Annotated in this window: 60 protein-coding genes (1 of these 60 running past the window's edge); 20 read left to right on the top strand and 40 right to left on the bottom strand. The window is 64.1% G+C overall.

Going from position 1 to position 55,325, the window contains the following annotated elements; translation table 11 throughout:
* Positions 1–303, bottom strand: partial view of an ionic transporter y4hA gene (locus JWQ24_RS02840; protein WP_299804106.1) — the 5' portion only. The gene continues 750 nt to the left of window position 1, outside the view; the window shows 303 of its 1,053 coding nt (coding positions 1–303); the start codon lies at positions 301–303; the stop codon falls past the left edge of the window.
* A gap of 220 nt (positions 304–523) precedes the next feature.
* Between JWQ24_RS02840 and JWQ24_RS02835 the strand changes: the two genes are divergently transcribed.
* Entirely contained in the window at positions 524–913 is a 390-nt protein-coding gene (locus tag JWQ24_RS02835; RefSeq protein WP_299804082.1) for a VOC family protein, read from the top strand.
* A gap of 68 nt (positions 914–981) precedes the next feature.
* On the opposite strand, the gene JWQ24_RS02830 is transcribed toward JWQ24_RS02835, so the two are convergent.
* The 8 genes from JWQ24_RS02830 to JWQ24_RS02795 form a co-directional block, all read right to left on the bottom strand.
* The gene (locus JWQ24_RS02830; RefSeq protein WP_299804080.1) at positions 982–2,382 is read right to left on the bottom strand and encodes an NAD(P)(+) transhydrogenase (Re/Si-specific) subunit beta; all 1,401 of its coding nucleotides are present in this window, start codon (positions 2,380–2,382) and stop codon (positions 982–984) included.
* Positions 2,383–2,392: 10 nt separating this feature from the next.
* Positions 2,393–2,710: a proton-translocating transhydrogenase family protein gene (locus JWQ24_RS02825; protein ID WP_299804075.1), complete on the bottom strand. Its 318-nt coding sequence runs from the start codon at positions 2,708–2,710 to the stop codon at positions 2,393–2,395.
* A gap of 10 nt (positions 2,711–2,720) precedes the next feature.
* Positions 2,721–3,851: a Re/Si-specific NAD(P)(+) transhydrogenase subunit alpha gene (locus tag JWQ24_RS02820; RefSeq protein WP_299804073.1), complete on the bottom strand. Its 1,131-nt coding sequence runs from the start codon at positions 3,849–3,851 to the stop codon at positions 2,721–2,723.
* A gap of 75 nt (positions 3,852–3,926) precedes the next feature.
* Entirely contained in the window at positions 3,927–4,079 is a 153-nt protein-coding gene (locus JWQ24_RS02815) for an aa3-type cytochrome c oxidase subunit IV (RefSeq protein ID WP_299804071.1), read from the bottom strand.
* A 118-nt stretch (positions 4,080–4,197) separates the two neighbouring features.
* Positions 4,198–6,885: a patatin-like phospholipase family protein gene (locus tag JWQ24_RS02810; RefSeq protein ID WP_299804069.1), complete on the bottom strand. Its 2,688-nt coding sequence runs from the start codon at positions 6,883–6,885 to the stop codon at positions 4,198–4,200.
* Between the two features lie 71 nt (positions 6,886–6,956).
* Positions 6,957–8,843: a M3 family oligoendopeptidase gene (locus tag JWQ24_RS02805; RefSeq protein WP_299804066.1), complete on the bottom strand. Its 1,887-nt coding sequence runs from the start codon at positions 8,841–8,843 to the stop codon at positions 6,957–6,959.
* 25 nt (positions 8,844–8,868) lie between these two features.
* A complete protein-coding gene (locus JWQ24_RS02800) occupies positions 8,869–9,303 on the bottom strand; it encodes a hypothetical protein (protein WP_299804065.1) in 435 nt (144 codons plus the stop codon).
* Positions 9,284–9,631: a helix-turn-helix transcriptional regulator gene (locus tag JWQ24_RS02795; RefSeq protein WP_299804062.1), complete on the bottom strand. Its 348-nt coding sequence runs from the start codon at positions 9,629–9,631 to the stop codon at positions 9,284–9,286. The genes JWQ24_RS02800 and JWQ24_RS02795 overlap by 20 nt, the downstream gene beginning before the upstream one ends.
* A gap of 98 nt (positions 9,632–9,729) precedes the next feature.
* Here JWQ24_RS02795 and JWQ24_RS02790 point away from each other — a divergent pair, with 98 nt between their 5' ends.
* The 5 genes from JWQ24_RS02790 (at position 9,730) to JWQ24_RS02770 (ending at position 16,731) form a co-directional block, all read left to right on the top strand.
* Positions 9,730–10,068, top strand: a complete 339-nt coding sequence (locus tag JWQ24_RS02790; protein WP_299804060.1) for a hypothetical protein — start codon at positions 9,730–9,732, stop codon at positions 10,066–10,068.
* A 115-nt stretch (positions 10,069–10,183) separates the two neighbouring features.
* Complete coding sequence (locus tag JWQ24_RS02785; protein WP_299804058.1) at positions 10,184–10,837, top strand: TerC family protein; 654 nt, start codon at positions 10,184–10,186, stop codon at positions 10,835–10,837.
* 63 nt (positions 10,838–10,900) lie between these two features.
* A complete protein-coding gene (locus JWQ24_RS02780) occupies positions 10,901–12,406 on the top strand; it encodes a sigma-54 dependent transcriptional regulator (protein ID WP_299804055.1) in 1,506 nt (501 codons plus the stop codon).
* 303 nt (positions 12,407–12,709) lie between these two features.
* Positions 12,710–14,800, top strand: a complete 2,091-nt coding sequence (locus JWQ24_RS02775) for a L,D-transpeptidase family protein (RefSeq protein ID WP_299804054.1) — start codon at positions 12,710–12,712, stop codon at positions 14,798–14,800.
* A 272-nt stretch (positions 14,801–15,072) separates the two neighbouring features.
* Positions 15,073–16,731: a DUF882 domain-containing protein gene (locus JWQ24_RS02770; RefSeq protein WP_299804052.1), complete on the top strand. Its 1,659-nt coding sequence runs from the start codon at positions 15,073–15,075 to the stop codon at positions 16,729–16,731.
* Between the two features lie 187 nt (positions 16,732–16,918).
* Here JWQ24_RS02770 and JWQ24_RS02765 read toward each other — a convergent pair whose 3' ends face one another.
* Positions 16,919–17,194, bottom strand: coding sequence for a DUF2312 domain-containing protein (locus tag JWQ24_RS02765; protein WP_143575346.1), 276 nt, complete (start codon positions 17,192–17,194; stop codon positions 16,919–16,921).
* A gap of 201 nt (positions 17,195–17,395) precedes the next feature.
* Positions 17,396–17,698 carry a DUF1244 domain-containing protein gene (locus JWQ24_RS02760; protein ID WP_299804049.1) on the bottom strand — a complete coding sequence of 101 codons (303 nt, stop codon included), beginning with the start codon at positions 17,696–17,698 and terminating at the stop codon, positions 17,396–17,398.
* Between the two features lie 261 nt (positions 17,699–17,959).
* Here JWQ24_RS02760 and JWQ24_RS02755 point away from each other — a divergent pair, with 261 nt between their 5' ends.
* Positions 17,960–18,469: a DUF1036 domain-containing protein gene (locus JWQ24_RS02755; protein WP_299804088.1), complete on the top strand. Its 510-nt coding sequence runs from the start codon at positions 17,960–17,962 to the stop codon at positions 18,467–18,469.
* Complete coding sequence (gene pyk, locus JWQ24_RS02750; RefSeq protein WP_299804046.1) at positions 18,466–19,893, top strand: pyruvate kinase; 1,428 nt, start codon at positions 18,466–18,468, stop codon at positions 19,891–19,893. The genes JWQ24_RS02755 and pyk overlap by 4 nt, the downstream gene beginning before the upstream one ends.
* A gap of 153 nt (positions 19,894–20,046) precedes the next feature.
* Here pyk and JWQ24_RS02745 read toward each other — a convergent pair whose 3' ends face one another.
* The 3 genes from JWQ24_RS02745 to JWQ24_RS02735 all read right to left on the bottom strand — a co-directional run bounded on the left by JWQ24_RS02745 (position 20,047) and on the right by JWQ24_RS02735 (position 22,278).
* Positions 20,047–20,475: an OsmC family protein gene (locus tag JWQ24_RS02745; RefSeq protein ID WP_299804044.1), complete on the bottom strand. Its 429-nt coding sequence runs from the start codon at positions 20,473–20,475 to the stop codon at positions 20,047–20,049.
* Positions 20,476–20,516: 41 nt separating this feature from the next.
* Positions 20,517–21,479, bottom strand: coding sequence for an alpha/beta hydrolase (locus tag JWQ24_RS02740; RefSeq protein ID WP_299804042.1), 963 nt, complete (start codon positions 21,477–21,479; stop codon positions 20,517–20,519).
* 73 nt (positions 21,480–21,552) lie between these two features.
* Positions 21,553–22,278 carry a DUF3750 domain-containing protein gene (locus JWQ24_RS02735; RefSeq protein WP_299804039.1) on the bottom strand — a complete coding sequence of 242 codons (726 nt, stop codon included), beginning with the start codon at positions 22,276–22,278 and terminating at the stop codon, positions 21,553–21,555.
* Between the two features lie 171 nt (positions 22,279–22,449).
* Between JWQ24_RS02735 and JWQ24_RS02730 the strand changes: the two genes are divergently transcribed.
* Entirely contained in the window at positions 22,450–22,626 is a 177-nt protein-coding gene (locus tag JWQ24_RS02730; protein ID WP_299804037.1) for a hypothetical protein, read from the top strand.
* A gap of 11 nt (positions 22,627–22,637) precedes the next feature.
* Here the strand turns inward: JWQ24_RS02730 and JWQ24_RS02725 are convergent, their stop codons facing one another.
* The 8 genes from JWQ24_RS02725 to JWQ24_RS02690 form a co-directional block, all read right to left on the bottom strand.
* On the bottom strand, positions 22,638–25,067 hold the full coding sequence (locus JWQ24_RS02725) for a mechanosensitive ion channel domain-containing protein (RefSeq protein ID WP_299804036.1): 2,430 nt from the start codon (positions 25,065–25,067) through the stop codon (positions 22,638–22,640).
* A 150-nt stretch (positions 25,068–25,217) separates the two neighbouring features.
* Positions 25,218–25,862: a tetratricopeptide repeat protein gene (locus tag JWQ24_RS02720; RefSeq protein ID WP_299804034.1), complete on the bottom strand. Its 645-nt coding sequence runs from the start codon at positions 25,860–25,862 to the stop codon at positions 25,218–25,220.
* Positions 25,863–25,973: 111 nt separating this feature from the next.
* Positions 25,974–26,099 (bottom strand): type B 50S ribosomal protein L36, encoded by a 126-nt coding sequence (ykgO, locus tag JWQ24_RS02715; RefSeq protein ID WP_143575353.1) that lies wholly within the window; start codon positions 26,097–26,099, stop codon positions 25,974–25,976.
* Positions 26,100–26,299: 200 nt separating this feature from the next.
* Entirely contained in the window at positions 26,300–27,268 is a 969-nt protein-coding gene (locus tag JWQ24_RS02710; RefSeq protein WP_299804032.1) for a tripartite tricarboxylate transporter substrate binding protein, read from the bottom strand.
* Positions 27,269–27,326: 58 nt separating this feature from the next.
* Positions 27,327–28,307 (bottom strand): tripartite tricarboxylate transporter substrate binding protein, encoded by a 981-nt coding sequence (locus JWQ24_RS02705; RefSeq protein WP_299804030.1) that lies wholly within the window; start codon positions 28,305–28,307, stop codon positions 27,327–27,329.
* Positions 28,308–28,352: 45 nt separating this feature from the next.
* A complete protein-coding gene (locus tag JWQ24_RS02700) occupies positions 28,353–29,588 on the bottom strand; it encodes an FAD-dependent monooxygenase (protein ID WP_299804027.1) in 1,236 nt (411 codons plus the stop codon).
* A 21-nt stretch (positions 29,589–29,609) separates the two neighbouring features.
* Positions 29,610–30,050: a MaoC family dehydratase gene (locus tag JWQ24_RS02695; RefSeq protein ID WP_299804023.1), complete on the bottom strand. Its 441-nt coding sequence runs from the start codon at positions 30,048–30,050 to the stop codon at positions 29,610–29,612.
* Between the two features lie 17 nt (positions 30,051–30,067).
* The gene (locus JWQ24_RS02690) at positions 30,068–30,544 is read right to left on the bottom strand and encodes a MaoC family dehydratase (protein ID WP_299804021.1); all 477 of its coding nucleotides are present in this window, start codon (positions 30,542–30,544) and stop codon (positions 30,068–30,070) included.
* 101 nt (positions 30,545–30,645) lie between these two features.
* On the opposite strand from JWQ24_RS02690, the gene JWQ24_RS02685 reads away from it, so the two are divergent.
* The 3 genes from JWQ24_RS02685 to JWQ24_RS02675 all read left to right on the top strand — a co-directional run bounded on the left by JWQ24_RS02685 (position 30,646) and on the right by JWQ24_RS02675 (position 33,761).
* Positions 30,646–31,413, top strand: a complete 768-nt coding sequence (locus JWQ24_RS02685; protein WP_299804018.1) for an IclR family transcriptional regulator C-terminal domain-containing protein — start codon at positions 30,646–30,648, stop codon at positions 31,411–31,413.
* A gap of 87 nt (positions 31,414–31,500) precedes the next feature.
* A complete protein-coding gene (locus JWQ24_RS02680; protein ID WP_299804015.1) occupies positions 31,501–32,376 on the top strand; it encodes an amidohydrolase family protein in 876 nt (291 codons plus the stop codon).
* Positions 32,373–33,761 (top strand): O-antigen ligase family protein, encoded by a 1,389-nt coding sequence (locus tag JWQ24_RS02675; protein ID WP_299804012.1) that lies wholly within the window; start codon positions 32,373–32,375, stop codon positions 33,759–33,761. Before JWQ24_RS02680 ends, JWQ24_RS02675 begins: the two co-directional genes overlap by 4 nt.
* Before the next feature lie 58 nt (positions 33,762–33,819).
* Here JWQ24_RS02675 and JWQ24_RS02670 read toward each other — a convergent pair whose 3' ends face one another.
* On the bottom strand, positions 33,820–34,536 hold the full coding sequence (locus tag JWQ24_RS02670; RefSeq protein WP_299804011.1) for a glycosyltransferase family 25 protein: 717 nt from the start codon (positions 34,534–34,536) through the stop codon (positions 33,820–33,822).
* Positions 34,537–34,889: 353 nt separating this feature from the next.
* Between JWQ24_RS02670 and JWQ24_RS02665 the strand changes: the two genes are divergently transcribed.
* Both JWQ24_RS02665 and JWQ24_RS02660 read left to right on the top strand, forming a co-directional pair.
* Positions 34,890–35,039: a hypothetical protein gene (locus JWQ24_RS02665; protein ID WP_299804008.1), complete on the top strand. Its 150-nt coding sequence runs from the start codon at positions 34,890–34,892 to the stop codon at positions 35,037–35,039.
* Positions 35,040–35,163: 124 nt separating this feature from the next.
* Positions 35,164–35,943, top strand: coding sequence for a FadR/GntR family transcriptional regulator (locus JWQ24_RS02660; RefSeq protein WP_299804005.1), 780 nt, complete (start codon positions 35,164–35,166; stop codon positions 35,941–35,943).
* A 2-nt stretch (positions 35,944–35,945) separates the two neighbouring features.
* Here JWQ24_RS02660 and JWQ24_RS02655 read toward each other — a convergent pair whose 3' ends face one another.
* The 7 genes from JWQ24_RS02655 to JWQ24_RS02625 all read right to left on the bottom strand — a co-directional run bounded on the left by JWQ24_RS02655 (position 35,946) and on the right by JWQ24_RS02625 (position 41,494).
* The gene (locus JWQ24_RS02655) at positions 35,946–37,238 is read right to left on the bottom strand and encodes a TRAP transporter large permease (protein ID WP_299804003.1); all 1,293 of its coding nucleotides are present in this window, start codon (positions 37,236–37,238) and stop codon (positions 35,946–35,948) included.
* 30 nt (positions 37,239–37,268) lie between these two features.
* Positions 37,269–37,844 carry a TRAP transporter small permease gene (locus JWQ24_RS02650; protein WP_299804001.1) on the bottom strand — a complete coding sequence of 192 codons (576 nt, stop codon included), beginning with the start codon at positions 37,842–37,844 and terminating at the stop codon, positions 37,269–37,271.
* Positions 37,845–38,015: 171 nt separating this feature from the next.
* Complete coding sequence (locus JWQ24_RS02645; protein WP_299803999.1) at positions 38,016–39,020, bottom strand: TRAP transporter substrate-binding protein; 1,005 nt, start codon at positions 39,018–39,020, stop codon at positions 38,016–38,018.
* A gap of 253 nt (positions 39,021–39,273) precedes the next feature.
* Positions 39,274–39,804, bottom strand: coding sequence for a DUF2478 domain-containing protein (locus JWQ24_RS02640; protein WP_299803996.1), 531 nt, complete (start codon positions 39,802–39,804; stop codon positions 39,274–39,276).
* 36 nt (positions 39,805–39,840) lie between these two features.
* A complete protein-coding gene (locus JWQ24_RS02635; protein WP_299803993.1) occupies positions 39,841–39,978 on the bottom strand; it encodes a hypothetical protein in 138 nt (45 codons plus the stop codon).
* A 68-nt stretch (positions 39,979–40,046) separates the two neighbouring features.
* A complete protein-coding gene (wrbA, locus tag JWQ24_RS02630) occupies positions 40,047–40,646 on the bottom strand; it encodes an NAD(P)H:quinone oxidoreductase (protein WP_299803990.1) in 600 nt (199 codons plus the stop codon).
* 149 nt (positions 40,647–40,795) lie between these two features.
* Entirely contained in the window at positions 40,796–41,494 is a 699-nt protein-coding gene (locus JWQ24_RS02625) for a pirin family protein (protein WP_299803988.1), read from the bottom strand.
* A gap of 96 nt (positions 41,495–41,590) precedes the next feature.
* On the opposite strand from JWQ24_RS02625, the gene JWQ24_RS02620 reads away from it, so the two are divergent.
* Positions 41,591–42,499: a LysR family transcriptional regulator gene (locus tag JWQ24_RS02620; RefSeq protein WP_299803985.1), complete on the top strand. Its 909-nt coding sequence runs from the start codon at positions 41,591–41,593 to the stop codon at positions 42,497–42,499.
* Between the two features lie 184 nt (positions 42,500–42,683).
* Entirely contained in the window at positions 42,684–43,637 is a 954-nt protein-coding gene (locus tag JWQ24_RS02615) for an ABC transporter substrate-binding protein (protein WP_299803982.1), read from the top strand.
* Between the two features lie 99 nt (positions 43,638–43,736).
* Here the strand turns inward: JWQ24_RS02615 and JWQ24_RS02610 are convergent, their stop codons facing one another.
* The 8 genes from JWQ24_RS02610 to JWQ24_RS02575 all read right to left on the bottom strand — a co-directional run bounded on the left by JWQ24_RS02610 (position 43,737) and on the right by JWQ24_RS02575 (position 51,804).
* A complete protein-coding gene (locus JWQ24_RS02610; protein WP_299803980.1) occupies positions 43,737–44,633 on the bottom strand; it encodes an HlyD family secretion protein in 897 nt (298 codons plus the stop codon).
* Complete coding sequence (locus JWQ24_RS02605) at positions 44,630–44,839, bottom strand: DUF1656 domain-containing protein (RefSeq protein WP_299803977.1); 210 nt, start codon at positions 44,837–44,839, stop codon at positions 44,630–44,632. The genes JWQ24_RS02610 and JWQ24_RS02605 overlap by 4 nt, the downstream gene beginning before the upstream one ends.
* Entirely contained in the window at positions 44,836–46,896 is a 2,061-nt protein-coding gene (locus tag JWQ24_RS02600; protein ID WP_299803975.1) for an FUSC family protein, read from the bottom strand. Before JWQ24_RS02600 ends, JWQ24_RS02605 begins: the two co-directional genes overlap by 4 nt.
* Positions 46,893–47,369: a MarR family transcriptional regulator gene (locus JWQ24_RS02595; protein ID WP_299803973.1), complete on the bottom strand. Its 477-nt coding sequence runs from the start codon at positions 47,367–47,369 to the stop codon at positions 46,893–46,895. Before JWQ24_RS02595 ends, JWQ24_RS02600 begins: the two co-directional genes overlap by 4 nt.
* A gap of 166 nt (positions 47,370–47,535) precedes the next feature.
* Positions 47,536–48,153 carry a hypothetical protein gene (locus JWQ24_RS02590; RefSeq protein WP_299803970.1) on the bottom strand — a complete coding sequence of 206 codons (618 nt, stop codon included), beginning with the start codon at positions 48,151–48,153 and terminating at the stop codon, positions 47,536–47,538.
* Positions 48,154–48,264: 111 nt separating this feature from the next.
* Complete coding sequence (locus JWQ24_RS02585; RefSeq protein ID WP_299803967.1) at positions 48,265–49,242, bottom strand: MDR family oxidoreductase; 978 nt, start codon at positions 49,240–49,242, stop codon at positions 48,265–48,267.
* Between the two features lie 143 nt (positions 49,243–49,385).
* Positions 49,386–50,783 (bottom strand): cell wall hydrolase, encoded by a 1,398-nt coding sequence (locus JWQ24_RS02580; RefSeq protein ID WP_299803965.1) that lies wholly within the window; start codon positions 50,781–50,783, stop codon positions 49,386–49,388.
* 250 nt (positions 50,784–51,033) lie between these two features.
* A complete protein-coding gene (locus JWQ24_RS02575; protein ID WP_299803962.1) occupies positions 51,034–51,804 on the bottom strand; it encodes an SOS response-associated peptidase in 771 nt (256 codons plus the stop codon).
* 60 nt (positions 51,805–51,864) lie between these two features.
* On the opposite strand from JWQ24_RS02575, the gene JWQ24_RS02570 reads away from it, so the two are divergent.
* From JWQ24_RS02570 to JWQ24_RS02555, 4 genes are all read left to right on the top strand, one after another.
* A complete protein-coding gene (locus tag JWQ24_RS02570; RefSeq protein ID WP_299803959.1) occupies positions 51,865–52,389 on the top strand; it encodes a hypothetical protein in 525 nt (174 codons plus the stop codon).
* Positions 52,386–52,808: an NUDIX hydrolase gene (locus tag JWQ24_RS02565; protein WP_299803956.1), complete on the top strand. Its 423-nt coding sequence runs from the start codon at positions 52,386–52,388 to the stop codon at positions 52,806–52,808. Before JWQ24_RS02570 ends, JWQ24_RS02565 begins: the two co-directional genes overlap by 4 nt.
* Before the next feature lie 62 nt (positions 52,809–52,870).
* Positions 52,871–53,248 carry a TIGR02301 family protein gene (locus JWQ24_RS02560; RefSeq protein ID WP_299803953.1) on the top strand — a complete coding sequence of 126 codons (378 nt, stop codon included), beginning with the start codon at positions 52,871–52,873 and terminating at the stop codon, positions 53,246–53,248.
* Positions 53,249–53,309: 61 nt separating this feature from the next.
* Positions 53,310–54,089 carry an enoyl-CoA hydratase-related protein gene (locus tag JWQ24_RS02555; protein ID WP_299803950.1) on the top strand — a complete coding sequence of 260 codons (780 nt, stop codon included), beginning with the start codon at positions 53,310–53,312 and terminating at the stop codon, positions 54,087–54,089.
* A gap of 186 nt (positions 54,090–54,275) precedes the next feature.
* Here the strand turns inward: JWQ24_RS02555 and JWQ24_RS02550 are convergent, their stop codons facing one another.
* Complete coding sequence (locus JWQ24_RS02550) at positions 54,276–54,650, bottom strand: DUF6285 domain-containing protein (protein WP_299803947.1); 375 nt, start codon at positions 54,648–54,650, stop codon at positions 54,276–54,278.
* A gap of 1 nt (position 54,651) precedes the next feature.
* On the bottom strand, positions 54,652–55,325 hold a 674-nt coding region (locus JWQ24_RS02545; RefSeq protein ID WP_299803944.1), incomplete at its 5' end, for a phosphotransferase family protein.

The following is a 55,325-nucleotide window of genomic DNA, read 5'->3' as shown; positions in this document are numbered from 1 at the left end:
GACGATCATCACCACGGCGAACACCGTGTCGCGCGCCAACGTCGGAACCGCCTTGTCGCCCAGCATGATGGTGGCGATGACGGCGACCTCGATGATGATCACCGACAGCGTCAGCAGCAGCGTGCCATAGGGCTCGCCGATCTTGTGCGCGATCACCTCGGCGTGATGGACCGCGGCGAACACCGTGCCGAACAGAATGACGAGCAACACGGCCGCGAATACCAGCCCGGACGCCGACGGCGTGAAGGACAGACCGAGCCCTGCGCTGACGGCGACAAACACCACGGCCAGCGCGGGGAACATCCAGGACGATTTCGGCACGCGCTGGGCTGGCATCAAACAGGTGTCCTGGAACTGGTTCTGGAAAGGGCAAATGGATTCGGCGCGAAGGCTTCCCCGACCAACGCTGCTCCGGTGCGATCGATAGCGCGGCTGCAACGGCCCGGCTCGTCAAGCCGCAAACAGGGCGTATAGTCGGGCATCACCCAAGGTGAGCTTGCAAGAAAACAGGAGAGGAAGCGAGATGTTTTCACACGTAATGATCGGCACCAACGATCTCGACGCCGCGAAGTCGTTCTACGACGGACTGCTCGGTACACTCGGCGTATCGCCCGGCGTGGTTGACCGGCACAGGGTCTTCTATCGCACCAAGACCGGCACCTTTTCGGTATCGAAGCCGATCGACGGCAATCCGGCAACGCCGGCCAATGGCGGCACGATCGGTTTTGCCGCCAATTCGGTGGAAGAGGCCGACGCCTGGCACGCGACCGGCATCGCCAATGGCGCCACGACCTGCGAGGAGCCACCCGGCATCCGTGATGGCAGCGCGAAATTGTACCTCGCTTACCTCAGGGATCCCGACGGCAACAAGCTCTGCGCGCTGTATCGCCTCCCGAAAGAGCCTGTCGCGTAAACTAGCGGCCAAAACAAAACGCCCGGCTGTGCAGCCGGGCGTTTTCGTGAAGTCCGTCGGCCGGCGGCCTACATCGCCTTGACGATGTTCTCGGTCATCTTCTTGGCGTCGCCGAGCAGCATCATGGTGTTGTCGCGGTAGAACAGCGGGTTGTCGATGCCGGCATAGCCGGACGCCAGCGAGCGCTTGATGAACATCACGGTGCCGGCCTTCCAGACCTGCAGCACCGGCATGCCATAGATCGGCGAGGTCTTGTCGTCCTCGGCAGCAGGGTTGGTCACGTCGTTGGCGCCGATCACGAAGGCGACATCGGCCTGGGCGAATTCCGAGTTGATGTCCTCAAGTTCGAACACCTCGTCGTAAGGCACGTTGGCTTCGGCCAGCAGCACGTTCATGTGGCCGGGCATGCGGCCCGCCACCGGATGAATCGCGTACTTCACCTCGACGCCCTCGGCCTTCAGCTTGTCGGCCAGTTCGCGCAGCGCGTGCTGCGCCTGGGCCACCGCCATGCCGTAGCCGGGCACGATGATGACCTTCTGCGCGTTCTTCATAATGAAGGCCGCGTCATCCGCCGAACCGAGCTTGACCGGGCGCACTTCGCCGCCAGCGCCCGCACCGGCCGCCGCGGTCTCGCCACCGAAACCGCCGAGGATCACCGAGATGAAGGAGCGGTTCATCGCGTGGCACATGATGTAGGACAGGATCGCACCGGACGAGCCGACCAGCGCGCCGGTGATGATCAGCGCCGAATTGCCCAGCGTGAAGCCGATGCCGGCCGCAGCCCAGCCGGAATAGGAGTTCAGCATCGAGATCACGACCGGCATGTCTGCGCCGCCGATCGGGATGATCAGCAGGGCACCGAGCGCCAACGCGATGATCACGATCAGCCAGAAGTCGAGCACGCTGCCGGTCTTGACCAGACCGACGATGAACACGACCAGCAGGATCGCCAGCACGATGTTGATGATATGGCGGAACGGCAGGATGATCGGCGAACCGCTCATGCGACCGGACAGTTTCGCGAACGCGATGACCGAGCCGGTGAAAGTCAGCGCGCCGATGGCGACGCCGAGCGACATTTCGACCAGGCTGGCGCCATGGATGTTGCCGGGGGTGCCGATGTCGAAGGCTTCCGGCGCATAGAACGCGCCGGCGGCGACCAGCACCGCGGCCATGCCGACCAGTGAGTGGAAGGCCGCGACCAGTTCGGGCATCGAGGTCATCGGCACGCGGCGGGCGATCACGGCACCAATGCCGCCGCCGATGCCGACACCGAGGATCACCAGCACCCAGCCGATGCCGTCCGCCGGTGGATGCGCCGCGAGCGTGGTGGCGACCGCAATGGCCATGCCGGCCATGCCCAGGAAATTGCCCTGTCGGCTGGAAGCGGGGCTGGACAGCCCGCGCAGCGACAGGATGAACAGGACGCCTGCAACGAGATACAGGACTGCAGCGAGATTGGCGTTCATCGGGCTGCCCTTACTTCTTTTTCTTCTGGTACATCGCCAGCATGCGCTGGGTGACCAGGAAGCCGCCAAAAATATTCACGGATGCAAAAATCAATGCGATGAAGCCGAAGCCCCGCGCCCAGATGCCGCCGCTGCCGACCAGCGTGACGCCGACCGCGAGCAGCGCACCGACCACGATCACCGAGGAGATCGCGTTGGTCACCGACATCAGCGGCGTATGCAATGCGGGGGTCACCGACCACACCACGAAATAGCCGACGAACACGGCAAGTACGAAGATGGAAAGCCGGAACACGAACGGATCGACGGCCTGTGCGATATGATCCATGGCGGCTTCCTCAGATGGCTTTGGGCTGGAAATTCGGATGGATGACGGCGCCGTCCCTGGTCAGGGCGGTGGCCTTGACCAGTTCGTCGTCCCAGTTCACCGCGAGCGCCTTGGTCGATTTGTCGACCAGCGTCTCGATGAAGGAGAACAGATTTCGCGCATACAGGCTCGAGGCCGAGGCGGGCACGCGGCCGGCGACGTTGGTGTAGCCAACGATCTTGACGCCACCCACGTTGGCCACTTCGCCGGGCTTGGCGCCCTCGATGTTGCCGCCGCGTTCGACCGCAAGATCGACCAGCACCGAACCGGGCTTCATCGACGCCACCATCTCGGCGGTGACCAGACGCGGCGCGGGCCGGCCAGGGATCAGCGCGGTGGTGATGATGATGTCCTGCTTCTTGATGTGCTCGGCGGTGAGCGCGGCCTGCTTGGCCTGGTACTCTTTCGACATTTCCTTGGCGTAGCCACCGGCGGTCTGCGCGTTCTTGAATTCCTCATCTTCCACGGCAAGGAATTTGGCACCGAGCGACTCGACTTGCTCCTTGGTCGCGGGTCGCACGTCGGTCGCCGTGACCACGGCGCCGAGTCGGCGCGCGGTGGCGATCGCCTGCAGGCCGGCGACGCCGACACCCATCACGAACACCTTCGCCGCAGGAATGGTGCCCGCTGCCGTCATCATCATCGGGAAGGCCCGGCCGAAGCTCTCGGCGGCCTCGATCACGGCGCGGTAGCCGGCAAGGTTGGCCTGCGACGACAGCACGTCCATCACCTGCGCGCGGGTGATACGCGGCATCAATTCCATCGCGAAGGCGGAAACGCCGGCATCGGCCATCGCCTTCAGCGCGGCATCGTTGCCATAGGGATCCATGATCGCGATCACCAGCGCGCCGCGCTTGTAGTTTGCAAGCTCCGAGGCCTCGGGGCGCTTCACCTTGATGACGATGTCGGCGTCCTGCATGGCATCGGCTTCGATGGTCGCGCCCATCGCGGTATAGTCCGAATCCAGCATGCCGGACTTCAAGCCGGCGCCCGGTTCGATGGCGACGTCGACGCCCAGCGCCTTGAACTTCTTCACCGTGTCGGGCGAGATCGCCACGCGCGGCTCAGAAGCATCGATTTCCTTGGCAACAGCAATTTTCATAGGGCCTCCGGCGGCGCAGGGCGCACGCGTGAGCAAATCAGGCGACGGCGCCGCCAGGCGGCGCTACCGGATGGATCAGGTCAGGAAAATGGCCATCAAGGCAACAATGGCGACGACGCCGATGGTGCCGTACTTCACCAGGGCGATGAACCCCTCATAGGTCTGCTCATGGGCGGGATAGTCGTTGCCGTCGGCAGTGGTGTAGGCAATTTCGCTATGATCTGACATCAACGTCTCCAGCCGGTATGCTTTTGTTGCCTTGGAATTAGCGCAATCGGTGCGGGAGAGCAACGGCGTAGGGAAATCCGCACCGCTTCCCATGCCGCAGCGCACCAAGCCGGCCGGTTTACACCCCCGTCCCCGGCACCGGAGCGAGCGGCTTTACGGGCAGGCCCAGTATTTCGCGCACCGCGCGGACCGTCGCCACGCTGTCATCCGCAAACTTGACGGAGACATGTTTCCTCCCACTGACCGCTACGACGACGTCATCGTTCCCCGACAAAAAGCCGTGGGTCATGTGAAAGCCGAGCGCACGATAGACTTCAAATTGCTCCTCGCTGAAGAACTGATCCCCCGTGGTCTCGTGCGGGAAGGATGCATAGCGCCGTGCGTAGTCGCGAACGTAATCGTTCTCGTCGCCGGTCAGCGAGGACTTGATATAGACGAGATAGCCGGTCTGGCCGCCGCCGTAATCGATGATGCCGATCGCCACATGGGGGCCGCCCGAGCCAACCGGCGCCGGCGTCGGCGGCTTGCCTTCATTGCTCTTCATCCAGGCCTGCGTCTGCGCCTGGATCGGCTCCCAAGGCAGATTGAGACGGACGCCGAGATCGATGCGAGCGTAGCGCTGCAGCGTCACCAGCGATGGAAAATGCATCGCGGAATCGGCTTCGGCATCCACCGCGATGATCAGCCGGCAGCGCCGCCGCAGCAATTCGTAAATGCCGAGATTTTCGATATGACCGCCATCGGTGAGATAGACGGCGTCGCTGTTCTCATAGAGCCGCCCGGACAGTTCCTGCCAAAGATACAGGCTGGAATTGCGCAACACGAAACGGCGCCTGCGCGGCGCCGCGAGCCTCTCCGCGAGCGGTTTGGGGTTGGTCAGCCAGTAACCAAGGCGGATATTGAGAAGCGCCAGGGTCGGCGTCAGCGGGCGGATCGTGTTCGCGCCCATATTCGAGGAAGCCGCCGCGCCGGAGATCGCCATCGCGGTAGCTAGGTCGAGTTCCGGCGCCTTGTGCTCCATCGCGGCCGTCGGCGCGTAACCGGTCGCTTCACTGCCGATCCAGTCGCGCGAGAAAGAGAAGAAATCCGCATTGCGGCCACGGCGGTTGGCGTAGTCGGATCCCTGAATGTTCAGCGCGGCGTTGATCAGGTGATAGGGCGCATGGACGTCGGAAAGCTTGCTGAGCTTCATCATATCCAGTTCGGCGAAATCGCGGCCCTGGTCGCGGCTGGCCTCGTTGAAGGCAGGCTTCACCCCCATCCGCTTTTTGGGATCCGGATCGAACAGGAAGGCTTTGCCAAGCCGGTCGCGATAAAGCTGGTGAAGCGAATTGCTGTTCGGCAGCAGGAATTGCGACCCCAGCGCCAGTGCGATGACGATCGCCCAGTACAGCAGTTGCAGGTCGCGCGGCGAGCCGGGCGTCGCCTTGGCTGCGTCCGGCGGTGACTGCATCAGCCAGTTGGGAACATGATCGTAGGTCTTGCGCTGCGTCCATCCTTCCGGAATTTTCTGCTGTTGATCGCAGACCGGCTGCAAAACAGCGGCCCGTGCGGCTTTCGCCGTATCCTTCAGCGCGCCGCTATAGGCGAGGCCGGGCGCGGTCACCGTGACATTGGCCGCCACCGCTGCCGGCGGCGCGATTCGATCGACTTTCGGCGGATAAAAGCAGTCGTTGGCGATGCCCCAGAAGCACAGATAGAGGTAAGCGATCCATAACAGCAGCGGCAGTGCCAGCCCGCCGACCCAAACCGCAGCCCTGGTCAGATAGGCCGCCGCCATTGTCGTGGCGCTGGAGCCGGCAGTGACGCTCTTGAGCAAGCCGCCAAGTTGGCGCTGAAAGAACGTCACGACAGCGGCAACCGGCGCGGCGACCGCCGCCAATGTCTTCACCCAGCTCGTGAACAGGCCAAGGATCAGGCCCTGTGAATCGCCGGCATCGCTGTTGGCAATCTGGAACATGCCCTCAATGACGAAGGGCTGGAATTCCGCGAAGGCGATGGCAACGAATCCAACAATCAGGAACGAGCCGATCGCATCCAGTATGCGCAACCGCCGGATCTTCTCCAGATATCGGCCGGTCCCCCAGAAATAATACAAAAGCAGCAGCAGCGCTGCGGCAACGAGGGTCATGCCGAAATTGGATTTCAGATGGGAGCTGAGATCCAGACCGACCAGGTCGGCGGCAGCGAGGCGGCTACGGAATGGATTGCAGAAGATGGTGAAACTGGCGAGCACCAGCAACACCGGCAGCACCAGCGCGAAATTCGCGACCAGCCCGCGGACGATGATCGCCGCGGCGCTCAGCCCGTCACGAAACCCATTCGGGATCAAATAATTCGAGTAGTTACGGATGTGGCCGACGGCCGGCGTGTCGGAAATATCGTTGGCTTGCGGCGCAACGGCCCCGACACCTGCGTGCGGTGTCGCTGCGGCATTGCCGAACGGAAAGACTCCGCTGCCCGCCATGGCGGCCGTCAACGAGCAACCGATGTAGCCGCCGCCCGACACGGTCGAGAGGTAGTCGATCCGCTTGAGGAGATCGCCGTCATTCAGGGCTTGCAATACGCCAAGGCCGATCGCCGCGGAGCGCACGCCTCCACCCGACAGCGCAAGCCCCGTCACGTCCAGCGTCTGACCGGGACCTGGATGCCCGATCGGAGGCGGCGTTTCGACGCCGGACCCTGCGCGGCGACGCGCGATCGCCGCCAGTTCGATCGCGAGCACGGCGGCGTGCTTGTCGGCCCATCGGGAGTTATCGTCGGTATCTAACGACTTCGCCTGTGCACCGTTCGCCGTGTTCACCATGGCGGCCTCCACGCGCTTTCGCGCAGGATACGCAACCCTCGGTTGACTTCAAGCCGAAATGCAGGATCATTTCAGCCCATCGCCTCCAGTTCGTCGATCATCCCGGAGATCACCGACAGGCCGCCGTCCCAGAATTTCGGGTCCTTGGCGTCGAGGCCAAACGGCATCAGAAGTTCGGAATAATGCTTGGTGCCGCCGGCCGCGAGCATCGCGAGGTAGCGCTCGGCAAAGCCCTCCTGGGCGTTCTCGTAGACCGCATAGAGCGAGTTAACCAGGCAGTCGCCGAACGCGTAGGCGTAGACGTAGAACGGCGAATGGATGAAGTGCGGGATATACATCCAGAAATTCTCATAGCCCGGCTTGATCTCGATCGCCGGCCCCAGGCTCTCCTGCTGCACGCTGAGCCAGATCTCGCCTATCCTCTGCGCGGTGAGTTCGCCATTGCGGCGCTCGGTGTGGATGGCCCTCTCGAAGGAATAGAACGCGACCTGCCGCACCACGGTGTTGATCATGTCCTCAACCTTGCCGGCCAGCAGCGCCTGGCGCTGCTTTGCATTTTTCGTCTGCGACAGCAGCCGCTTGAAGGTCAGCATCTCGCCGAACACGCTGGCGGTCTCGGCCAGCGTCAACGGCGTCGGCGCCATCAGCGCGCCGTTCTTCGCCGCCAGCACCTGATGCACACCGTGGCCGAGTTCGTGGGCCAGCGTCATCACGTCACGCGGCTTGCCCTGGTAGTTCATCAGCACATAGGGATGCGCCGAGGGCGTGGTCGGATGCGAGAACGCGCCCGGCGCCTTGCCGGGCCGCAGCGCGGCGTCGATCCAGCTATCCGTGAAGAAGCGTTTGGCGATCGCGGACATTTCCGGGGAGAAAGCCGTGTAAGCGGTCAGCACCATCTCCTGGGCCTCCGCCCACGGGATGCTGCCGGTGGCGGCGAAGGGCAGCGGTGCATTGCGGTCCCAATGCGCCAGCTTCTTCTTGCCGAACCATCGCGCCTTCAGCTGATAATAGCGATGCGACAGTTGCGGATAGGCCGCGCGCACGGAGCCCACCAGCGCATCGACGACTTCGCGCTCGACGCGGTTGGAGAGATGGCGGGAATCCGCGACATCCTCGAAGCCGCGCCAGCGGTCGGAGATTTCCTTGTCCTTGGCCAGCGTGTTGGTGATCAGCGCGAAGGTGCGCTCATTGGCCTTGAAGGTCTTTGCCAGCGCCTGGCCGGCGGCCTTGCGCTTCGCAGGCAGACGGTCCTGCAGCATGGTCAGCGTCGGCTCGATCGCCAGTTCCTTGCCACCGAGCTTGAAACGCAGGCCGGAAATGGTCTGGTCGAACAGCCGGTTGAAAGCGCCGTAGCCGGTCTGGGATTTTTCATGAAACAGCTGCTCGACGCGGTCCTCGAGCTGGTACGGCTTGTCCTTGCGGCTATCCTCGATCCACGGACGGTAATGGCCGAGTTCCGGCGTCTGCATCGCCTGCTCTATGGCGGCATCATCGACGCGGTTTAGTTCTAGGCCGAAGAACAGCAAATGGACCGACGCCGCAGTGAGGCGCTCGGAGACATCGCCGTAGAATTTCGAGATCGCGGGATCGACGCTGTCGCCGGCATGGATCAGCCCGGCAAAAGAAGCGAGCCGCCCGGCGAGATCGTCGATCGCCTCAAAGCGCTTCACCGCGCCGGCGAGCCAGGCGCCGCCGCCGGCCTTGGCGGTCTCCGTCGCCAGCCTGCCCTTGTAGTCGGCCTCAAACGACGCGCAGTCGGCATCGATCTTGTCGAGATCCCGAGCGATTTCAGGGGCGTCGATTGCCGAATACAGATCCGCCAGATTCCACTCCGGAAGCTTCGCCGGCTTCGACCTGGCAGCCGCCTTCGAGGATGTCTTCGCCGTCTTGCTGGAGGCCTTGGTCGCAACGGGCTTGCGGGCCGTTTTCGTCGTCCGGGCGGTCGCAGTTTTGGTCATGAGCACTTTCAGTTTGGCGCAACCTTCACACGAAGGCGGCGAACTGCGGCGCCAGATGGACCAGCAATTCTTCGCTTTCGCCGAGCACGGGCTCGATCCGGTCATGGATCACATCGCGAATCGTACACCACACCACAACGATGCGCGCGACAAGTGACCACCGCGTGATGCGCAAGGCGGATCGCGCATGCATTGCCACCAGCGGCAGGCTGTGATGCTCGAACAATAGCCGGCCCGCCCCGTCCTCCAGGATGTAGCGCCTGTCCAGCCGCGACACGCAAAGTTCGCAGGCCTGGTCGGGACGCGGCCCCAGAAGATAGAGCTGCGCGTCGCCGGCTTCGGTGCGTCCGGCTTCCCATTCGCCCGGGCGCAGGCCCCCGACCGCATCCGCGATGACGTTCAGCTCAGCCTCGCTCCACATGCCGGCGATGGACCTGCGCTCAAAGGCAATGACGGTCATTGTCCGATGTCCCAAACAGGAGCCGGTGCAATTCCGGCTCGTAATAGACCAGCAAATACTTTGCAAAAATTGCGGGATCGAGCCCGAGATGGGTCGCCCAGGCCTGCATCGTTTCGGTCGGCACCCGGCTGAAGCCGTTCTCCACCTGGGAAATGAAGGTGTAGTATTTCAGGCCCAGACGCGCGGCGAGATCGACCTGCGACAGGCCGGCTTCGGCCCGCTTCTGCTTCAGCCAGTCGCCCGCCTGTTTGCGCAAGAGCCGCGCCTCGGGAACCGGCTTGCCCGGCGCCGTCTCGACGAAACCCACTTGATTTTTTCTTAGTTTCATGATTACGAAACTATCCAGTATGAATTAATCAATTCGACGACTTTTCGTAGCACAATTGGCGCGCTGCGTGAACGTTGCCGGACGCGACGAGATGCAGCATGGCCTTCACGGACCGCAGCCCCATCGCCCACGAGCCGCCTGCCCCCACAGGCCGGGCAAAGGAATTGTTCGCTGCGATTCTGCTGGTCGCCCTCGCACTGGCGCTGGCGCTGCGAGGGATGCTGTCGTTGGAAGCCCTGGCGCCAGCCGTCGCAACACTCATGTTTGTGATCGCAGCTGTGACCGCAGGTATTGCAATGCGGTGCCGACATGAAGGCTTTCGTGCTACATGGTTTGATGTAGCAGGAATGCTGACCTTTATTGGCGTTGCCATTACTCTTCTGATAGAGCCTGACCAGATAGTCCGGCTCGTGACCTTTTCGGAGCAACCCGACTAGATAACTCATCCCCACAGGCGCAATCTGCGCTTGCGGCCATCACGTCCAGACCCGGGCCCCTCTGGCAGTTCATGTGAACTGTGATGTCGGACTGGACGTTCAACGGAGCGGCCCTATGACTGAGATATTTACCCCGGAAGCCATGTCTGCACTTTTTCAGGTCGTGATGATCGACCTGGTGCTCGCTGGCGACAACGCCATCGTGATCGGCCTCGCCGCCGCCGGACTGCCGAAAGAACAGCGCGGCAAGGCGATCCTGATCGGCATCATCGCCGCAACCCTCCTTCGTATCGGCTTCGCCAGCGTCACGGTGCAACTGCTGCAGATCATCGGCCTGCTGCTGGCCGGCGGCGTGCTGCTGCTGTGGGTCTGCTGGAAGATGTGGCGCGAACTGCGCGCCGGTCACCAGCACGACCTCGACGATCTGGAAAACCAGCTCAATGCCGATGGCACGCCATCCGGTCCGCGCAAGACGCTCGGCCAGGCGATCTGGCAGATCACGCTTGCCGACGTCTCGATGTCGCTCGACAACGTTCTGGCGGTCGCGGGCGCCGCGCGCGACCATCCCAGCATCCTGATCTTCGGCCTGGTGCTGTCGATCGCCTTGATGGGTCTGGCCGCCAGCTTCATGGCGAAGCTGCTGCAGAAGCACCGCTGGATCGCTTATGTCGGCCTCGCCATCATCCTTTATGTGGCCGGCGACATGATCTATCGCGGCACGCTGGAGGTGTTGCCGCACGCGCAGGCGAGCCTCGCTTCGATCTTATGAAAGCATTAATGTTTTCGTAGCCATTGTGGCCCAAATCGGGACATCCCGCTCTGGAGTTACTCAATGGCCGAACGAATCCTCGTCGCGGATGACGATGCTGTGCAACGCCGTCTCGTCGAGAACATGGTGCAGCGCTGCGGCTACGAGGTCGTCGTGGTCGATTCGGGCGATGCCGCCATCGCACGATTGACCGACTCCGAGGCGCCGGCGATCGACGCCGTGGTGCTCGATCTGGTGATGCCCGGGCTCGACGGCATGGGCGTGCTGACCAAGATCCGCGACGCCGGCCTCAACGTTCCCGTCATCGTGCAGACCGCCCATGGCGGTATCGACAATGTGGTCTCGGCGATGCGCGCAGGCGCGCATGATTTCGTGGTCAAGCCGGTCGGCGTCGAGCGCCTGCAGGTCAGCCTGCGCAATGCGCTTAACGCCAGCGCGCTGAAGGGCGAGCTGCAGCGCATCAAGCACAGCCGCGAAGGCAAACTGACGTTTCGCGACATCATCACCCGCTCTGCAGCGATGGATGCCGTGCTGCGCACCGCGCGCAAGGCTGCGAGCTCCACCATCCCCGTGCTGATCGAGGGTGAATCCGGCGTCGGCAAGGAACTGTTCGCGCGAGCCATCCACGGCTCCGGCGAGCGCAGCACCAAACCCTTCGTGGCCGTCAATTGCGGCGCCATCCCAGACAATCTGGTGGAATCGATCCTGTTCGGTCACGAGAAGGGCTCGTTCACCGGCGCCACCGAACGTCATCTCGGCAAGTTCGTCGAAGCCTCCGGTGGCACATTGTTTCTCGACGAGGTCAGCGAGTTGCCGCTGGCGGCGCAGGTCAAGCTGCTGCGCGCGCTGCAGGAAGGCTCGGTCGAGGCGGTCGGCGGCCGCAAACCGGTCAAGGTCGACGTCCGCATCATCTCGGCGACCAACCGCAAGCTGCTCGATCGCGTCAAAGGCGGCCATTTCCGCGAGGACCTGTTCTATCGCCTGCACGTTCTGCCGGTGACGATCCCGCCGCTGCGCGCGCGGCGCGAGGACATCCCGCATCTGCTGCGGCATTTTCTCGCCCGCTTCTGCGCCGAGGAGAACCGCCAGATCACCGGCATTGCCGGCGAGGCGATGGCGCGGCTGGCGCAACTCGACTGGCCTGGCAACATCCGCCAGCTCGAAAACGTGATCTACCGCGCTGTCGTGATGAGCGAAGGCGACCTGCTCGGTCTCGACGACTTCCCGCATGCCGCAGCGCATGCGCCATCGATCGCGGAGCAGTCCGGCGAGGCGCTGCTGATGGAGCCGGCATTCCATGCGACAGCGCCGGCGATTGCGCCCGGCAACGACACGCCGCCATTTCCGCTGTCCATCGCCGGCAGCCTGAGCATGCTGACGCTTGCCGGCGACGTTAGGCCGCTGGAAGAGATGGAATCCGAGATCATCCGCTTTGCTATCGCGCACTATCGCGGCCAGATGTCGGAAGTGGCGCGTCGCCTGAAGATCGGCCGTTCGACGCTCTATCGCAAGCTCGACGAAGCCGCCGAAAAAGAACAGCCCGGTTTGGAATCCGAACAAACTGGCTGAACGCGCGGCCGTCACGCGATCGACCTCATAGATGCGCCGCAACGGAACCTGAACCGTGGCGGCGCGGTGACACACTCACCAAAAGCGCCCGTCAAAACGGCGTAATTCGTTGCAAATGTGAACTATTGAAGTCAGTTTGTTGTGAGGCACCTCGTGCAGCGCTGGCCGCTTGCATTGGGCGTATGTATCGTCTGCGTAGAATCGTGGCGTGCAGACTGACAGCGCAGGCGCTTCAGCAGAACCTGAGTAACGGACGACCGAAGCTGTTCCATGCCGGGGCAGGTTCAGCCAAGAGGTGCGAGAATGCCTGACTACTCGAATCGCCGTTTCGGATTTGATCGCGTGCTGATGGCCGTCGCCGCGACGTTCCTGACGGTCTCCGCCAGCGCCGCCTTCGCGCAGTCCCCCTCGCCCCGCGACAGCACATCCGAACTGGCGATCGACGCCGCCGTGCCGCGCCCCGAACCCGCCAATGTGGCGCCGCCGACCGCGAGCGACTTCAAGGTCGACAGCACCGCCTCGGTCCCTGATGCCAGCAAGGACGCCGACAAGTCGGTGGCCGCGCAGCCAACCGACACGCCGGTGAAGCCGGCCGACACCGCAGCCGCCCCCGCCGTGGCGCCAGCCGCCGCCGAGCCCGCCAAGGAACAGGCGAAAGAAATCAGCAAGCCCGCAACCACCGTCGCATCAACCGACCAGCCAGTCGCCGACAAGATGCGTGAGATGCTCGGCGCCAAGTCGTCGAAGTATTTCGACCGAAAGGGCGAGCGCGCCGCTGTCGAGAAGTTCTACACCGCACGCGATTTCGCGCCGCTGTGGACGCAGGGCGGCACGCCGACCGCGGCCGCCAGGAGCGTGATGGCGCGCCTCAAGGACGCCGCCGCAGACGGCCTCGCTGCCGCCGATTACCCGACGCCGGATTTCACTACGGCCGCCACGCCGGACTCGCTCGCCGAAGCCGAGTTGAAGCTGACCGCGAGCATGCTCGACTACGCCCGTCAGGCGCAGAGCGGCCGCATGCATTGGTCGCAGATTTCCGGCGACATCGCCTTCCCCGAACACCCGACCGATCCGGCCGAGGTGCTCGCCCACGTTTCCACTGCGAAGGACGCTTCCGCTGCGCTGGAGGGCTACAACCCGCCGCACAAGGCCTATCGCGAACTGAAGAAGAAGCTGGCCGAACTGCGCGGCGAAACCGGCCTGCCGGTGCAGCCCGTGGCCGAAGGCCCGGCGCTGAAATTCGTCAAGCCGAAGAAGAAGCAAGTCGCCACCGTGATGGAAGACGCGCGCGTGCCGATGCTGCGCGCCCGTCTCAACGTCGAGAATCCGGACGACAACAAATACGATGCCGCAGTCGCCGAAGCCGTGCGGAAGTTTCAGGCGAGCAACGAGTTGAAGCCGAGCGGCGTGCTGGATGACGCCACCGTGCGCGCGATGAACGCGCCGAAGCGCGACCGCCAGATCGACACGCTGATCGTCAACATGGAGCGTTGGCGCTGGCTGCCCCGCCAGCTCGGCGCACCGGCGGTCGGCAATGCCTATGTGATGCTGAACATTCCCGACTTCACGCTGAAGGTGATGCATAACGACACCCAGGCGTGGACCACCCGCGTGGTCGTCGGCAAGGTTGGCTCGCACGCCACGCCCTTGATGGTCGAGACGATGAAGTACATCACCGTCAACCCGACCTGGAACGTGCCGCCCTCGATCATCTACAACGAATACCTGCCCGCTTTGCAGCAGGATCCGACCGTGCTGTCGCGCATGGGGCTCAAGCTGACGCGCAACAACGACGGCAGCATCCACATCGCGCAGCCGCCCGGCGAAGCCAATGCGCTCGGCCGCATCCGCTTCAACTTCCCGAACAGATTCCTCGTGTATCAGCACGACACCCCGGACAAGAACCTGTTCTCGCGCGATGTCCGCGCCTTCAGCCACGGCTGCATGCGCGTGCAGAACCCGGATCAGTACGCCGCGACGTTGCTCAACATCACCATGCCGGGTGAGCGCTACACGCCGGAGAAGATCCGCTCGATGTACGGCAGCAGCGAGATCGACCTCAAATTCCCGACGCCGATCCCGGTCAACATCACCTACCAGACCGCCTGGGTTGATGATGCCGGCAAGCTGCAGCTGCGCAACGACATCTACGGCCGCGACGCGCAAATGCTCTCGATCCTGCGCAACGCCAAGGGCAAGGACCTCGAAACCGTCGTCGCCAAGTCGCAGCCGAGCTATGCGCGCCCCCGCGCTGATATCCCGCAGGGCGTCGCCTTCAACGATAATGGCCCGGGCGCCAGCAGCGGACCGTCGTTCTTCGAGCGCCTGTTCGGCGGACCGACCCCGCCGCCACCAGTGCAGGGCCAGCGCCCGCGCCGCACAGTGACGCGCTGACAGGCCCAATAACCTCTAATAAATCAAGGGCTTCGCAGATTCGCGGAGCCCTTTTTCGTTGCGCTGTTCACGTGGTTGCGGTTAACCAAAGTTAACCAATCTCCATCACCATTTCAGCACAGGGCTATTTTTCGCCACAGTCGAGGGGTTACTTCGGGGTTCTACTTGGGGGGAGTGGTGTAAATCTCGATTAACCCTCCCTGTTTAAGACGTGTTCACGCTCTTTGCCGCATGGGGTCGCGAAGAGTTCGACTGAACGGGTGGGCTCATACGTGCTGGCTGTTTTCGCACGCCATTTCAAATCGCTGCCGTCACGCGCCGGCTTTCATGCCGGGCTGACGACGCTGCTGATGATGGCCGGGGCCGGCACGGTCCACGACGCCACCGCGCTGGGCGACAGCCGTACCCTCTCCTTCCACCACACCCATTCCGGCGAAGACCTCACCGTCACCTTCAAGCGCAGCGGCCGCTACGACGACGACGGGATGAAGCGGATCAACCACTTCCTCCGCGACTGGCGCAGCCAGGACCAGACCACGATGGACCGTCGCCTGTTCGACATCCTCTGGGAAGTCTACCGCGACGTCGACGGCAAGCAGCCGATCCAGATCATTTCCGCCTACCGCTCCCCCGCCACCAACGCCATGCTGCGCCGCCGCTCCTCGGGCGTTGCGCGCTCCAGCCAGCATATGCTCGGCCATGCGATGGACTTCTTCATTCCCGGCGTACCGCTCGATCAGATCCGCAACGCCGGGCTTCGCCTGCAGCGCGGCGGCGTCGGCTTCTACCCGACCTCCGGCTCGCCCTTCGTGCATCTCGACACCGGCAACATCCGGCACTGGCCGCGCATGACGCATGACCAGCTCGCCCGCGTGTTCCCGAACGGCCGCACCGTACACGTTCCCTCTGACGGCAATCCGCTGCCCGGCTACCAGGTGGCGATGGCCGAGATCGAGAAGCGCGGCGATGGCGACGATGCCGCACTGGCCAAGAACAAGCCCGGCTTGTTCACCGCGCTGTTCAAGGGCAAGGCGGCGAATGACGACGATGACGAGGGCGCGGCTCCCGCCGTTGCCCCGGCCAAGCCCTCTGCTGTCGGCCTGATGGCCGCGGCGATGCCGGCGAAGTCCACCGAGCCCGTTCCGATGCCACGCGCCAAGCCGGCGCAGGCGGCCAGCTTCCAGGTCGCTTCGGCTGACGTGAAATCGCTGCCGACGCCGCCCGCCCCGGTTGTGGCGCCCAAGATGGCTTCCGACGGCAACCCGCTGCCGCGCCCGCCCGGCGACCTCGCCGGCTCCAGGCCGCAGTCCCCGGCCGACATCATCAATGCCCGCGGCTTCTGGGATGAAATGCCGGCTGCACCGAAGCAGGCGGCGCCGCAGCTTGTCGCCGCGCTCAGCGCGCGTCAGGCGCTCTCCAACGCCGTGGATCCGCAAGCGCCGAACGATGCCGCCGACAAGACGTCGGCTTTCGCCAAGGCGATGGCGTACGCGCCCGCCGCGACATCGCCGGTTGAGCGCCCGCAGGTGGTCACCGCGTCCGCGCCGATGCCCCGCGGGATGCGACCGGCCTCGGTGGCGCGCAATCCGATGGCCCTGAACAACGTCACCACCGTGGTCGGGAAGAACATGCCGGCGCAGGGCCGCGTCGTTGCGGTCTCGACGCGGCTGGCCGCAGCTGCGATCCCGGAGAACAACGTGTGGATGCGCGCGATGATCATCGCGCCATCAGCCTCTACCTCGATGTCGGCGACCGTGATGGGCGGCAGCGACCTCACCATGCTGCGCCCCCACTTCGTCAAGCCGCAGATGGTGGTGGCGATGGGCTTCTCGGAAGATCCGCTGATGGGTCTGATCTGCGAGCGGTTCACCGGCTCGATCTCGGCCACGCTGACGACGACGGCCTTCACGCGCACAGCCTCGCTGCGCTGAGGCGCAGGCGGCACTTTCAGTAATCGGGCATCATGGCGCGGAGCCTTGCGGCTTCGCTCGGCTGTCATCGCCCGCGAAAGCGGGCGATGCAGTAGACGCCGGCGCCTGTGAATCACTCGGCGCCGGAGGCACTGGATCCCCGCTCTCGCGGGGATGACAGTCTGAGTGCAGGGGCGGTTAAACCGCCTTACAGCATGCCCAGCGCTTGCAGATAGGTATCCAGGATCGTTTCCTGCTCGGCGCGTTCGTTGGCGTCCTGCTTGCGCATGCGGATGATGGTGCGCAGCGCCTTGACGTCGTAGCCGTTGCCCTTGGCTTCGCCATAGACATCCTTGATGTCGTCGGAAATCGTCTTCTTTTCCTCTTCGAGCCGCTCGATGCGTTCGACGATGGCCTTGAGCTGGTCCTTGGCGAAGGAATGGGTCGCCTGATCGTCCAGAACGGACGCTGCAGAGGTGGCCATCGGAAACTCCTGATAAACTGATGTTGGAAGGCAGCGACAGGCCCGGCAACGGGGCCCGTCTTTCGGAAAAGACACTCTTGGGTGAGGCGACTCAGGTCAAGGTGCCGTCACCGACATCCACAGCACCCCCGGAATAATACGCGGTTAATAGCCCGTGAATCGGGTGCCGGGTTGACCGCGGCAGCGATCCCGGGGCGCGGCTCAATGCCCGGTAGGGACCTTCTTCATCGCCTCGACCTGCTCGGCGCTGGCCGGTGTCTGGTGCAGCGCTTTCCAGTCCTCGTAGGGCATGCCGTAGACCGCCTCGCGGCTGTCGTCCTTGCTCAACGGCACGCCTTGAGCGTCAGCGGCGTCCTTCATCCAGTTCGACAGGCAGTTGCGGCAGAAACCGACCAGATTCATCAGGTCGATGTTCTGCACGTCGGTACGATTGCGCAAATGTTCAACCAGGCGGCGGAAAACTGCGGCTTCCAATTCCGTTCGGGTCTTGTCGTCCATCGCCATGCTGTGATCTCGCTGTTGCGCCGCCGCCGGTCTAGGCTGTCGGTCTAACATGGGCACGGCCACAGATTTTGCCATATCACCGATCAAACAGGCTGTGCCCGCCATCTGGTTGCGCCACCGTTGACAGTTGCGACGGGTGAAGCGAAATCAGCAATGAAATTGATATAGCTTCGCCCCATGACCATTGCAGATTCTGATTGCCGCCCCGTGTTGAGACGGAGCCTGATAGCCGGCCTGGTGCCGGCGCTGGCGCTCGCCTGGATGTGCCTGTGGGCCAGCCCCGCCGCGGCCGACTTCCGGCTCTGCAACAACACCTCGAGCCGGGTCGGCATTGCGCTCGGCTACAAGGATGCCGAGGGCTGGACCACCGAGGGCTGGTGGAACGTGTCGTCGCGGGCCTGCGAGACGCTGCTGCGGGGCACGCTGGTGGCCCGGTTCTACTACATCTACGCGCTGGATTATGATCGCGGCGGCGAATGGTCGGGCCAGGCCTTCATGTGCTCGCGCGACAAGGAATTCACCATCAAGGGCACCGAGAACTGCCTGGCGCGCGGCTTTGACCGTACCGGCTTCTTCGAGGTCGATACCGGCGAGCAGCGTGCCTGGACGGTGCAATTGACCGAGACCAACGAGCAGCAACCGCCGCGGCTGCCCGGCATGCCGAGTCCCGTCGGTCCGCCCGGCCAGGGTTTCCCGGGCATGCCGAATGCCCCGGGCGGTCCGCCGCCCGGCTCCACCCTGCCGCCGGCCACGCCCGGCGCCAAGCCATGAGACGGCAGCGCCGCATCAAGATCCTCGCCACGCTGGGCCCCGCGTCTTCGGACAGCGCGATGATCCGCAAACTGTTCGAGGCGGGCGCCGACGTGTTCCGCATCAATATGAGCCACACCTCGCACGACAAGATGCGCGAGCTGGTGAAGACGATCCGCAATGTCGAAAGCAGCTACGGCCGGCCGATCGGCATTCTCGTCGACCTGCAGGGCCCGAAATTGCGCGTCGGCGCCTTTGCCGACGGCGCGGTCCAGCTCAAGAACGGCGAGGCCTTCATTCTGGATTCCGATCCGGCGCCCGGCGACGCCACCCGCGTGCAGCTGCCGCATCCGGAAATCCTCGCCGCGTTGCGGCCCGGCCATGCGCTGCTGATCGACGACGGCAAGCTGCGGTTGATCGTCGAGGACACCTCAAGGGACCGCGCCGTCACCCGCGTCGTGATCGGCGGCCGCATTTCCGACCGCAAGGGCGTCAGCCTGCCCGATACCGACCTGCCGGTGTCAGCGATGACCCCGAAGGATCGCATCGATCTCGAAGCAGCGCTGGAGATCGGGATCGACTGGGTGGCCTTGTCGTTCGTGCAGCGCGCCGACGATGTCACCGAGGCACGGCGTCTGGTGCGCGGCCGCGCCTCGATCATGTCGAAGATCGAGAAGCCGCAGGCGATCGACCGGCTGGCCGACATCCTCGACGTCTCCGACGCGCTGATGGTCGCGCGCGGCGACCTCGGCGTCGAACTGCCGCTGGAACGCGTGCCGAGCCTGCAGAAGCGCATGACGCGAATGGCGCGCCGCGCCGGCAAGCCGGTGGTGGTGGCGACGCAAATGCTGGAATCGATGATCCAGAGCCCGGTACCGACCCGCGCCGAGGTCTCCGACGTCGCCACCGCGATCTATGAAGGCGCCGACGCGGTGATGCTGTCGGCGGAATCCGCGGCTGGCAAATTTCCGGTCGAGGCCGTCGCCACCATGAACCGGATCGGCGAGGAGGTGGAGCGCGACCCGACCTACCGCACCGTGCTCACCGCACAACGCCCGGAGCCGGAGCCAACCGCCGGCGACGCCATTGCAGACGCGGCGCGGCGGATTGCCGAGACGCTCGACCTCTCCGCGATCATCTGCTGGACCAGTTCGGGTTCGACCGCATTGCGCGTGGCGCGCGAGCGGCCGAAGCCGCCGGTGGTCGCGATCACGCCGAATCTCGCCACCGGGCGAAGATTGTCGCTGGTGTGGGGTGTGCATTGCGTGGTGGCGGAAGACGCCCGGGATCAGGACGACATGGTGGAGCGCGCCGGCCACATCGCGTTCCGCGACGGTTTCGCCAAGGCCGGCGAGCGCGTCATCATCGTCGCCGGCGTGCCGCTCGGCACCCCCGGCACGACCAACATGGTACGGATCGCGTTCGTGGAGAAAGCGGGGACGTAGCAAGCCAAAAAACTGTCATTCCGGGGCGGGAGCAGCGCCAGCTGCAAGCGAACCCGGAACCTCGAGTTGTTCAAAACATCTCCGGGTTCCGGGTCTGCACTCCAGCCGGCTTCGCCGACAGAAGTGCAGCCCGGAATGACAACAGAGTTTGGCTCAGCTCCGCAGCGTCGCGTCCAGCGTGATCTCCGCCTTCAGCAATTTCGACACCGGACAGCCGGCCTTGGCCATACCCGTCAGTTCGTCGAACTTTGCCTTGTCCGCGCCCGGTATCTTGGCCGACAGCGTCAGATGCACCTTGGTGATCGCGAAGCCGTCGCCCTGCTTCTCCAGCGTGACGTCGGCCTTGGTCTCCATCGACTCGGCCGTCAGCTTGGCTTCGCCGAGGATCAGCGACAGCGCCATCGTAAAACAGGCCGCATGAGCCGCGCCGATCAGCTCTTCGGGATTGGAGCCGGGCTTGCCTTCAAAGCGGCTGGCGAAACCGTAGGGATAGTCCGCGAGCGCGCCGCTCTTGGTGGAAATTGCGCCCTTGCCGTCCTTGATGCCGCCCTGCCATTTGGCCGATCCGAAAGTCGTGGTCATGCAAATCTCCTGCTGTGATGGGGCCTCGATCGGGGTGGACGCTACCGCGCAGCCGCCTTCGGTCTTGTGTCAGCCGCGGCAACCATGCGGTCGATCTCCGTGCAGATAAGGTCGGGCGCTGCATTTTGCACCATGTGGCCGACATTCGGCAGCACGATGAGTTTCGCGCCCGGCACCGTGGCGGCAAAGCGGCGGGAGTGGATTTCCGGCGACACCGTGCTGTCACTGTCGCCGGTGATCACCAGCGTCGGCACCTTGATGTCGCCATAACGCGGCGCCTGTTCGGTGATGGCAGCTTTCAGCGTGATCAGATCCCAGGCATTGGCGAGAAACTCGCGAGGCCGCAGCACAAGCGGGATCGCGGTCTGCTGCACGTACCCCTCGGGCATCGCCTGCGGCAGGAACACCGCGCGGGTGCCGGGCTCAGACAGCAACAGGCCCAGCGGCAGCGTGATCGTGTAGGCCAGCAGCGGGCCGATCACCGGGGTGGTCACAATCCTGTTATAGGTGCCGACCCCGCCGGGCCACGGATAGGCTACGCCCGCCAGCATCACCAGACCCGAGACACGCTTCGGATAGTCCAGCGCCAGCAGCGCCCCCAGTCCGCCCGCCAGCGAATGCACGACCACGATGGCGTGCTCGATGCCGAGCTGCCCCAGCGCCTCGTCGATCATCCCGGCCTGGATCGCCGGCGACGAATTCTCAAGATCATCGCGCGTGCTCCAGCCGTGGCCCGGGCGATCGATCAGGATAACGCGATGGGTCTTCGCCAACTGGTCGCCGAGCGGCACCCGCATGGCGCCGAGATTGGAAGTTGCGCCGTGCACCAGCACGATCGGCGGACCGGCGGCGTCGCGCGGTCCGAATTCGATGACATGCAGCCGCCCGCCTGCGACATCGACGAACCATCCCTGCGCCGGATACTTCTGCTCGAGCAGATAGACACCGGCCTGCGTCACCAGCGCCAGAACAGCCAGCGTGGCTACGATCGTCAGAGCTGTCATCGAGAGGATCCGGGGAAATTTGCGCACGGTTCAACTACGCAGCGGAGCGGATCTGGTTTCGCGCGCCGCCGGCTCACGCAGCGAGGCCAAGCCGGCCTAGACCCGGCAGTTTGATGGCCGGTCGTCGGACATCGAGGCCAAACACCGCGCCGAGGAAGTTCAGTTCCAGCCCTTCGACCCAGCCGACCGTAAGGCCCAGATAGCCGCCCCATGTCGCGCGCACGCCAGTGCCGGACGGCGTCCAGCCCAAGGCTTCGCCGTTCCAGGGATAGTCCTTGCCGATCGCGGTCGGCGGCAGGCTCACCTGCAGTTCAGGCACCGAAGCCAGCACGGCGGCGACAAAGGTGTTGGAATTCGGCCCCGGCCATGCCCGGTAGTCGCCGTAGGACCGCCAGGAATAGTTGTCGATCGCGGCCTGGATTTTCGGGATCATCGAAGCGGCAGCGTCGCCATCGGCGGCGGCAATCGCCATCGGCTCGTCGCCGAACCAGCGGCCATCGGCCGCAAAACCGTTGACGCGGATCGGCTCGCCCCAGGCCGTGTAGTCATAGCGGGTGTAGCGCGATGCGCCCTTTTCCTTGAACACCATCCAGGAGTGGACGGCGAAGATACCGCGCCAGCGAACGGTGCGCGCGGCGAACACACGGACCAGCGCCTCCGGATGCGCGGCGGGCTCCGGCAACAGTCCGGCACTGGAACGGTCCGCGCTCTGCCAGTGCACCGACCGGTCACCGAACCAATAGTACTTCGCCGCCGACACGCCGAGCGGAACGACAAGCAGAGCCAGCAATACGATCACGATTTTTCTCACCGATAGAGCCCGCAGGGTGTGACCGCGTTCATATAGGCGTCATTCCCGGCTTTGCCATCGCGGCGGGGACGCAGCCGCGTGGCCGACCTATCCACGCTATCCACAGGAACACCGCTGCACCGAAGAACTTATCTCCCCGTGACAAACGGAGTAATTTCGATGCCCGAACCGACCGAAGCCGCGATCGACAAAATCATCGCCACCTGCGACGGCAACCTGCGCGGCGCCGTGAAGGCGCTGTTGATGGTCAACGAGCAACTCGAAGCCGAGCTGCAGCATGTGTATGCGCAGGCCGTGCAAAGCGTCGCGCGGCCCGGCCAATCGGCGCTACATTAGGCGCAGTACGCTCAGCCCGCCCGGCCAGCCGCCAGCTGGCGCGGCGGGTTGGCTTCGGACTCGGCCACCGCCTTGACGTCCTCGTCCACGGTCGCCGGTACCTGCATCAGGATGGTCTGCTGGCCGGCGCTGACAATCTCGATGCCTTCCTCCTGGAAGCGTATTTTCAGACGGCGGTTGAATTCGCGCTGTACCGGCCAGCGGCCGGAATCGGTGCAGCGAATCTGTCCGACGATCTCGGCCATCGATCCATCCACCTTGTTGACGCCCCACAGTTCCAGGTCGCCGCGCATCAACGGCTTGAACTGCGCAAGGTTGCGCATTTCGGCAGCGATGTCCTTGAGGATCTGGCCAGCGCGGTCGGTGTCTTCCTTGTAGGCGACGTTGACGCTGACGGCAGCGTTCCCCGCGCCACGGCTGGCGTTGGTGATGGTGGTCACTGCACTGAACGGCACGATATGCACGGCGCCGTCGCCAGCGCGCAGCCGGATGGTGCGGATCGAGACGTTTTCGACCACGCCCGAGAGGCCGGAGACAGTGACGTTGTCGCCGACCTGCACGGTGTTTTCCAGCAGCAGGAACAGGCCGGTAATAACGTCCTGTACGAGCTTCTGCGAACCGAAGCCGATCGCGATGCCGAGAATGCCGGCGCCCGCCAGCAGCGGCGCGACGTTGACGCCGATCTCGCTTAGCGCAGTCAGCGCCACCACGGCCACGATCACGCAGAGCAACGTGGTGCGCAGCATCGGCTGGAAGGTGCGCAGGCGCGCGGCGCGGGCGAAATGCGAGCCCCGCGTCAGCATGGTCAACTGCCGGTCCATCAGCGCATTGCTGCCCTCCCAGACGGCGGCAGCGACCAGCGCGGCGATGCCGATCGTGGCCACCGCGGAAACGACACGACCGCCGATCTGTCCGCCATAGAACCATACCAGCGCATCGACGCCCCAGACCTCGAGCAGCGCGACGATGCCGATCACGGCGATGATCGTATCGACCACGCGCCGCAGCATCGGCAGATAGCGATTGGCACGCGTTTCCAGTCCCGGAAAACGTTGCAGGATTTCCGGTTTGATGCGGAAGCCGCGGTCGATCAGGCTGAGCACGACGATCGAGGCCAGCCGCGTCCCCAGCGCGACGACGATGGTGCCGACGAAATACTGCAACAGCAGCGAATAGCCGTTGCGGATGCTGAGCGCCCAGACGCCCCACAGCGCCAGCACCAGGGCGATCGCCAGCACATGCCACAGGCTGGCGAGACGATTGCGCATCAGATTGGGAATGCCGGTGGCATCCTTCGGCGCACGGATCGCCTTGGCGACCGGGCGACGGCACTGCAGGATGACGACAACGACCAGCAGATGTGCCGCCAGCATCACCAGACGGATGATCGCCAGATAGCCGCCGCGGTACAGGCCGAGCAGCAGCGCCACATTGGCGAAGGCCACGCCGGAGACGGCGAGCGCGACGATGCGGCGGGTCCAGATCTCGATATAGGCAGAGGTTTCCTCGCGCATCGTGAACAGGCTGAGCGGACCGAACAGCGCGCGCACCAGACAGACCAGGCCGCGCGCCAGCACATAGGCATTGACGATCGCCAGGATCGCCAGCCGCGTCACACCGGCATCGCCGATCTCGGTGCTGAGCAGCAGCGTGGCGGTGCCGGCGAACACCACCACCGGCAGCAATTCGAGCAACAGGTGGCCGAGAACGAAGGGCAGCCGCAACAACGACTGCCAGGCCCGGGTCAGGCTTCGATGGCGGCGGTGCAGGTCGGGCACCTCGGTGACATCCGCCGTCGAGGACGGCGGATCGATGCTCTCGATCACCCGAACGGGTGCACGCGCCACAAAAGGAATTCGCGCTTCCAGCGCGGCCAGCGGCCGCCGCAACAACCGGCTGGCCAGCCATTCGGCCGCCAGCGCGCCGCCGAACACCAGCGCCAGCTTCCAGGCGATATCGAACAGCAGATTATAGGTCACGGGGTCCTCGGCGGTGCGTTGCAGCCAGTTCCACAGCACCGGAAAACGCACCACCGAGCGCACGGCGTCGGCGATGTCGCGGCCGGTTTCGCTGACCTGCTCCGACACGCTCAGAAGCAATTGCGCGCCGAGGCTGTCGGCGGCCAGCGGAATCACTGGCTTCGATTCAGGCTTGGATTCGGGCCTGGATTCAGACTTCGCATCCGGAGCGGCGGCCGCGCTGGCGCCAGGCTGCGTCTGTGCGATGGCGCGAAGCGTCTCGATCATCTGGTTGCGCTTGCCGTCGTCCTGCAGCGTCTCCAGCGCCCGGCGGGCCTGCTCCGGCGTCAACGCATTGGCCACAGGCGCGGCGTCTGCAGCGGGCACGGCCTGTTTGACGGCAGGAGCAACCTGCTGGGCGAACACCGGAGCGGCCGACAGCAGGCAAGCAAAGGCGACGATAGAAATGGCTTTACGCAGCATGAAGTCCCTTCCAGATCACCGGGCTGTTTCGCAGCCTTGATGTGTCGGAAGTTTGCCGTTCCGACATTCTACGGCGGTTTTATTGCAATGCGGGAGAAAATCGATGGTTTCGGATCATGCTATCCGGAAACCGCTTCGCCGGCTGGCCGGTCAGATATCGCGACCTTCGACCTTTTCGGTCAGGGTCTTGACCAGTTCCGGGACCTTTTCGAGGCGCGGATTGATCGCCAGCGCCTTGCGGAAAGCATCGAGCGCGCGTTTCTCGTCGCCGAGTTCCTGCATGATCATTCCGAGGCCCGCGAGCGCCCCGAAATGCCGGGGCTCGCGAACCAGCACCTGTTCGATGTCCTGAAGCGAGTGGTTGTAGTCGTTCTGCAGGTAATACAGTGTGGCGCGCCGGTTCCAGCCTTCGATGTAATCGGGCCGTAGCTTGACCACCGCGGTCAACAACTGAAGCGCGACGTCGATCTGCTTGGCGTCCACGGCGGTCTTGGCGCGCGACATCAGCAGAGCGGTGGTATCGCTGGAGGTCTGGCTCCACAGCGCCCAGATGCGGGCTTCGACATGCTTGGCGCTGTCCTCGTCCGGCGCCACCTTGAGCGCACCGAACAGGAAATCCAGCCCGCGCGACTTGTCCGCGCCGACTTTCGGCAGCTTGGCGGGAGGCTCGGGGATTTTCTTCCGGGAATCAGCCGGCGGAACGCTGCGCTCCCGAACCTGCGCATGGCCGGGAGCTGCGACGAGCAGCGCGGTCAGCAGAATTCCAAAACCTGCGGTCGGGAATTTTCTTGCCATGCTGCAAGTCTAGCCATGAAAAAACGCGCTGCAAAGCAGCAAACGCGTCACACAGCTGTGATGTCGTGCTTTTAGCGCGGCCCGAAGGTTCAGGCCGGAATCAGTCGCGGATCAACCCTGGCGGGCTTTGAAACGACGCTGAACCTTGTTGATCACGTAAACGCGGCCCTTGCGGCGGACCAGAACGTTGTCACGATGACGGGCGCGCAGCGACTTCAACGAGTTACGGACTTTCATGGGTCAAATCCTGATAGCTTGAAAGGCCGTTCGCGACAGGCCGAATGATAAAATGAGTTCGCCCCCGCTGGCGACCGAGCCGCCCGGGACCCGCGGTTTCTAGGCCATCGGGCCCCGGAGTGTCAATCCAATCTGCCCGTCAAGCCGCGTTGCCCGACGATATTTGCGGGTATTTTTGGACCTTCCGGGTAACACGGCGGTCATTCCTGCGGTACATTCGCGCTGCGCACCACGCCGCTCCATTTCTTCATCTCCGAATCGACGAAAGCGGTGAAGGCGGCGCCGGTGAGCTTGCCGGGCTCCACCCCTTGGGTGGCGAATTTTTCCCGGGTCGCCGGGGCCGCCAGGATCTCGGCCATCGCCGCGACCAAACGGGTATAGGCTGGATTGCCGTCCGCTTTCGGCATGTAGAGGCCAAACCAGGCAGTAGCCTCGAAACCTTTCACGCCGGACTCGTCAAGCGTCGGCACGTTGGGCAGCGACGCCGCCCGCGTCAGGCTGGTGACCGCGAGCACCCGGATGGTGCCGGCCTCGGCGGCGGGGATCACCGTCGGCAGCGTGTCGAACATGATCGGGATATGGCCGCCGATCAGGTCGTTCATCGCAGGCGCAGCACCCTTGTAGGGAATGTGCGCGATGTTTACGCCGGCCATTTCCTTGAACAACTCACCCGACAGATGATTGGCGCCGCCGACCCCGGCCGAGCCGAACGACAGCTTGCCGGGCTCCTTCTTCGCCATCTCGATCAACTCGCCGACCGTCTTCGCCGGGAAGTCCTTCGTCACCACCAGCGCGTTCGGCGCGGTGGCGACCACGGCGATCGGCGAGAAGTCCTTCTGCGTGTCGTAAGGCAGGCTGCGGCGCAGGCTGGGATTGATGACGTGATGCGTCGCTGTCAGCAACAGCACGCTGCCGTCCGCCGGCGATCTCGCCACCATCTCGGAGCCGATCGTGCCGGACGCGCCAGGCTTGTTCTCGACCACCGTGGTGACGCCGAGCTTGTCGCCGAGATACTGCGCAACAAAACGCGCCAGAATGTCGGTGGTGCCGCCCGCCGGAAACGGCACCACGATCTTGATGCCGCTTGGAAACTTGTCATCCGCGGCGGCCCCTGCCACGGAGGCCAACAACATGACCACCGACAGGATCGGGCGAAGCATCGTCTTCATTTGCGGTCTCCGCATGTGTTCTGAACCATGACTTTCGAAAATCTGATCGGTGTCATCTTCATGGCTGCCGCAGCAACTTGGCGCGCTCGACCAGCGAGCGTTCCGAGACATAGAATTCGCGCGCCCATTGCTCATATTCGCCGGGTGAACGATTCCAGGCTGTCTGCCGCAGCGTCACCAGCAGTTGGCGATAGTCGTCGCTTTCCGCGGCGGTTTTGAACGCCTGATACAGCCGGCTCACGATTTCAGGCGGCATGTTCTTCGGCCCGACCAGCCCGTAAGGCGCGGGATACACGAGGTCATAGCCCAGACTTTTCGCAGTCGGCACGCCCGGCAGCCAGTCGACGGCCTGCGGATCGAACGACAGCAGCATGCGCATCTTGCCGGGCTCGGTGTAGGGAAGAATGGTGCCCACGGCATCGACGGTGGCCATCGCGTGGCCGCCGAGCACGGCGGTGCCGGCCTCGCTGCTGCTACGGTATCCAACATGGGTGATCTCCACGCCTGCCATTCCCGCAAGCGCTTCCGCCAGCAGATGCATCGTGGTCCCGGCGCCCGCCGTCGCGATGGTCACGCGACCCGGATTGGCCTTGGCGTAAGCCACCAGCTCGGCCACCGTTTTGAATGGCGAGTCCGCATTGACGGCCAGCACGAACGTGTAACCGCCCAGCCCCGCGATCCAGCTGAAGTCCTTGATGGGATCCCAATCGACCTTCTGCATATAGGGATAGCGCAGCAGCCCGGCGGTCGCCGCAGCGATCGTGTAGCCATCGGGACTGTCGTTCCTGGCCATCGTCGATGGCGCGAGCGTTGCGCCGGCGCCGGGCTTGTTCTCGACGATAATGGGCTGGCCCAATTGCTTCGAGGCCAGTTCGGCGAGCTTGCGGAAAGTGATGTCGGTCGCGCCGCCCGGACCGAACCCCACCAGCAGCCGGATCGGCCGCACCGGATAGGACTGTGCGACGGCGACTTCACCTGCCGCACCGATCAACGCGATCGCCAGGATGCCACAACGCATCATTGCCTGAAGCCAACTCATTTCGTCCCCTTTGTCTTTTTGATTGAGCCCGGATTTTTCCGGTTGCTACGAAGCCTTTAAAACACTCCATGATCGACGCTCGTTCAGCGCACCGACATCGAATCCGGCGAGCTGCTTGTAGCGGCGTTCGATTTCCTGCAGCTCGGCGGCGGCATCGCCATGCGCGCCCCGCCTTGCCATCGCACTAACCCTGGCCATGACATCGCCCGCCTGCCGCCGGTTGGCCAGTTGCACCTCGGTAGCGACCGGACGGCGGAGCGCCTCATAGGTTTTCAGAGCCTCGTCGATCGTCGATGCCGTTGCGACCTGATAGGCCAGCACGCGCGCATCGAGGATCGCCTGCGACGCACCGTTGGAGCCAAACGGATACATCGCGTGCGCGGAATCCCCGAGCAGAACGCATCCACCGAACACCCATTGCGGCAGCGGATCGATATCAGCCATCGGATATTCGTAGGCTTCCGTGGAGGAAGCGATGAGAGCGTGCACGTCAAGCCAGTCGAAACGATAGTTGCGAACGAACGACGCCGCGACTTCCGGCGCAATCGGTACATTCCAGTTGCCCAGCTCGCCAGTTCCGCGATCTTCGCTCTTCGGCCGCACCAATAGCCAGTTCAGCAGGCCGGGACCGATCGGATAGACCACGATACGCTGGCTCTCGTCGCCGATGATCACCATCGACTCCCCGGTCAGGAACGGCCCGGCGGCAGCCGTGCCGCGGTACATCACCCATCCGTTCGAAGCGAGCGGCGTGACCGCCCCAATGAGGCTATCGCGCAACCCCGAGCGGATACCGTCAGCAACAACCACGGCCTCGGCCGCATGAGATGAAATGATTCCGGTCGCGGCATCGACCACCTCGACCACAACCCCATCGGCCGCTTCCTTCACGGCCGTCACGCGCTGCCCTACCTGAATGGCAGCCGCGCCAAGGCGCTCCCGCACGGCGTCGACGAGCAGCCTTTGCAGACGGCCGCGGTGCACCGAATATTGCGGCCAGCGATAGCCTGCATCCAACCCGCGCGGTTCGGCCCATATCAGCTGGCCTGCCGGATCGTAGTAAGCCAGCTCTTTCGTCCGCACGCCGATGCTGTCGAGGGCGTCGCCGAGCCCCAGTTCGCTCAATTCGCGGACGGCATGCGGGGGCAAATTAATGCCCACGCCGACGTCGCGAATCTCGCGCACCGCTTCCAATACCAGGACATCGTTGCGACCGACGGCGTGCAAACTGAGCGCCGCCGTCAACCCGCCGATTCCCGCTCCCGCAATCACGATAGACATCACGCAGCCTTTACTGTGAGCTTACGTCGCTTGCGGGAACTCGACCATCGCTTCGCCGACCGCGACCTTTTCGTCGTTCTGGTTGCGCACCAGCACGTCGATCAGCACCCAGCGCGAACGCTCGCTAACCTGCTTGGCCTTGATGATGCCGACCGGCTGGATGGTATCACCGGGCTTCACCGGCTTGACCCAGCGAGTCTCCAGCCGGCGGTGGACCGCGCCGGCGGGATACGCCCAGTCGGTGATCATGCGGGTGATCAGCCCGAAATTGTTCATGCCGTGCATGATGATGCCGCCAAAATTGGTCTTGCCGAAGTCGTTCTTCATGTAGTCGTCGTCGAGATGCAGCGGATTGTAGTCAAGCGAGCCGTCGCAGAACAACCGGATCGACTCGCGGGATACTGCAAACTTCGGGCCGTCGATGGTGTCACCGGTGGAGAGATCTTCAAATGTAGTGGTCATGATCGAATCCTTCTCTCTCACATCGGCCGGATGGTGTGGCCGCGGCCGGAACAGATGACGTCGCCGTGCTGGTTGAAGAACACGTTGTCGTGGACCACGAACAGCCGCTCGCGCTTGATGAACTTGTCGAGCGCCCGGGCCTGCAGCGTGATGGTGTCGCCGGGCCGCGCATGCTTGTTGTAGCTCCATGACTGGCCGGCATTGACGGTGCCGGGCGTGCGCATCCAGTCGTCGGCGAGCGTGCAGGAAAACATCAACAGGATGTGGATCGACGGCGGCGCGATCAGGCCACCGAACGGAGTCGTTTTGGCAAAGGCCTCGTCGAAATAGAGCGGATTGGTTTCGCCGACCGAGCGGCAATACAGTTCGATGGCTTCCCTGGTCAGCAGGTAGGGAATGGTCTTACGCGGCTCGCCCGGCACGATGTCGTCCCAGACCTTGCGCAGGTTGGCGTCCTTCCAGAAATCGGTCTCAAAAGCTTCCGCTTGCGCCATCGCGCCTTCTCCAATATTGTTCGTCAGGCGAACTTAATGGTCGCCTTGTGAACAATATAGAGTCAATAATTGCGGGCTGACAAGTCCCGGCGGGAATGGCGATGAAAGAAAGTGACGGATTCGTTCGCGCGATCGCGCGCGGCTTTGGCGTCGTGGAAGCGCTCGGCCGGCCGCCGGGGCGGCATACGCTATCGGAGGTCGCTGTCGCCGCCGGGCTGACGCGGGCCACCGCGCGGCGCATACTGGCGACGCTGGTGGCGCTGAAATATTGCGAGGCCGACGGCCGCTATTTCAGCCTGCGGCCACGCGCGCTAGGCCTCGGCCTGTCCTATCTCAACGCCCTGCCCTATTGGGGCTACGCGCAGCGCGCGCTGGAGGATCTGCGCAACGAGATCGGCGAATCCTGCGCGCTGGCGGTGCTCGACGAGACCGAGATCGTCTATGCGCTGCGGCTGCCAGCACGGCGCATCCTGACGGCCAATCTCGGCGTCGGCAGCCGCCTGCCCGCGCATGCGGTGTCGCTCGGCCGGGTGCTGCTGGCGGCGCTTCCGGCGGACCAGCGCGCAAACTATCTGGCGACCACCGAATTAAAGCAGATCACCGCACGCACGATTGTCGATCCCGCCCGACTGGCCGAAGAACTGCGGCGCGCCGATGAACAGGGCTACGCCTGGATCGATGGCGAACTCGATCCGGCGATCTGCGGCATCTCTGTCCCGGTCCGCGGCCAGGGCGGCCGGGTGGTGGCGGCGATCAGCATCAACACGATTTCAGGAACCGTGGATGAAGCCGCCGCGAAAGCGAAATTCCTGATTGCGCTGCGCCGCACCGCGCAGGATATCCGCACCCAGACCTTGCCGGCCGGCTGAATCGCCCGGCAAGCCTTTTAATCGGCAGGCCATTTTGTTAAGTCAACGCGCCGCCGATCAACGAGCGTGACCAAGGGAGCCGCTATGATGAAACTGCTCAACCCCGACGACCTGGTCGCGATCGATATCCATACCCATGCCGAAGAGCCGTGCGGCTGCCACGGCGACGACGGCTATGACGATTTCCAGGCGAAGATGGCAGACTACTTCAAGTCGCCGCACAAACATCCGCCGACCGTGCCGGAGACCGCCGCCTATTATCGCGCCAGGAAAATTGCCGCGGTGATCTTCCCGGTCGATGCCGAGCGCGAAACCGGCTTCCGCCGTTACAGCAATGACGAGATGATCGAACTGACCCGGCAGAATGCCGACGTGCTGATCCCGTTCGCTTCGATCGATCCGCACAAGGGCAAACTCGGCGTGCGCGAAGCGCGACGACTGATCGCGGATTACGGCATCAAGGGCTTCAAATTCCACCCGACCATGCAGGGCTTCTATCCCAACGACCGCATGGCCTATCCGCTCTACGAGGCGATACAGGAAGGCGGCGCGATCGCGCTGTTCCATACCGGCCAGACCGGCGTCGGCTCCGGCATGCCGGGCGGGATGGGGATGCGGCTGAAATATTCCAACCCGATGTATATCGATGACGTCGCGGTGGATTTCCCGGACATGAAGATCATTCTCGCGCATCCCTCCTTCCCCTGGCAGGAAGAAGCGCTATCGGTCGCGACCCACAAGCCGAACGTCTACATCGATCTGTCCGGCTGGTCGCCGAAGTATTTTCCGCCGATCCTGGTGCGCTACATCAATTCGATTTTACAGGACAAGATGCTGTTCGGCTCGGACTGGCCGGTGATCATGCCGGACCGCTGGATGGCCGATTTCGCCAAGCTCGACATCCGCGACGAGATTCGGCCCAAGGTCCTGAAGAACAACGCACGGAAGTTGCTCGGCATATGACGAGGGACGAATTGTCGGGCAGGCTGGCCGACGCCCGGCAATATGCCGCGATCGCGACGGCGTTTGCGCTGCCGCTGTCGACCAGCGCGCAGGCGATCGCGGTATCGATCTTTGCCGTGCTGGCGCTGCTGACGATGGATCGCACGCGCTTCCTCGCCACGTTGCGGATGCCGGCAGCCTGGCTGCCCGTCGCTCTGTTCGCGCTGATCGTGCTTGGCGTGCTGTGGTCGGTGCAGCCAATCGGCCTCGCGGCCAAATGGATTGGTCCTTACTCCAAGCTGCTGCTGATCCCGCTGGTGATGGCCACCATTGTGACACCGAAGCAGGCGCTGCAGGTGGGCACCGGTTTCGTCGCGGCCTGCGTGATCCTGCTGGCGTTATCATGGGCCTCGTTCCTGTGGCCGACCGGCCCCTGGGGCTGGTTCAAGGGACCCGGCGTTCCCGTCAAGGACAATGCGGTGCAGAGCGGCTGCTTCGCGCTGTGCGCGTTCGGCCTGGCGATCGGCGCGCTGCAGACCTGGCATGCCGACCGCCGCCGCGCCGCCTTCATGGTCACATTGGCGCTGCTGTTCTTCGCTGACGTGTTCCTTATCTACCTGTCGAAGACCGGCGCGATCCTGACCGGGGTGCTACTGGTGCTGCTGCTGCTGCACGTCGAGGGTTGGAAATACAGGATCGCCATTGCCGTGCCGGCGATGCTCGTCATCGCGGCTGCGCTGCTGGCCTCGGCGCCGGCGCAGCGACGGCTGACCGAGATCTCTTCCTATCTCGGCGTGGGCAAGGGAAGTAGCGCCCCCACCGTCGCGGCACCTCCCGTCACCACACCTGCAACCGATGCCCCTGCTCCGGCGTCTGCTCCGCCCCCCGCGGCGCCCCCCGTTCCCACTTCTGCAGCTGCTCCCGCCCCTCCCCCGGTCCGCTCGCTGGCGGGCGTTATCGTCGAAGGGGGGGCCGAGACGCTGTCCACCGGCGCGCGGCTGGATTTCTGGAACAAGGCGATCGGCTTCGTGAAGCAGGCGCCGCTGCTCGGCCACGGCACCGGCAGTATCAGGCCGCTATATCAGAGCATGGAAGCGACACAACCCTCGCTCTATGGCGAGGCGACGCCGGATCCGCACAACCAGACGCTTCACGTCGTTCTGCAGGTCGGCCTGATCGGTGGCCTGCTGCTTTGGGCGATGTGGATTGCGCACGCCCGGCTGTTCTTCGCGCGCGACCTCGTCAGCATCCTGGGCCAGGCCGTCGTGCTGCAGAACGTGATCGGCGGGCTTTTCAACAGCCACATCTCGGCCGTGACACAAGGCATGTTGTATTGTCTGGCCGTGGGATTGCTGGGCGCCGTCGTGATATCGAGGCAGGCCACGACTCCACTGTCGTCATCCTGAGGCGCGCCGTCTCGCGGCGAGCCTCGAAGGATGCAGCGACAAACGCTGGCGCTTGCAGCTACTTCAGCTTCAGCCACCGCTTCAAATAACGCCGCCGAAATTTTTGCACGGCGAACTGCAGCCGCAGTTTGAGCTGACCGTGGCCCTTGCGGTCGAGCGAGCTCTTGAACAGGCCGTTGAGGCTGCCCTGCTCCGCCAGCGGCGGCTCCGGCCACAGGAACGGGATGCCCAGTTCGGGATCGGCGGTGTTGAAGGCAATGTCGATCGGCTCATGCATCGGATGCCGCGCGATCCAGTCGAGCCGCGCCTGCGCTTCCACTGCGCCCAGCACATAGGCTTCCATGTTGCGAACGCGATTGCCGGGGTAAACGAGCTGCCCCGGGCGAAGCTGCGCCGCGGGCGTATAGAAATTGGTGGCGGCGCCGAGATGCAGGATGCGCGGCCGCGGCCAGTTTTGCGCTTCATCCAGCACCCGCTTGAGCTGCGCGCAGAAATCCGGCACCAGCTGCGCGTCATCCTCGAACACCAGCGCCAGATCATGGCCGCGCTCGCAGATCCGCTGCATGGCGACGACGTGTTTCAGCGCGCTGGATTTTTGCCGCATCGTTAGATCGGCACCTTCGGCGAAGTAGGCGCGATCGACGTCGGAAGTGATCTCGTCGGCGTCGAAATCCAGCACCCACTCGAACTTGATGCCGGCGCGGTCAAGCTCGCGCTGGATATGCTCGGTGCGCTCGGGCAGCGACTTGGCGTGGATCACATAGGCCGGCAGCATCATGGGTCTCCGCGGAGGCGCGCCTGCGCCCGTGCGCTGTCCGTATAGGGAAAAAACCACCGTCTGGAAATGCCGCGCCGCCAGCCGCGAAACGGGCAGGCTTTTCCGGAACTGCGCGCCGTGAGGGCACAGCGGGCTACCCGTCCTCTCCGCCGAAACGACCCCGGGATGCGGCAGCCGATCCAATCTTGCGACCACGACGCGCGATTCCTTTCGATGACCGGGAATGTTTCGCCTGCCGAATGCCTCGCGAGGAGAACAACGCCACCGTCCCGGGGCCGCCCGCGACACGCCTGTCGCTATTTTTGCGCAGGGGTCGACAGCGCCGCCGCGGCGCACGACGTTCCCCTGCAATGACGAACGAAATCCGGACCGCGATCATGACGCAGCACATCCAGGCCCAGCATTTGCCCCGCGCCGAGACCGGCATCGCTCGCGCCTGGCGACTGGTGGCGTCGTTCTTCTCCATCGCCGCCCGCAGCCTGCCCGCCGCCGGCGTCTGATCGTTTCCTCCATCGGTACCCACTGAGCTGCCACGACCGCACCGCGGCAGGCGACGGCGCGCGACCTTTTGGCCGCCGGTCCCCGCTTGCACGCCCTCCGGGACGATGTTAGCCAAGTTGTACGATGACCCTACAAGATAAGCCCAGGCCGCCGCGCAAGAGCGCCGTTTCGGAGCCGCCTGCGCTGCTGCGGCCACTCGATCCGGTGCGCCGGCGCACCGAGGAAGTGGTCGAGCGCATCAAGGCCCAGATCACCGAGGGCCAGCTGCCGGCTGGCGCCCGGCTGCCGACCGAGCAAGCCATGATGGCGGCGATGGGCGTTAGCCGTACCGTGGTGCGCGAGGCGATCTCGGCGCTGCGCGCCCGCGGACTGGTCATGACGCGGCAGGGCGCCGGCGCCTTCGTCAACGCCGATCCGAACCGGCAACCCTATGCCATCGATCCGGACGGGCTTGGGTCGCTGGCCAGCGTGATCGAAATTCTCGAACTGCGCACCGCGGTCGAAATCGAAGCCGCGGCCTTCGCCAGCGAGCGCGCCACCGCCACACAGCTCAAGGCCATCGCCAAAGCGGCTTCGACCTTCAGCCGCGCCATTGCCAACGGCGATCGCGCCGTGAAGGAGGATTTCGATTTCCATCTGGCCATCGCCATCGCCACACAGAATGCGCGCTTCGTTGGCTTTCTGGAATTCCTGGGCGGGTTGATCATCCCGCGCCAGAGCATCCGCACCTTCGAGGGCAACGCCGACCTGCAGAAGCGCTATCTGGAAAGCGTCGAGCGTGAGCACCAGCTGATCGTCGATGCCATTATCGCCCGCGAACCGCGCAAGGCCCGCGACGCCATGCGCAAGCATCTGCTGAACGGCAAGGAGCGCTATCGCCAGTTGGCGGTGGGGGCAGGCTAGCCCTACCTGAACCCGAACGCGTGCGGCAGCGCCATCGAGAACCACGGCACGTAGGTCACCAGCATCAGGACCGCGAACATCACCCAGTAGAACGGCCAGATGCCGCGCATCACCTCGTCGACGGAGACCTTGCCGATCGCACAGCCGACGAACAACGTGGTACCGACCGGCGGCGTCAAGAGGCCAATGCCGAGATTAAGAAGCATCACGATGCCGAAATGCACGGGGTCGATACCGAAACTCTTCACCACCGGTAGCAGGATCGGCGTGCAGATCAACAGCAACGGCGCGAGATCCAGCGCGGTCCCGAGGACCAGCAGCATGATGTTGATCCACATCAGCAGCACGTATTTGTTCGACGAGATCGCGACGAAGAATTCGGTCATCTTCAGCGGCATCTGCATCAAGGCGGCGATGTAGCCGAAGCAGGATGCGGTCGCCACCAGCGTCAGCACCATCGCCACCGTCTGCAGCGTGCGATAGGTCAGCATCGGCAGCTCCGACCATTTGTAGTCGCGGTAGATGAACATGGTGACGAAGAACGCCCAGACGCAGGCCACCGCACCGGCCTCGATCGGCGTGAACACGCCGGTGAGGATGCCACCGAGTACGATCACCAAAGTCACGATGCCCCAGGTGGCGTCACCGAGCATCTTCAGCGCCTGCTTCATCGGCACCGGCTCGCCCTTCGGATGACCGTCGCGATAGGCGATATAGAGGCACAACAGCATGATCGCGAAGCCGAGCAGCAGGCCAGGCACGATGCCGGCCAGAAACAGGCTGGTGATCGAGACCACGCCGCCGGTCGCCAGCGAATAGATCACCGCGTTGTGGCTCGGTGGCACCAGGATCGCCTGCACCGAGGCGGAGATCGTGACGTTGGTGGCGAACACCCGCGGATAGCCCTTCGCCGCCATCTGCGGGATCATCACCGAGCCGATCGCCGAGGTATCCGCTACCGAGGAGCCGGAAATGCCTGACATGATGGTGGTGGCGAGAATGTTGACCTGGGAGAGCCCGCCCCGGATTCGCGTGAAGCCGACCACCACCGCGGCGAAGTCCACCAGCCGCCGCGCCATGCCGCCCTCGGCCATGATCGCGCCGGCCAGCACGAAGAACGGCACCGTCAGCATCGACACCTTGCCGACACCGCTGGAGAGCTGCTGCATTACCGCGGCCACCGGCAGGTCAATCCACAAGGCGCCGACCAGCGCCGACAGCGCCAGCGCAAAGGCGATCGGCATACCGATGGCGAAGAACAGGCACATGCTGAGCAGGAGAAGGGCGATGTCCATATCGGTGTTTTCTTTGCTTTTGCGGAAGGACTAATCGAGCAGAACGTGGGCGTCGCTGCCATCCTGTGGCGGCGGGCCGATGGTCAGGCGCTCGATCACGAACAGCAGCATCATGGCGCCCGCGGCCGGAATCGGCAGGTAGGTGATACCGACCGACAGAGCGGGGAATTCATCGACCGAGTTTCCCCAGGTCGCCAGCACCAGCTTCATGCCCCAGACCAGCATGAACAGCGCCATCGCGCCCATCAGCAATTCGCTGATGAAGGCCGCACCGACGCGCAGCCGCGGCGACAAAAGATTGGTCCCGACCGTCATGTTCATGTGAATGCGCTGGCGATAGCAGTTCGCGGCGCCAATAAAGGTCACGGCGACGGTGAGCAGCACCGCCAGCGGCTCCGGCCACGACGCCGCGCTGTTGAGGATATAGCGGGTGTAGACAGCCCACGGGATGATCGCCGAGATCAGCACCAGCGCGATACACGACGTCACCGCCCCGGTCCAGTACAGCGCATCCATCGCGCGACGGAAGGCATGGGCAGCACCGGGGCCATCTGCTGCGGGATGATGGCCGGAAGCAATCTGCTGTTTTGTAAGCACGTCGGACATGGGCCCCCGGCAATGATGATGTAAGAAATTCCGTGACGCTGTCGTTCCGGGTCTGCACTTCAGACGGCGAAGCCGAATGGAGTGCAGACCCGGAACCCCGAGCTGTTTTGAGCATCTCTGGATTCCGGGTTCGCGCGCAGCTAAAGCTACGCGCGCCCCGGAATGACAGAGCTAGCTCACCGCCGAAATGCGCTTGGTCATCTCGGCGTATTTGGCGCCGTACTTGTCCCACACCGGCTTCACCGCGTCGCGGAACGGTTGTTTGTCGACAGACGTGACGACGTCGGTGCCGACTTCCTTCATCTTGTCGAGCGCCGTCTTCTCGGCGGCGTACCACAACACGCGCTGCTCGGCCTGCGCCTCGCGGCCGAACTTCTTGACCAGCGCCTGGTCATCCTTGGAGAGCTTGTCCCAGGACGCTTTCGAGAACACCAGGAGTTCGGGGATGATCAGGTGCTCGGTCATCGAGAAGTATTTCGCGACCTGGAAATGGTTCTGCGCCACGAAGGTCGGCAGGTTGTTCTCAGCGCCGTCCACCACGCCGGTCTGCATCGCGTTGTAGACCTGGTCGAAGCCCATCGCGACGCCGTTGCCGCCGAGCGCATTCATGGTGTCGATGAACAGCGGATTGCCGATCATCCGGATCTTCAGGCCCTTGAGGTCGGCGATGGTCTTGATCGGCCGCTTGCTGTTGTAGATATTACGCGAGCCGGCGTTCATCCAGCCCAGCGCCACCAGCCCCGTCTTCTCATTGGCCGTGATCTTGTTGAGAAGTTCGTTGCCGATCTCGCCGTCGAGCACCGCTTCCATGTGCTTGGCGTCGCGGAATACGAACGGCATGTTGAAGACGTTGACGTCATCGACCACCGGGCCGACCGCGCCGACCGAGATGCGCGCGATCTGCAGCGCACCGACCTGCGCCTGCTCGATCGCTTCCTTCTCGCCGCCGAGCTGCATGGAGGGAAACATCTGGACCGTGAGCCGGCCGTTGGTGGCGGCGTCCAGCTTCTTGCCCATCTGGATGACAGATTCCACCGTGGGATAGCCCAGCGGGTGAACGTCGGAGGCTTTCAGAACCATCTTGGTTTGGGCGAGCGCCGGGGTCAGGCGACCGAGGCCGCTGGCGCCGACAGCAAGCGCGGCGAGGCCGCCGGTGACGACATCTCTTCTTCTCATGGACGAAATCCTCCCTGTGAATTTCCCGATTCCAGCACTTTGGCCGGTTTTTTTATTCGCCCCGTTCGGGGTCGATGTTGTGGGCAGTGTAGGAGCGCCCAGTCGCGTCGTCCATCGGCTTCGACGCGCAACCGCGTCATAAAGTTGTACGATGACCCGACATCTAGCATCGGGCCGCCGCACGGGCAAGCAGCGACGATACAACCTTCGCAGAACTAAAGTCGCGCGTGCGGTGCGGTGGGATAGGATGAAGCTAGGCGACTTCGGCAGCGCGCGCGGCCGACACCACGTTCCACCATGCCTCCAGCGAGGCCCGATCGCAATTCAGCCGAGTGGCCATGCCGCCGGAGAAGGCATCCCAGTCCGCCAGTCGTGCGGCCGGAACGGCGATGAGCACGGGAATGTCGGCACTCAGCGCGCGCTCGATCAGATAGGACAGCCCCTTGCCGTCGCGCTCCTGCCGGCCGAAGCGGTTGATGATGACGAGGTCGGCGCCGCCGTCGATCGCGTCAGCCACTTGCGTGCCCGCCGCGAGCAATTGCCCGAGATCGAGCTTGCAGCCGGTCGCGCCGGGGCCGAGGTCCTGAAACAGGCGCAGCGTATCGCCGCTATGCACCAGCAGCGCCGAGAGCTGCGGCGGATCTGCGAGGGGATGGCCGAGTTGCACCAGCCCGACGGCACGCAGGCCGCTTCCATTCAGATCGGCCGCAAAGCCGCGCAGCAGCGCATCGGGATCGTGGCTGTCGTCGTAGACCAGCGCGGCGAGATGGGGGGCATCGGACATCCGGCGAGCATGCTGTGGCGGCGTGAAAAAATCAAATCAGGGTTGGCGCTGGCCGCATTCCGGGCAGCGATACCCGCCCTTGGTGACGCGGTGCAGGCCGCGGCACACCCACCGGCGCGCGATCGCATGGATCGGCCGCCGCGCCAGCTGGTAGATGAAGTACATATCGAGCATCAGAGCGGTCCTGTCGTCCCGGCATAGATGGGGCGGCGTCCAAAGAAGAGAACGCCGCCCCGGTCGCATCAGCCATGCAGTTTTTTCGCGGTCTCGGCGATCACCCTGCCTTGATAACGGGCGCCGGCGAGTTCGTTTTCGCTGGGCTGGCGGCTGCCGTCGCCGGCGGAGATTGTGGTCGCGCCGTAGGGCGAACCGCCGGTGACTTCGTCAAGCTTCATCTGGCCGCCGAAGCCATAGTTAAGGCCGACGATGGTCATGCCGAAATGCAGCAGGTTAGTGATGATCGAGAACAACGTGGTCTCCTGACCGCCATGCTGTGTCGCGGTCGAGGTGAAGGCGCCGCCGACTTTGCCGTGCAGCGCGCCCTTGGCCCACAGGCCACCCGCCTGGTCGAGGAAGTTGGCCATTTGCGAAGTCATGCGGCCGAAGCGCGTGCCGGTGCCGACGATGATGGCGTCGTAGTTGACGAGGTCACCGACAGTGGCGATCGGGGCGGCCTGGTCCATCTTGTAGTACGAGGCCTTGGCGACATCGGCGGGCACCAATTCCGGCACGCGCTTGATATCGACGGTCGCGCCGGCCTCGCGCGCGCCTTCGGCTACGGCATTGGCCATTGTCTCGATGTGGCCATAGGCGGAGTAATAAAGGACGAGAACTTTGGTCATGGTGATCTCCTGTGAGGAAAAAGAAGGTTCAATGAAAGTGTTAGTGTTCGTCATTGCGATAAGCGAAGCGACGCGACAATCTAGAGACGGCAAGCGCCTGAAGAGCTGGATTGCATCGTCGCAAGGGCCCCTCGCAATGACGGAGAGTCTCAGGCCGCGTCGACCAGCACCAGTTCGGAGTCTTCCAGCGCGGTGATGGTGACGCTGGCCTCGTTGTGGATCGCGACACCGTCGCGGGTGTTGACGCGGATGCCGTTGATCTCGACCGCACCGGCGGCCGGCACCAGGTAGCCGTTACGCGCCGCGGCCAGCGGATAGGGCACGCTCTCGCCGGCTTTCAACGACGTCGCCATCACCCTTGCATCGGCGCGGATCGGCAACGCCTCGGTATCCCCGGCAAAGCCACTGGCGATGGTGACGAAGCCGCCGGAGCGATCCGCCTTCGGAAACGGCTTGGCGCCCCAGCACGGCTGACCGCCATCGACCTTAGGCTCCAGCCAGATCTGAAAGATCTTGGTCGTCGAAGGTTCCAGATTGTACTCGGAATGCCGGATACCGGAGCCCGCGCTCATCACCTGAACGTCGCCTGCCTCGGTGCGCCCCTTGTTGCCAAGGCTGTCCTGATGGGTAATCGCCCCCTCGCGGACATAGGTGATGATTTCCATATTGGCGTGCGGATGCGCTGGAAAACCGGTGTTGGGCTGGATCTCGTCGTCGTTCCAGACCACCAGATTGCCGATGCCGGAATTTTCGGGGTCGCGGTAGCTGCCGAACGAGAAGTGATGCTTTGCCTTGAGCCAGCCGTGGTCGGCGGCGCCAAGTTCATTGAAGGGGCGAAGCTTGATCATGACGATTTCTCCGGGGGGTGAAGCGTTGGGGTCTAGATAGACCTGCCCGGATGACGCATAAATAGAAATGATTGAAACTCATCATTGAGGAATTTGATGTCTAAACTTCCCGATTTCGAGGCGCTGGCGATCTTCGCCAAGGTGGTCGAGTTGCGCTCCTTCGCGGCAACGGCCACCGAACTGGGACTGTCTACCGCCACCGTCTCCAAGGCCGTCAGCCGGCTCGAGGAGCGGCTCGGGGCCCGGCTGTTCAACCGCACCTCGCGGCGGATAGCGCTCACCGACGCCGGCCGAACGCTGGCGGTACGCGCCGTGCAATTGCTGGCGGACGGTGAACTGGCGGAGAGCGAGGCGCTGGCACAATCCGCGACGCCGCGCGGGCTGGTGCGCCTCGCAGTGCCGATGACCTACGGCACCAAAACGCTGGCGCCGCTGCTGCCGGAATTTCTGGCGGCCTATCCCGAAGTCTCGATCGACCTCAGCCTGAGCGACGCCACCGTCGATCTGATCGGCGAAGGTTTTGACGCCGCCATCCGCATCGCCACCCTGCCCGACTCGTCCCTGATCGCGCGGCGGCTGTGCGGCATGCCGCGTTATATCGTGGCGTCGCCGGCGTATTTTGCCAGGCATGGCCGGCCGACGCATCCGATGCATCTCGCGGAGCACGCGTGCCTCGGCTACACCTACCTCTCCACGCCCGGCGTCTGGCACTTCAGCAATGCCGCCGGCGAAACGGCCAGCATCCGCCCCGCCGGCCCGCTGCGCGTCAACAATGGCGAAGCGCTGCTGCCGGCGCTGCTGGCGGGCCTGGGCATTGCCGACCTGCCGGAGTTCATCTGCGGCGCAGCGCTAGCCTCCGGCGAGCTCGAAGCCGCGCTGCAAGACTGGTCGCAATCGCAGAGCGGCGTGTATCTCGTGACGCCGCCGGGTGGCCCGAGGCCGGCGCGGGTCGAAGTGCTGCTGGAATATCTGGCCAAGAAACTGGGGCGCGCAGCGAGTCTGTAGTCTGCAACCCGGATGTCGCTGTGGTCATCCGGCCTACGCCACATCAACAGCGCAAAATCTCTGCGCTGTACAGAACGACGACACTTTCGTTGTTCGTCAGCCTGCATCTTCAGTCAGCCATTTCATTGACTGGCGCGGCTTCGCGCGTAGCTTTGATGCACCCTGTCGCATCCGAGAAATCATCATGAACAAGCGCCTTTCCGCCACGCTCATTGCCGCTGCCCTCAGCGCGACGCTCACTACCTTTGCCTTTGCCGCCGATCCCGTGACGCTGCGGATCGGTGACCAGAAGGGCGGCAACCGTTCGCTGCTGGAGGCCGCGGGACTGGCGAAAGACCTGCCCTACAAGATCGTGTGGTCGGAATTTCCCGCCGCGGCGCCGATCCTCGAAGCGCTCAACGCCGGCGCACTGGATGTCGGCCACACCGGCGATCTCGCCTTCCTCTCGATCTATGCCGTGGGCGCGCCGATCAAGGCGATCGGCGGCGTTCGCGCCAACCCCGACACGCAAGCAATCCTGGTGCGCAACGATTCCCCGATCAAAACCGCAGCCGACCTCAAGGGCAAGCGCCTCGCCGGCACCCGCGGCGGCTGGGGCCAGTTCCTGATCGACGCCACGCTTGAGAAGGCCGGCTACAAGATCACCGACGCCACCTTCGCGCCGCTCGGTCCGGTCGATGCCAAGATCGCATTGGTCGCCGGCTCGATCGACGGCTGGGCGGTGTGGGAGCCCTACGTCTCCTTTGCCGTACTCAAGGACAATGCCCGCGTCATTGCCGATGGCGCCGGGCTGACGCCGACGCTGACCTTCATCATCGCCTCCGAACAGGCCATCGCCACCAAGCGCGAAGCCGTCGCCGATTTCCTGCAGCGCCTCAACAAGGCCCGCACCTGGTCGCGCGAGCATGTCGAGGAATACGCAAAGAACACGGCCGAACTGACCAAACTGCCGGAAGACGTGCTGGTGCGCGCCTACAAGGCGCAAGATACGAGGCCGATCGCGATCGATGACGGCGTGATCAAGGAGTTCCAGGAAGCCTCGGACCGCGCGACGCGTTACGGAATTTTGTCGAAGCCCGTCGATGTCAGCAAGGCAGTGGACCGCAGCTTCACGCAAGGCGCGTCGGTGTCGAACTAGGCGTCACTGGCTCGCTCTCCGGACGCCGCACGTAAGCGGCCGAAGCGAAAACCCGCAACGAGTCGTCCCCACGAAATCGGGGGCGACCAAGAGAGAGGCCTACTTCGTCGTCGCTACCGGCGTGCCGTCCTTCGGCAGGATTTCCACCGTCGCCGTGCGGCCGGCGACCAGCAACACGCCGGGCGGCAATGTATCGAGGGCGATGCGGACCGGAACGCGCTGGGCGAGGCGAACCCAACTGAAGGTCGGGGTCACATTGGCGAGCAGGTTGCTGCCTTCGGCCCGATCGCGGTCCTCGATGCCGGCGGCAATGCTTTCGACGCGGCCGGTAAGCCTGGCGGAATCGCCCATCAGGTGAATGTGGACCGTGTCGCCGACATGGATGCGCGACAGCTTCGTCTCCTCGAAATAGCCATCGACATGCAGGCTGTCGCTATCGACCAGCGCCAGCACGCCCTTGCCTGCGCTGACATAAGTGCCGGGCCGCAGGTCCATGTTGGAGATGCTGCCATTGACCGGGGCGTGGACTTCGCTGCGGTCGAGGTTGAGCTGCGCGATCGCTTGCTCGACGACGCCCTGATCGTAGGACGCCTTGGCCTGCAACTGCGTCGCCACCACCTGTTCCTGCTTCTGCTGTGAGACGACATTGGCCGTCAGTTCGCGGTAGCGCTTCAGGTCGGCGTCGGCCTGCTCCAGCACCGCCTGGCGGCCTGCGACCACCGCCTCAGCCTGCTGCAGGGCCAGCGCGAAGCGCGCGCGGTCGATACGGAAGATGATGTCGCCGCGCTTTACCTTCTGATTGTCCTTCACCAGTATCTCGGTGACGAAGCCCGACACGTCCGGCGCCACTGTGACGACGTCGGCGCGGACGCGGCCATCGCGCGTCCAGGGCGCGTCCATGTAGTAGACCCAGAGATAACGGGCGACGGCGAGCGCTGCGACCACCATCAGCGCGGTGACCGCGAAACGACGGACGAATCCAACTGTGTTTTTCATGACGGTAATCCCGACGAAAGATAGACCACGCAGCCGAGCAGGCAGACGTAAAGGGCAAGATCGAACAGCGCACGGTGCCAGACGTATCTATAGAACCCGATGCGCGCCAGCAGTGGCCGTAGCACCGCCCCAATCAGGTAGGTGATGATCAGCCAAAACAGCAGCGTCGGCACCAGAATTCCGAACAGATCCACTTGAAATTTCATGCCGCCGCGCTCCCCGTCTGCTGCACGATGTCCGGCCGGTAGGGCGGCGCGTCAGGAAACAGCCCGCGGCGAATTCCGACGAGACCTATCAGCGCATCGCCGCGAACGGCGTCGTCGCTCTCCGTCATCGCTTTGGCGAGCGCATAGTCGATCCGCTGCAGCAGCGCCGGCAGCATTTCGCTTCGGTCACGCCGGCGAAAATCGGCGGCGAGTTCGTCGAGCATCGCATCGATCGCCTCCAGCGTGGCGGGCGTGAGGTTGTGCCGGGCACGGCGGAGGTCGACGATGTTGAGGCCGACGCGCAATTCTCCGAGACTGTCGAACTTGCCGAGTTCGCTGTTCGGCATTGCGGCCAGCCGCGGCGCCAGCAGGCCAATGCGATTCAGCATCATGCCGGCGAAGGCGGCGCGGTTTCGGTTGCCACGGCTCTCGGCGGCCCACGCCAGCGCGGTCCAGCCCTTGCGCATCAGGCGCCGCACACTCCATTCGGCGCCGACCGAGCGCGCCAGCAGGATGGTGAGCGCGGAAATCTCGACGCCGACGAAGAAGGCGATACCGGCATTGGCGAAGAAGGCGAAATCGGCACTGTAAGTCGCCTGGATCGCCATCAGGCTCGCGGTATTGGCCGCCAGCGCCATACCGATGAAGAACGTCGGCGGCCGCGCGATCAGGACGCCGAACAGCAGGAAAGTCGGCGCCAGCACGGCAATCAGCATTTCGATGTTGGATATCCCCGGCAGGATCGCAAACAGATACAGCGCGACGACGACCATCGATACGACCCCCCATTTGCCGAAGTCACGCAGGCCAACCGCAGGATCGTCCATCGTCGCGAAAAACGAGCAGCCCACCGCGGCCATCATCGGCGCCGACGAACCGTCGACCCAGCCGGTCATGATCCAGAAGGCGCAACACAGCACGATCGCAAGCGTGGCGCCGCCAGCAGACCACAGCGCCATGCCGTGATCGATATGGCGCATCGGCGCGGCGCCTGCCTCGGGATGGAAAAGGAGTTTGGCGCCGGGCGGGCGTCCGCCTTCGGCGATCGCCTGGCTCAGCACGCGGCAGTCCTGCGAAATGTCCAGCAGATCGCGCAGCCGCATCAGCAGGCTGGCGGTCATGATCTCGTCCCATGACGAACCGCCGTGCATCGTCGGCAGTTGCGCCGAGATCGCGGCCCGCAAGGCGTCCGCCGGCTCGCGCTCCATTCCGCCTTCGATCCAGCGCGCGACATCGTCGACCAGTGCCGTCAGCCGCGGCTGTGTGGTCCGCACATCGTCGCCCAGAGCCTCGATGCGGTCGGCGATCGAGGACAACAGCGGCAGCAGCATCAACATGCGCAGCCGCAGCGCGCGCAGCCAGCGCGGCGTATCGCGGCTGACGCTGTGGTCATAAACCATATGGTCCGACAGCGTATCGATCTCGACAGCGTCGGCGGCGAGCCGCAGGCGCTGCGCGCGCGTCCCCGGGTCGGCGCCGTTGCCGGCCAACACCTGCCCGCTGAGACGGCGCGCGCTGGCGAGCCAGCTATCGACCCGTGCCGACACCGCCGGCCCGACGCTGCGCGGCAGCACGACGGTGGAGACAACGCTCGCACAGACGATGCCAAGAATGATCTCCTCGCTGCGCGCCACCGCGAGGTCGAAGATCGCCGCCGGCTCCGATACTGCAGGAAAACCGATCAACGCAGCGGTATAGCCGGCCAGCATGAACATGTAGCTGCGCGGGGTGCGATCGAGCAGCGAGACATAGAGGCAAAGCCCGACCCAAAGCGCGAGCCCGAGGCTGAGCAACTCCGGCGCGTTGACGAGGTTGGGCACCAGCACGACTGTGGCGCACGCGCCGATCAACGTGCCGGTGACGCGGAAAAATGCTTTGGAACGCGTCGCGCCGGCCAGAGGCTGAGAGGCGATATATACCGTCGCCAGCGCCCAATACGGCCGCGGCAAATCCATCGCCAAGGCGATCAGCAATGCCATCACCGCCGCAAAAAAGGTCTTCAGCGAAAAGATGATGTCAGCATGACGGACGAGAAACGGCGGACGGGCAGCGGTCATGAGCGTACTTCTGCCTCCCCGGCGGACTCAACGGAGCGGCTGGCGGAAAGTTCGATCCGGCGCAGCACATCGAAGGTGACGGCGAGTTCGTCGGGCGTGACGCCCTTCAGCAATTCGGCGCGGACACGGCGCATCACGCGCTTGATCTCATCGGCCTTGGCTTCGCCGAGCGGCGTCAGATGCAGTATCTTCGCGCGGCGGTCGGTCGGGTCTTCGTGACGTTCGACTAGCCCTTCGGCGGCGAGCAGGTCGATCAACCGTACCACCGAGGGACCCTCAAGGCCCATCTCGTCGGCGAGCACGCCCTGGCGCACACAGGTACCGCCGCGCGACAGGATCAGCAGCGGACGCGCGGTGGCCTCCGAGAGCCCGTGCGCCGACAGCGCCTGATCCGCGCGCCGCCGCCACACCCGTGACAGCCGCGCGACGAGAAGACCGAGTTCGGACTGAATCTGGGATTGAGCTGGCGCCATGCCGAATTAGATAGGACGCTACCGATTAGGTGGCAATCGATATCGGCGGATGGCGGGGTCACGGTGTGGTGAGGGCTGGCAGGTAGTAAAGGGACAACATTGGATACGTGCAACAACGTGAGCCACGCTGTTGTTCATCCGGGACACCAGCGAAGATGTGTCGAACTCAATCCTTGGAGCGGCGCAGTTCCATCGCACCGTCGGAAGTCGCGTCCGGCCTGGCAGGGGTCGCCTTAACCGATCCGGTCGAAATCGATTCGATCTTTCCAATCTCGACCCGCGGCGTGGCGACGCGGGTCACGACTTCGGTGGCGGGGGCGCCGGCGTCTGCCGTGCGCGAGGGTTCCGGGGCGCGCAACGAGCGCGGCCGTGCAATGGCACGCGCCATCAGCATCTGACCGCCCTGGTGGCGGAAGTCGCAATAGGCGAAGCCCATGCCGGAGACGGCGCCGCGGAAGCTGCGCTCGTCATTCTTCACGAGGTTGAAACAGGGCTCGAACGGCAAGCCCTTGATGGAAGCGCAGATCGCCTGCCCTTTCACCTGCAGCGTATTGCCGGGCAGCCGCATGTTGCGTGACGGCCCGGAACCGGAGAACTGCACCGCGCCCGCTGCGCCGCCGTCATCGAAAATGCGTCCGGCACCGCGGGTACCGTCGAAGCAGCTGAAGGCGAACACCTTGCCGGCGACGAACTTGCGAGCTTCTTCCGCCGTCATCGAGCCGGCCATCGCCGGCATCGCGACCGATGCGGCGAACACGGCTCCCAATACAATACGCACAACCATAGGATACTCCGACCAACTGAGCGCGGATGACCGCCTGACGCCTTTACCCGCTGCTTACCATACCAACCGTGGCAACATTGGAGCATGGATGTTGGTAAAGTCTGAACATCGTCAGGAAATCTTTACCACGATTCGACCGCGGACCTGACCGGCGAGCACCCGGGCGCCCGCCTCGATAACCTCGTCCAGACCGATTTCCTGAGTGATTTCAGCAAGCTTCGCGTGATCCAGATCGCTCGCGAGCCGCGCCCAAGCCTGTTTTCGCAGCTCGATCGGGCACATCACGCTATCGATACCGAGAAGACACACGCCGCGCAAAATGAACGGTGCGACCGAGGAAGGCAGGTCCATGCCGGCGGCGAGACCACAAGCGGCGATAGCGCCGCGGTATTTGGTCATCGACAGCAGATTCGCCAGCGTGGTCGATCCGACGCTGTCGATACCGCCCGCCCAGCGCTCCTTGGCCAGCGGCTTGGCCGCTCCAGACAGTTCGGCGCGGTCAATGATCTCCGCAGCACCCAGACCCTTGAGGTAACCTTCTTCGGAGGTACGGCCGGTCGAGGCGATGACGTGGTAGCCGAGCTTCGACAGCACTGCGATGGCCACCGAGCCGACGCCGCCGGCCGCGCCCGTCACCACTACCGGGCCGTCGGCGGGCTTCAATCCGTGCTTCTCCAGTGCCAGCACCGAGAGCATCGCGGTGTAACCGGCGGTGCCGATCGCCATCGCGTCGCGCGTGGTCATGCCGTCGGGCAGCCGCACCAGCCAGTCGCCCTTGACGCGCGCCTTCTCGGCATAGGCGCCGAGGTGGGTCTCACCCATGCCCCAGCCGTTGCAGATCACTTTGTCACCGGGCTTCCAGTCTGGATGGCTTGAGGTTTCCACGGTGCCGGCGAGGTCAATGCCGGCGATCATCGGAAACCGCCGCACCACAGGCGCCTTGCCGGTGACGGCGAGGCCGTCCTTGTAGTTTACCGTCGACCATTCGACGCGCACCGTGACGTCGCCCTCCATCAGTTCGCTCTCGTCGAACTGCGTCAGCGCCACCAAAGTGGCCTTGTCGATCCGGATTGCCTTGAACATGCCCAACGCGCCGCTCCCTGAATTTTATCGGTGATTGCTTGGCCGCAATATGCCGCGCCGGGGCGGTAAACGCCACAGCGCGCGGCGGGACATCGCGCATGGCTGGCCAGCCGTTGCGCCATGATGCGCCCCGGCAGGCGTTCGCCGCGTTACGGCTTCAGTTCGGCCAGTTTGGCGGAGATTTCCGCGGTCTGCGCGGCGGTGCCCCAGCTCGGCGCGTCGCTGCCGTCGCCCCAGTTTCGCGGACGATAGAAGGTGTGCACGCCGGTGCGGTACATCTTCTTCATTTCGTGCACCCAGGACGGATGCACCCAATAGGCATGGTAGTGCGTCGACTTCGCCACTTCGGGCAGCCACAGCCGGCCATCGAGCGTCGCCTTGGCGATCTTGCGAGCGCGCTCCCACATGTCGGGCTCCTTGACCACGTCGGGAATTCCGTCGCACGCGAAGGTGAACTGACAGGCCAGGCGACGATGCTTGTTCTGGTAGACCACGCCGCAGACGGTAGTCGGATAGAAGCCGGAGAACACGCGGTTCATCACCACCTGCGCGACCGCCATCTGGCCGCGTACCGCTTCACCGCGCGCCTCGAAATAAACCGCTTCCGTCAGGCATTTTTCCTGCTTGGCGCGGCCCTTGTCCTCGGACAGGCCGAGCCGTTCGGCCGGCGTCTTGACGTGGGTGACAGCGTTGACCTCGCCCTTGCCGGCGATGCTTTCGCCGCCCTTGGCCGGATCGACCCTGACAGACGGCGCGATTGTCGCCTTCATGTCGGGATCGCGCGTGGTCGGCGCCGGCATCACAATCATCGGCTCTTCGCCAGGCTGCCAGCTTTCCATGGTCTCGACAGCGGCACCCAGTGACGAACTGCCAAAGAAAAGACTGGCGGTCTTGACCGAGAAACCATCCTTCGGGGGCGCGGGTTCCACGGCGATGACAGCTGTGTCGGACACCGTCTTCGGATCGGCGAGCGGCTGGGTTTCCAGCGACAGCGATGCATCATACTGCCGCAGCGGCGGTGCCTGCAGCGCCTCGGCCAGTTCCGGATCGAGCGGCGTGGTGTCCACTGGCATCGCCTCGACGGTCTTGGAGCCGCGCACCGAAGCGTTGTTGTCGAGCGAGTTATTGTTTTCGAGCTGGTCGGGCATCGCCGGGTTCGGCGTATGCAGCGCCAGACGATCGCCCTTGAGCGAGCGATCGACCCGCGGGAAATCGGAGGCCTCAAAGCGGCGCGGCGCTTCGATGAGAGGATTGCGGGTCAGCGCGCCGGTGATGTCATTGCCGGAGGTCTCAAAGCTGGCGAGCTGGAACGTGGGACTGCGCGAACCGATTCCGACCGGGCGACCGAACGAATAGGTCGCGACCTGGATCGAACTCACGGCAGAGGCGACCACGCGCTTTTGCCAGCGCTCAGTGACGCCCGGCTGGCGGGCCAGCAACGAAGCGATATCCTGATAGCCAACCTCTGTCGGGATCACTGCGAAGAAGCAGAGACCGCCGAAGAACGCGAACTGCGCGCCCTTCGGCCGGTTACGCACTACTGACATGATACGCCTACGCAACGCTTACACACACATTTGACCGTCCTGCACAATCGCTGCATTTCGATCTATTTCGTTGGTACTGAATTAAAGTTGCCGCAGAGTTAATCGCGATGCCGCGACGACACAGGCAAGCGGCGTGTGCGTTCCCGCAAAGCCTATTACCGCGCGTGGTAAACCGCGCCTCCACGAAAGTGGTAAACATCGCGTCAACGAAAATGGGCGTGCAAAAATTGTTCGCGCAGCTGCGACGACGCTAGAACAACGAGCCCTGTCCGCCATCATCCGGCACCGCGGCAACTGCCTTGCGCGCGACGGTTTTCTTCGCCGGCTTCAACGCCTCCGCCGCCGCAATCTGTTCGGCGGAGATCGGCAGGATCAACTGCGCATCATCGTTGCCTGCCTTGTTGACCGCGCTCGAAACCGGATGCCACGAGAATGCGCCGTCGCCCGGCGCGCACAGCATCGTCATCACATCCGAGGCGTTATCGGCGCTGCAATCCAGCCACTGCGCGAAATCTTCCGGCGCGATGGTGACCGGCACGCGGTGATGCAGTACCGACATGCCGGTGCTCGCCGCTGCGGTGATGATCGCGACGGTGTCGAGCTCCTCGCCGTTCGGTCCCACCCAGGTTTCCGACAGGCCCGCAAAGCCGATCGGCCCGCCGCCCCGCGGATGAATGAAATAAGGCTGCTTGCCTCCGTCGGAATTCTGCCATTCGTAATAGCCGTCGGCAGGAATGAGGCAACGGCGACGCCTGATCGCGTTCCTGAATGCCGGCTTTTCCTGCACGGTCTCGGCGCGTGCATTGATCAGCAACGTGAACTGGCGCGGGTCCTTTACCCAGGATGGCAGCAGGCCCCAACGCATCAACCGGAAATGCCGCGCGCCATTTTCAACGATGACGACGGGGACAGGCTGCGTCGGTGCAACATTGTACCGAGCCAGAAAATTTGGCTGTTCAATATAGGCAAATACCTGCCGCAGCGCCTCCGGCGCTGATGTTATGACGAAACGTCCGCACATATGCGTCCTGCATGTAATGTCTTCAGGCGTTTTTAACCCAGAATGCCGACAGTGCGAAACATGACCATGACGGCCCTGCAACCGGCAGAGTACGATCGCGATGAGCCGGGAAGTGCTGAAGCATTGCCGTCTGCGTCCGTGGCGGAGCTATTGGCGGCCAACATCAATCCGCGCACCGGGCTGGCCACCGATTACCTGAACCACTTCAACGAAGCCATCATGCTGCTCGAGCTGATCCCGGACATGCCGGACTGCTTCGAACTGTTCCTGGAATGGCAGCCGCTGTCGTACGCCGAGCACTTCATCAAATCCAATTTTCGGGCGCGCGACCTGGCGATCGCCTCGTATGAGTCCGCGAATCACATCCTGCGCTCCGAATTCGACGCCGTGGTCGCGACCATGACCTCGATCCTCACCGCGGTCGGCGAGGCGATGCGCTCGGTGCATCAGGACAAGACCCGCGCCACGCTGGCCGAACAGGCCGCGAACTGGGTCAAGCCGCTGGTCGGCGTCGCCGGCGGCATCATCAACGGCCGCGATCAGGAGTCGAACGTCGATGACATCATGTCGTATGCTGCGCCATGATCTCAGACGCCCCGATTCGCCCGCAACTCGCCGTCAGCGCCTCGATCTTTCGTGACGGCAAGGTCCTGCTGATTCAGCGCGCCCATCCGCCCGCCAAGGGCTCGTGGTCGGTGCCCGGCGGCCGCGTCGAATTCGGCGAGTCGCTGCATGTCGCGCTGGCGCGAGAGGTGATGGAGGAGACCGGGCTCCAGATCGAAATCCTCGGCATGGCCGGCTGGCGCGAGGTGCTGCCGGCGGCGTCCGGGGCCAAGCATTTCGTGGTGATGTCGTTCGCGGCACGCTGGGTCGCCGGGGAACCGGTGCTGAACGACGAATGTGATGACTTTGCGTGGCTGCCGCCAGACGCGCTGGGGCCGCGCCAGCTGACGCCCGGCCTGCAGGAAATCATCGATGCGGCCAAGGCGCTGGCCGGCGCCTGAGAGCGTTCGCCTTGCTTCGACCGCGCCGAAAAGGCATATCAGCCGGGTTCCTGGATCGATCCATGCCCAAGCATCTATTCGCCGCCGTGATGATCGTCGCAACCCTCGGGCTCGGCTCTGCCCGGGCGCAGGACGCGGCTGCGCCATTCGACGGCGACCTGGCGCGGCTCTCCGAGATTCTTGGCACGCTGCACTACCTGCGCGGCATCTGCGGCAACAATGAAGGCGCCAAATGGCGCAACGAAATGCAGGCGCTGGTCGATGCAGAGACGCCCTCCGGCGAGCGCCGCGCCCGCATGATCGCCAGCTTCAACCGCGGCTATAACGGCTTCCAGCAGACCTACCGCACCTGCACCCCCGCCGCCGGCATCGCCATCCGCCGCTATATCGAGGAAGGTGCGAAAATCTCGCGGGATCTCACCGCAAGGTATGCGAACTAGCCGCCTCACGACCGCGAAGCGACGCGGACCATCCATCGCAAAAACATAAAAGGGAGTGAACATGGCGCTACAATTCTCGACGGTGACCCGGAAGGGTCCGATCACCATCGTCACGCTGTCCCGGCCGGAAGTGTACAACGCGCTGCACACCGATGCGCATAATGAGCTGCACGATGTATTCAACGAATTCGCCGCCGATCCCGAGCAGTGGGTAGCGATCGTCACCGGCGCCGGCGACAAGGCGTTCTGCGCCGGCAACGATTTGAAATGGCAGGCGGCGGGGGGAAAACGCGGCTGGGACAAAGGCGGCTTCGCGGGGCTGACCTCGCGCTTCGATTGCGACAAGCCGATCATTGCCGCGGTCAACGGCGTCGCCATGGGCGGCGGGTTCGAGATTGCACTGGCTTGCGACCTGATCATCGCCTCGGAGAATGCGAGGTTCGCGCTGCCGGAACCGCACGTCGGCCTCGCCGCGCTCGCCGGTGGCCTGCAGCGATTGCCGCGCCAGATCGGGCTGAAACGCGCGATGGGCATGATCCTGACCGCGCGTCACGTCAGCGCGCGCGAGGGCCATGAGCTTGGCTTCGTCAACGAGGTGGTGCCGGCGGGCGAGGCATTGGCGGCCGCCGAGCGCTGGGCCGGGACCATCTGCAAGAATTCGCCGATGTCGATCCGCGCCTCCAAGCAGGCGATCCAGATGGGCATGGCGGTGTCGCTGGAACAGGCGATCACCGAGCAGCGCGAATATCCGGCCGTGAAGGCAATGGCGGCGTCGCAAGATTACATCGAGGGCCCAAAGGCGTTTTCGGAAAAGCGCCCGCCGAAATGGGCGGGGCGGTAGTTTCGCGAGTCCCGGGCGCGATGCGGCATTCTTCATGCCGCTTCGCAGAACCGGGACCCCGGTTTCTTCGAGTCGCAAGCAACCGGGACCCCGGCTCTGCAGCGCACCGCTTCGCGAAGAGCTACGCCATAGCGCGTCGAAGACGCGCGTAAACGCGCTTATGGCGCTGCGTCCGGGGAACGCAAGCTACTTCCTCTCCAATTCCCTTCGATACGCCGCATAGTTCGGCTGATCGACCGCGAGCTTATCCATTGTGGTCTGCCACAGATGCTCGACAAGTCCGGACGTTTGCAGATCGGCCTCGCCACTGGCGATTTTGCCAGCCAGCACACGGTTCAGTCCTTCCAGCGAGCCCTGCCGGCCGAGCAGCTGCGATAACCGCTCGACTTCGGCGGCATCGCTACCGCTCTCCAGCATCAGCTGACGTGTCACGAGGTCGAGCGCGTTGATGGCAACCCGCAGCTTGAACGCGTTATGCCCGCCGATCGTGGGCGCGATGTCGTTCCGCAAAAAATCCGCAACCGCCTTGATCAGTTCCGATGGTGTCGGCTCGTCCTGCATGTCATCCTCGCGGTGCAAGAAGTCTGAGTAAGTCGATTTCAGTCTCCGACGACCGCCGGCCGATCATCGCGCGTTCCATCGAGTGGTCGGGACTGAGGCGAAAGCGCTGCATCATGCCGCAGCACATGATTCCCCAGCGTAACGTGCCCATCACCTCCCAGAAGTTTACCCGCGCTGGGTCAACGCGTCCGCCGGCCGCTTCATAGCCCGCGAACAGCTCCTCGCGCGTGCCAAAACCGCCGACCGGTCGATCGATCTCGCCAAAACGCCAGGAGTTGACGCAGATCCAGCCCAGATCCTCCATCGGATCGCCGGTATGCGCGAGTTCCCAGTCCAGCACCGCGCGCACCCCGTCGGGGCCGATGATGAGGTTGCCGTGGCGAAAATCGCCATGCACCAGCGTCACCTCGGCGGAGGGACCTGGATCGTGATTGCGCAGCCAGCGCAGCGCCAGTTCGAACACCGGCCGCGGCCAGTCGAAGCTGCGATACTCCTGCTCGAGCTGGACGATTTCGGCAGCAGGGGTCATGCGGCGAAGTTCGGGCCATTCAGGCTGCGCTATTCCGTGGATCGCTGCGAGAATACCGCCACATTGGCGCGCCAGCCTCGGCCGTACTTTAACGAATTTCTGGTCGCGCAAGATCTTGCGCGGGATGGTTTCACCCTCGACGCGCT

Origin of the sequence: Tardiphaga sp. (assembly GCF_028290495.1) — a bacterium.
In the GTDB taxonomy this organism is placed as follows: domain Bacteria; phylum Pseudomonadota; class Alphaproteobacteria; order Rhizobiales; family Xanthobacteraceae; genus Tardiphaga.
Note: the sequence above shows the minus strand (reverse complement) of the source record. Positions and strands in the feature narration are given on the sequence as shown.

Coding starts and splice junctions, on each gene's coding strand:
- JWQ24_RS02755 (WP_299804088.1), top strand. CDS start 17,960: ATGTGCCTGTGGGCCAGCCCCGCCGCGGCCGACTTCCGGCTCTGCAAC.
- JWQ24_RS02575 (WP_299803962.1), bottom strand. CDS start 51,804: ATGTGCGGACGTTTCGTCATAACATCAGCGCCGGAGGCGCTGCGGCAG.
- JWQ24_RS02625 (WP_299803988.1), bottom strand. CDS start 41,494: ATGATCAAGCTTCGCCCCTTCAATGAACTTGGCGCCGCCGACCACGGC.
- JWQ24_RS02650 (WP_299804001.1), bottom strand. CDS start 37,844: ATGTCCGACGTGCTTACAAAACAGCAGATTGCTTCCGGCCATCATCCC.
- JWQ24_RS02835 (WP_299804082.1), top strand. CDS start 524: ATGTTTTCACACGTAATGATCGGCACCAACGATCTCGACGCCGCGAAG.
- JWQ24_RS02730 (WP_299804037.1), top strand. CDS start 22,450: ATGCCCGAACCGACCGAAGCCGCGATCGACAAAATCATCGCCACCTGC.
- JWQ24_RS02745 (WP_299804044.1), bottom strand. CDS start 20,475: ATGACCACGACTTTCGGATCGGCCAAATGGCAGGGCGGCATCAAGGAC.
- JWQ24_RS02620 (WP_299803985.1), top strand. CDS start 41,591: ATGTCTAAACTTCCCGATTTCGAGGCGCTGGCGATCTTCGCCAAGGTG.
- JWQ24_RS02805 (WP_299804066.1), bottom strand. CDS start 8,843: ATGACCAAAACTGCGACCGCCCGGACGACGAAAACGGCCCGCAAGCCC.
- JWQ24_RS02790 (WP_299804060.1), top strand. CDS start 9,730: ATGGCCTTCACGGACCGCAGCCCCATCGCCCACGAGCCGCCTGCCCCC.
- JWQ24_RS02785 (WP_299804058.1), top strand. CDS start 10,184: ATGACTGAGATATTTACCCCGGAAGCCATGTCTGCACTTTTTCAGGTC.
- JWQ24_RS02700 (WP_299804027.1), bottom strand. CDS start 29,588: ATGTCTATCGTGATTGCGGGAGCGGGAATCGGCGGGTTGACGGCGGCG.
- JWQ24_RS02635 (WP_299803993.1), bottom strand. CDS start 39,978: ATGCTCGATATGTACTTCATCTACCAGCTGGCGCGGCGGCCGATCCAT.
- JWQ24_RS02705 (WP_299804030.1), bottom strand. CDS start 28,307: ATGAGTTGGCTTCAGGCAATGATGCGTTGTGGCATCCTGGCGATCGCG.
- JWQ24_RS02820 (WP_299804073.1), bottom strand. CDS start 3,851: ATGAAAATTGCTGTTGCCAAGGAAATCGATGCTTCTGAGCCGCGCGTG.
- JWQ24_RS02695 (WP_299804023.1), bottom strand. CDS start 30,050: ATGACCACTACATTTGAAGATCTCTCCACCGGTGACACCATCGACGGC.
- JWQ24_RS02560 (WP_299803953.1), top strand. CDS start 52,871: ATGCCCAAGCATCTATTCGCCGCCGTGATGATCGTCGCAACCCTCGGG.
- JWQ24_RS02615 (WP_299803982.1), top strand. CDS start 42,684: ATGAACAAGCGCCTTTCCGCCACGCTCATTGCCGCTGCCCTCAGCGCG.
- JWQ24_RS02795 (WP_299804062.1), bottom strand. CDS start 9,631: ATGAAACTAAGAAAAAATCAAGTGGGTTTCGTCGAGACGGCGCCGGGC.
- JWQ24_RS02710 (WP_299804032.1), bottom strand. CDS start 27,268: ATGAAGACGATGCTTCGCCCGATCCTGTCGGTGGTCATGTTGTTGGCC.
- JWQ24_RS02760 (WP_299804049.1), bottom strand. CDS start 17,698: ATGGCGATGGACGACAAGACCCGAACGGAATTGGAAGCCGCAGTTTTC.
- JWQ24_RS02800 (WP_299804065.1), bottom strand. CDS start 9,303: ATGACCGTCATTGCCTTTGAGCGCAGGTCCATCGCCGGCATGTGGAGC.
- JWQ24_RS02660 (WP_299804005.1), top strand. CDS start 35,164: ATGACCCTACAAGATAAGCCCAGGCCGCCGCGCAAGAGCGCCGTTTCG.
- JWQ24_RS02640 (WP_299803996.1), bottom strand. CDS start 39,804: ATGTCCGATGCCCCCCATCTCGCCGCGCTGGTCTACGACGACAGCCAC.
- JWQ24_RS02830 (WP_299804080.1), bottom strand. CDS start 2,382: ATGAACGCCAATCTCGCTGCAGTCCTGTATCTCGTTGCAGGCGTCCTG.
- JWQ24_RS02675 (WP_299804012.1), top strand. CDS start 32,373: ATGACGAGGGACGAATTGTCGGGCAGGCTGGCCGACGCCCGGCAATAT.
- JWQ24_RS02600 (WP_299803975.1), bottom strand. CDS start 46,896: ATGACCGCTGCCCGTCCGCCGTTTCTCGTCCGTCATGCTGACATCATC.
- JWQ24_RS02720 (WP_299804034.1), bottom strand. CDS start 25,862: ATGGCAAGAAAATTCCCGACCGCAGGTTTTGGAATTCTGCTGACCGCG.
- JWQ24_RS02565 (WP_299803956.1), top strand. CDS start 52,386: ATGATCTCAGACGCCCCGATTCGCCCGCAACTCGCCGTCAGCGCCTCG.
- JWQ24_RS02780 (WP_299804055.1), top strand. CDS start 10,901: ATGGCCGAACGAATCCTCGTCGCGGATGACGATGCTGTGCAACGCCGT.
- JWQ24_RS02810 (WP_299804069.1), bottom strand. CDS start 6,885: ATGGTGAACACGGCGAACGGTGCACAGGCGAAGTCGTTAGATACCGAC.
- ykgO (WP_143575353.1), bottom strand. CDS start 26,099: ATGAAAGTCCGTAACTCGTTGAAGTCGCTGCGCGCCCGTCATCGTGAC.
- JWQ24_RS02580 (WP_299803965.1), bottom strand. CDS start 50,783: ATGTCAGTAGTGCGTAACCGGCCGAAGGGCGCGCAGTTCGCGTTCTTC.
- JWQ24_RS02685 (WP_299804018.1), top strand. CDS start 30,646: ATGAAAGAAAGTGACGGATTCGTTCGCGCGATCGCGCGCGGCTTTGGC.
- JWQ24_RS02740 (WP_299804042.1), bottom strand. CDS start 21,479: ATGACAGCTCTGACGATCGTAGCCACGCTGGCTGTTCTGGCGCTGGTG.
- JWQ24_RS02690 (WP_299804021.1), bottom strand. CDS start 30,544: ATGGCGCAAGCGGAAGCTTTTGAGACCGATTTCTGGAAGGACGCCAAC.
- JWQ24_RS02655 (WP_299804003.1), bottom strand. CDS start 37,238: ATGGACATCGCCCTTCTCCTGCTCAGCATGTGCCTGTTCTTCGCCATC.
- pyk (WP_299804046.1), top strand. CDS start 18,466: ATGAGACGGCAGCGCCGCATCAAGATCCTCGCCACGCTGGGCCCCGCG.
- JWQ24_RS02815 (WP_299804071.1), bottom strand. CDS start 4,079: ATGTCAGATCATAGCGAAATTGCCTACACCACTGCCGACGGCAACGAC.
- JWQ24_RS02605 (WP_299803977.1), bottom strand. CDS start 44,839: ATGAAATTTCAAGTGGATCTGTTCGGAATTCTGGTGCCGACGCTGCTG.
- JWQ24_RS02725 (WP_299804036.1), bottom strand. CDS start 25,067: ATGCTGCGTAAAGCCATTTCTATCGTCGCCTTTGCTTGCCTGCTGTCG.
- JWQ24_RS02680 (WP_299804015.1), top strand. CDS start 31,501: ATGAAACTGCTCAACCCCGACGACCTGGTCGCGATCGATATCCATACC.
- JWQ24_RS02555 (WP_299803950.1), top strand. CDS start 53,310: ATGGCGCTACAATTCTCGACGGTGACCCGGAAGGGTCCGATCACCATC.
- JWQ24_RS02570 (WP_299803959.1), top strand. CDS start 51,865: ATGACCATGACGGCCCTGCAACCGGCAGAGTACGATCGCGATGAGCCG.
- wrbA (WP_299803990.1), bottom strand. CDS start 40,646: ATGACCAAAGTTCTCGTCCTTTATTACTCCGCCTATGGCCACATCGAG.
- JWQ24_RS02670 (WP_299804011.1), bottom strand. CDS start 34,536: ATGCTGCCGGCCTATGTGATCCACGCCAAGTCGCTGCCCGAGCGCACC.
- JWQ24_RS02550 (WP_299803947.1), bottom strand. CDS start 54,650: ATGCAGGACGAGCCGACACCATCGGAACTGATCAAGGCGGTTGCGGAT.
- JWQ24_RS02645 (WP_299803999.1), bottom strand. CDS start 39,020: ATGAGAAGAAGAGATGTCGTCACCGGCGGCCTCGCCGCGCTTGCTGTC.
- JWQ24_RS02765 (WP_143575346.1), bottom strand. CDS start 17,194: ATGGCCACCTCTGCAGCGTCCGTTCTGGACGATCAGGCGACCCATTCC.
- JWQ24_RS02590 (WP_299803970.1), bottom strand. CDS start 48,153: ATGGTTGTGCGTATTGTATTGGGAGCCGTGTTCGCCGCATCGGTCGCG.
- JWQ24_RS02610 (WP_299803980.1), bottom strand. CDS start 44,633: ATGAAAAACACAGTTGGATTCGTCCGTCGTTTCGCGGTCACCGCGCTG.
- JWQ24_RS02595 (WP_299803973.1), bottom strand. CDS start 47,369: ATGGCGCCAGCTCAATCCCAGATTCAGTCCGAACTCGGTCTTCTCGTC.
- JWQ24_RS02775 (WP_299804054.1), top strand. CDS start 12,710: ATGCCTGACTACTCGAATCGCCGTTTCGGATTTGATCGCGTGCTGATG.
- JWQ24_RS02665 (WP_299804008.1), top strand. CDS start 34,890: ATGACGAACGAAATCCGGACCGCGATCATGACGCAGCACATCCAGGCC.
- JWQ24_RS02825 (WP_299804075.1), bottom strand. CDS start 2,710: ATGGATCATATCGCACAGGCCGTCGATCCGTTCGTGTTCCGGCTTTCC.